48 protein-coding genes (1 of these 48 running past the window's edge) are annotated in these 57,671 nt (G+C 65.3%); 36 read left to right on the plus strand and 12 right to left on the minus strand.

Annotation, left to right across the window (positions count from 1 at the left end):
- The first annotated feature begins 195 nt into the window (after positions 1-195).
- Positions 196-1,695, plus strand: coding sequence for a glycerol kinase GlpK (glpK, locus tag MJ606_RS12535; RefSeq protein ID WP_243049868.1), 1,500 nt, complete (start codon positions 196-198; stop codon positions 1,693-1,695).
- 54 nt (positions 1,696-1,749) lie between these two features.
- Here the strand turns inward: glpK and MJ606_RS12540 are convergent, their stop codons facing one another.
- Complete coding sequence (locus MJ606_RS12540) at positions 1,750-2,685, minus strand: carbohydrate kinase family protein (RefSeq protein ID WP_243049869.1); 936 nt, start codon at positions 2,683-2,685, stop codon at positions 1,750-1,752.
- Between the two features lie 259 nt (positions 2,686-2,944).
- Between MJ606_RS12540 and MJ606_RS12545 the strand changes: the two genes are divergently transcribed.
- From MJ606_RS12545 to MJ606_RS12620, 16 genes are all read left to right on the plus strand, one after another.
- Complete coding sequence (locus MJ606_RS12545; protein WP_243049870.1) at positions 2,945-3,991, plus strand: rod shape-determining protein; 1,047 nt, start codon at positions 2,945-2,947, stop codon at positions 3,989-3,991.
- 25 nt (positions 3,992-4,016) lie between these two features.
- Positions 4,017-5,018 (plus strand): rod shape-determining protein MreC, encoded by a 1,002-nt coding sequence (gene mreC, locus MJ606_RS12550; protein WP_243049871.1) that lies wholly within the window; start codon positions 4,017-4,019, stop codon positions 5,016-5,018.
- A complete protein-coding gene (gene mreD / locus MJ606_RS12555; RefSeq protein ID WP_243049872.1) occupies positions 5,015-5,500 on the plus strand; it encodes a rod shape-determining protein MreD in 486 nt (161 codons plus the stop codon). Before mreC ends, mreD begins: the two co-directional genes overlap by 4 nt.
- Before the next feature lie 5 nt (positions 5,501-5,505).
- Positions 5,506-7,515, plus strand: a complete 2,010-nt coding sequence (mrdA, locus tag MJ606_RS12560; protein WP_243049873.1) for a penicillin-binding protein 2 — start codon at positions 5,506-5,508, stop codon at positions 7,513-7,515.
- Positions 7,512-8,630, plus strand: coding sequence for a rod shape-determining protein RodA (gene rodA / locus MJ606_RS12565; RefSeq protein WP_243049874.1), 1,119 nt, complete (start codon positions 7,512-7,514; stop codon positions 8,628-8,630). Before mrdA ends, rodA begins: the two co-directional genes overlap by 4 nt.
- A gap of 91 nt (positions 8,631-8,721) precedes the next feature.
- The gene (mltB, locus tag MJ606_RS12570) at positions 8,722-9,735 is read left to right on the plus strand and encodes a lytic murein transglycosylase B (RefSeq protein ID WP_243049875.1); all 1,014 of its coding nucleotides are present in this window, start codon (positions 8,722-8,724) and stop codon (positions 9,733-9,735) included.
- On the plus strand, positions 9,732-10,658 hold the full coding sequence (locus tag MJ606_RS12575) for a septal ring lytic transglycosylase RlpA family protein (protein ID WP_243049876.1): 927 nt from the start codon (positions 9,732-9,734) through the stop codon (positions 10,656-10,658). The genes mltB and MJ606_RS12575 overlap by 4 nt, the downstream gene beginning before the upstream one ends.
- 59 nt (positions 10,659-10,717) lie before the next feature.
- Entirely contained in the window at positions 10,718-11,947 is a 1,230-nt protein-coding gene (locus MJ606_RS12580; RefSeq protein ID WP_243049877.1) for a D-alanyl-D-alanine carboxypeptidase family protein, read from the plus strand.
- A gap of 13 nt (positions 11,948-11,960) precedes the next feature.
- Complete coding sequence (locus tag MJ606_RS12585) at positions 11,961-12,251, plus strand: DUF493 family protein (RefSeq protein WP_243049878.1); 291 nt, start codon at positions 11,961-11,963, stop codon at positions 12,249-12,251.
- Positions 12,252-12,367: 116 nt separating this feature from the next.
- On the plus strand, positions 12,368-13,036 hold the full coding sequence (gene lipB, locus MJ606_RS12590) for a lipoyl(octanoyl) transferase LipB (protein WP_243049879.1): 669 nt from the start codon (positions 12,368-12,370) through the stop codon (positions 13,034-13,036).
- A 10-nt stretch (positions 13,037-13,046) separates the two neighbouring features.
- Positions 13,047-14,051: a lipoyl synthase gene (gene lipA / locus MJ606_RS12595; protein WP_243049880.1), complete on the plus strand. Its 1,005-nt coding sequence runs from the start codon at positions 13,047-13,049 to the stop codon at positions 14,049-14,051.
- 9 nt (positions 14,052-14,060) lie between these two features.
- Complete coding sequence (locus tag MJ606_RS12600; protein ID WP_243049881.1) at positions 14,061-16,313, plus strand: carboxy terminal-processing peptidase; 2,253 nt, start codon at positions 14,061-14,063, stop codon at positions 16,311-16,313.
- A 333-nt stretch (positions 16,314-16,646) separates the two neighbouring features.
- Complete coding sequence (locus tag MJ606_RS12605; RefSeq protein ID WP_243049882.1) at positions 16,647-18,095, plus strand: carbohydrate porin; 1,449 nt, start codon at positions 16,647-16,649, stop codon at positions 18,093-18,095.
- A gap of 11 nt (positions 18,096-18,106) precedes the next feature.
- The gene (locus tag MJ606_RS12610; RefSeq protein ID WP_243049883.1) at positions 18,107-19,270 is read left to right on the plus strand and encodes a hypothetical protein; all 1,164 of its coding nucleotides are present in this window, start codon (positions 18,107-18,109) and stop codon (positions 19,268-19,270) included.
- Positions 19,267-20,553 carry an iron uptake transporter deferrochelatase/peroxidase subunit gene (gene efeB, locus MJ606_RS12615; RefSeq protein ID WP_243049884.1) on the plus strand — a complete coding sequence of 429 codons (1,287 nt, stop codon included), beginning with the start codon at positions 19,267-19,269 and terminating at the stop codon, positions 20,551-20,553. The genes MJ606_RS12610 and efeB overlap by 4 nt, the downstream gene beginning before the upstream one ends.
- A 103-nt stretch (positions 20,554-20,656) precedes the next feature.
- Positions 20,657-21,262 (plus strand): DUF4126 domain-containing protein, encoded by a 606-nt coding sequence (locus tag MJ606_RS12620; RefSeq protein ID WP_243049885.1) that lies wholly within the window; start codon positions 20,657-20,659, stop codon positions 21,260-21,262.
- Positions 21,263-21,352: 90 nt separating this feature from the next.
- On the opposite strand, the gene MJ606_RS12625 is transcribed toward MJ606_RS12620, so the two are convergent.
- The 4 genes from MJ606_RS12625 to MJ606_RS12640 all read right to left on the minus strand — a co-directional run bounded on the left by MJ606_RS12625 (position 21,353) and on the right by MJ606_RS12640 (position 26,500).
- Positions 21,353-22,732 (minus strand): leucyl aminopeptidase family protein, encoded by a 1,380-nt coding sequence (locus MJ606_RS12625; protein ID WP_243049886.1) that lies wholly within the window; start codon positions 22,730-22,732, stop codon positions 21,353-21,355.
- Between the two features lie 96 nt (positions 22,733-22,828).
- Positions 22,829-23,521 carry an HAD family hydrolase gene (locus tag MJ606_RS12630; protein WP_243049887.1) on the minus strand — a complete coding sequence of 231 codons (693 nt, stop codon included), beginning with the start codon at positions 23,519-23,521 and terminating at the stop codon, positions 22,829-22,831.
- Positions 23,522-23,532: 11 nt separating this feature from the next.
- On the minus strand, positions 23,533-24,813 hold the full coding sequence (locus MJ606_RS12635; RefSeq protein WP_243049888.1) for a substrate-binding domain-containing protein: 1,281 nt from the start codon (positions 24,811-24,813) through the stop codon (positions 23,533-23,535).
- Between the two features lie 316 nt (positions 24,814-25,129).
- On the minus strand, positions 25,130-26,500 hold the full coding sequence (locus tag MJ606_RS12640) for a Do family serine endopeptidase (protein WP_243049889.1): 1,371 nt from the start codon (positions 26,498-26,500) through the stop codon (positions 25,130-25,132).
- 346 nt (positions 26,501-26,846) lie between these two features.
- Between MJ606_RS12640 and MJ606_RS12645 the strand changes: the two genes are divergently transcribed.
- The 3 genes from MJ606_RS12645 to MJ606_RS12655 all read left to right on the plus strand — a co-directional run bounded on the left by MJ606_RS12645 (position 26,847) and on the right by MJ606_RS12655 (position 30,506).
- Positions 26,847-28,994, plus strand: a complete 2,148-nt coding sequence (locus MJ606_RS12645) for an adenosylcobalamin-dependent ribonucleoside-diphosphate reductase (protein WP_243049890.1) — start codon at positions 26,847-26,849, stop codon at positions 28,992-28,994.
- A 59-nt stretch (positions 28,995-29,053) separates the two neighbouring features.
- Entirely contained in the window at positions 29,054-29,689 is a 636-nt protein-coding gene (locus MJ606_RS12650) for a histidine biosynthesis protein HisIE (protein ID WP_243049891.1), read from the plus strand.
- Between the two features lie 88 nt (positions 29,690-29,777).
- Positions 29,778-30,506, plus strand: coding sequence for an NrdJb (locus MJ606_RS12655; RefSeq protein WP_243049892.1), 729 nt, complete (start codon positions 29,778-29,780; stop codon positions 30,504-30,506).
- A gap of 292 nt (positions 30,507-30,798) precedes the next feature.
- Here MJ606_RS12655 and MJ606_RS12660 read toward each other — a convergent pair whose 3' ends face one another.
- Entirely contained in the window at positions 30,799-31,734 is a 936-nt protein-coding gene (locus MJ606_RS12660; RefSeq protein WP_243049893.1) for a tetratricopeptide repeat protein, read from the minus strand.
- A 214-nt stretch (positions 31,735-31,948) separates the two neighbouring features.
- Between MJ606_RS12660 and MJ606_RS12665 the strand changes: the two genes are divergently transcribed.
- The 5 genes from MJ606_RS12665 (at position 31,949) to MJ606_RS12685 (ending at position 35,616) form a co-directional block, all read left to right on the plus strand.
- A complete protein-coding gene (locus MJ606_RS12665; protein ID WP_243049894.1) occupies positions 31,949-32,488 on the plus strand; it encodes a hypothetical protein in 540 nt (179 codons plus the stop codon).
- Positions 32,489-32,575: 87 nt separating this feature from the next.
- Positions 32,576-33,046: a hypothetical protein gene (locus MJ606_RS12670; RefSeq protein ID WP_243049895.1), complete on the plus strand. Its 471-nt coding sequence runs from the start codon at positions 32,576-32,578 to the stop codon at positions 33,044-33,046.
- 144 nt (positions 33,047-33,190) lie between these two features.
- The gene (locus tag MJ606_RS12675; protein ID WP_243049896.1) at positions 33,191-34,870 is read left to right on the plus strand and encodes a methyl-accepting chemotaxis protein; all 1,680 of its coding nucleotides are present in this window, start codon (positions 33,191-33,193) and stop codon (positions 34,868-34,870) included.
- A gap of 88 nt (positions 34,871-34,958) precedes the next feature.
- The gene (locus MJ606_RS12680) at positions 34,959-35,204 is read left to right on the plus strand and encodes a hypothetical protein (RefSeq protein WP_243049897.1); all 246 of its coding nucleotides are present in this window, start codon (positions 34,959-34,961) and stop codon (positions 35,202-35,204) included.
- A 16-nt stretch (positions 35,205-35,220) separates the two neighbouring features.
- A complete protein-coding gene (locus MJ606_RS12685; protein WP_243049898.1) occupies positions 35,221-35,616 on the plus strand; it encodes a GFA family protein in 396 nt (131 codons plus the stop codon).
- A gap of 278 nt (positions 35,617-35,894) precedes the next feature.
- Here the strand turns inward: MJ606_RS12685 and MJ606_RS12690 are convergent, their stop codons facing one another.
- From MJ606_RS12690 to trxA, 3 genes are all read right to left on the minus strand, one after another.
- Complete coding sequence (locus tag MJ606_RS12690) at positions 35,895-36,668, minus strand: hypothetical protein (RefSeq protein WP_243049899.1); 774 nt, start codon at positions 36,666-36,668, stop codon at positions 35,895-35,897.
- A gap of 501 nt (positions 36,669-37,169) precedes the next feature.
- Positions 37,170-38,945, minus strand: coding sequence for a transcription termination factor Rho (gene rho / locus MJ606_RS12695; protein ID WP_243049900.1), 1,776 nt, complete (start codon positions 38,943-38,945; stop codon positions 37,170-37,172).
- A gap of 143 nt (positions 38,946-39,088) precedes the next feature.
- Positions 39,089-39,466 carry a thioredoxin TrxA gene (gene trxA / locus MJ606_RS12700; RefSeq protein ID WP_279236838.1) on the minus strand — a complete coding sequence of 126 codons (378 nt, stop codon included), beginning with the start codon at positions 39,464-39,466 and terminating at the stop codon, positions 39,089-39,091.
- Positions 39,467-40,132: 666 nt separating this feature from the next.
- Between trxA and MJ606_RS12705 the strand changes: the two genes are divergently transcribed.
- The 11 genes from MJ606_RS12705 to MJ606_RS12755 all read left to right on the plus strand — a co-directional run bounded on the left by MJ606_RS12705 (position 40,133) and on the right by MJ606_RS12755 (position 54,758).
- Positions 40,133-41,866: a DEAD/DEAH box helicase gene (locus tag MJ606_RS12705; RefSeq protein WP_243049901.1), complete on the plus strand. Its 1,734-nt coding sequence runs from the start codon at positions 40,133-40,135 to the stop codon at positions 41,864-41,866.
- Between the two features lie 240 nt (positions 41,867-42,106).
- Positions 42,107-42,784 (plus strand): cell division ATP-binding protein FtsE, encoded by a 678-nt coding sequence (gene ftsE / locus MJ606_RS12710; protein WP_243049902.1) that lies wholly within the window; start codon positions 42,107-42,109, stop codon positions 42,782-42,784.
- Positions 42,781-43,773 carry a permease-like cell division protein FtsX gene (gene ftsX / locus MJ606_RS12715; RefSeq protein WP_243049903.1) on the plus strand — a complete coding sequence of 331 codons (993 nt, stop codon included), beginning with the start codon at positions 42,781-42,783 and terminating at the stop codon, positions 43,771-43,773. The genes ftsE and ftsX overlap by 4 nt, the downstream gene beginning before the upstream one ends.
- A 148-nt stretch (positions 43,774-43,921) precedes the next feature.
- Complete coding sequence (locus MJ606_RS12720; protein ID WP_243049904.1) at positions 43,922-44,764, plus strand: response regulator; 843 nt, start codon at positions 43,922-43,924, stop codon at positions 44,762-44,764.
- On the plus strand, positions 44,761-45,462 hold the full coding sequence (gene ung, locus MJ606_RS12725) for a uracil-DNA glycosylase (RefSeq protein WP_243049905.1): 702 nt from the start codon (positions 44,761-44,763) through the stop codon (positions 45,460-45,462). Before MJ606_RS12720 ends, ung begins: the two co-directional genes overlap by 4 nt.
- Before the next feature lie 187 nt (positions 45,463-45,649).
- Positions 45,650-46,507: an RNA polymerase sigma factor RpoH gene (gene rpoH, locus MJ606_RS12730; protein WP_243049906.1), complete on the plus strand. Its 858-nt coding sequence runs from the start codon at positions 45,650-45,652 to the stop codon at positions 46,505-46,507.
- A gap of 109 nt (positions 46,508-46,616) precedes the next feature.
- Positions 46,617-47,315 carry a response regulator transcription factor gene (locus MJ606_RS12735; protein WP_243049907.1) on the plus strand — a complete coding sequence of 233 codons (699 nt, stop codon included), beginning with the start codon at positions 46,617-46,619 and terminating at the stop codon, positions 47,313-47,315.
- Entirely contained in the window at positions 47,312-48,751 is a 1,440-nt protein-coding gene (locus MJ606_RS12740; protein ID WP_243049908.1) for an ATP-binding protein, read from the plus strand. Before MJ606_RS12735 ends, MJ606_RS12740 begins: the two co-directional genes overlap by 4 nt.
- A gap of 158 nt (positions 48,752-48,909) precedes the next feature.
- On the plus strand, positions 48,910-52,113 hold the full coding sequence (locus MJ606_RS12745; protein ID WP_243049909.1) for an efflux RND transporter permease subunit: 3,204 nt from the start codon (positions 48,910-48,912) through the stop codon (positions 52,111-52,113).
- Positions 52,106-53,308 carry an efflux RND transporter periplasmic adaptor subunit gene (locus MJ606_RS12750; RefSeq protein WP_243049910.1) on the plus strand — a complete coding sequence of 401 codons (1,203 nt, stop codon included), beginning with the start codon at positions 52,106-52,108 and terminating at the stop codon, positions 53,306-53,308. Before MJ606_RS12745 ends, MJ606_RS12750 begins: the two co-directional genes overlap by 8 nt.
- The gene (locus MJ606_RS12755) at positions 53,295-54,758 is read left to right on the plus strand and encodes an efflux transporter outer membrane subunit (protein WP_243049911.1); all 1,464 of its coding nucleotides are present in this window, start codon (positions 53,295-53,297) and stop codon (positions 54,756-54,758) included. The genes MJ606_RS12750 and MJ606_RS12755 overlap by 14 nt, the downstream gene beginning before the upstream one ends.
- 309 nt (positions 54,759-55,067) lie before the next feature.
- Here MJ606_RS12755 and tal read toward each other — a convergent pair whose 3' ends face one another.
- The 3 genes in view from tal to MJ606_RS12770 are tightly spaced (at most 55 nt apart) and all read right to left on the minus strand, a layout consistent with a single transcriptional unit that may run on beyond the window.
- Entirely contained in the window at positions 55,068-56,027 is a 960-nt protein-coding gene (tal, locus tag MJ606_RS12760) for a transaldolase (RefSeq protein WP_343214822.1), read from the minus strand.
- Positions 56,028-56,051: 24 nt separating this feature from the next.
- On the minus strand, positions 56,052-57,359 hold the full coding sequence (locus MJ606_RS12765; protein WP_243049913.1) for an NAD(P)/FAD-dependent oxidoreductase: 1,308 nt from the start codon (positions 57,357-57,359) through the stop codon (positions 56,052-56,054).
- Positions 57,360-57,414: 55 nt separating this feature from the next.
- Positions 57,415-57,671, minus strand: the 3' portion of a protein-coding gene (locus tag MJ606_RS12770; protein ID WP_243049914.1) for a primosomal protein N'. Its footprint extends 1,912 nt past the window's final position; only the last 257 of its 2,169 coding nucleotides appear in the window; its start codon lies off the right edge, out of view; the stop codon is at positions 57,415-57,417.

Below are 57,671 nucleotides of genomic sequence, written 5' to 3' on the forward strand. Positions count from 1 at the left end.
GGGGCTTTATCCCTCAAACGCCTTCCCAGCCGGGAAGGCGTTTGTCTTTGCTCCTTTTGAAAAACACCGGCCTTCGCGGGCCTTTATCGATCGCAGCATGCAGCCCACGGTCAAGGCGATGCATCGCTAAGCCGATGCGCCGAAGTTGTTGCTACGCTTGCCCTCTGATCGACAAGCGCGGTGGAGCAGCTCGACGTGGATCAGCGTTACATCCTTGCCCTGGACCAGGGTACGACCAGCTCCCGTGCGATCCTGTTCGATCGCACGGGCACCGTCGTGGGCTCGGCCCAGCGCGAGTTTCCGCAGATCTTTCCCGAGCCGGGCTGGGTGGAACACAGTCCGCGCGAAATCCTCACCAGCGTCCTGGTGACGGTGACCGAACTGCTCGCGACGGTCCAGGTGGACCTGGCGCAGATCGCCGCCATCGGTATCACCAACCAGCGCGAAACCACGGTGGTGTGGGATCGCGCCACGGGCCAGCCGATCCATAACGCCATCGTGTGGCAGTCGCGACAGAGCGCGGCCATCTGCGAGCAGTTGCGTGCGGATGGCTACGAGTCGCTCGTGCGCGAGCGGACCGGCTTGCTGATCGATGCCTATTTCTCCGGCACCAAGTTGCGCTGGATCCTCGACCATGTCGACGGCGCACGCGAACGCGCCGAGCGTGGCGAGCTACTGTTCGGCACCATCGATAGCTGGCTGATCTGGAACCTCAGTGGTGGGGCAGCCCACGTCACCGACGTCAGCAATGCGGCACGCACGTTGCTGTACGACATCCATCGGCGTTGCTGGGACGACGATCTGCTGCAGATGCTGGATATTCCACGTGCCCTGCTGCCGGAGGTGCGTTCGAGCAGCGAGGTGTATGCGCATACGGCGCCGGTGCAGTTTTTCGGTGCCCGCATTCCCATCGCTGGCGTCGCGGGCGACCAGCAGGCGGCATTGTTCGGGCAGGCGTGCTTCACGCCGGGCATGGCCAAGAACACCTATGGCACCGGCTGCTTCATGCTGATGAACACCGGTGAGAAGGCGGTGCCGTCGAAGCACGGCCTGCTCACTACCATCGCGTGGCAACGCGGTGATCGCACGGAGTACGCCCTGGAGGGCAGCATCTTTGTCGCCGGCTCGGTGATCCAGTGGCTGCGCGATGGGCTGCGCATGCTGGGCAAGGCCAGTGAATCGCAGGCCTATGCCGAACGCGTGGCATCGAGCGAGGGCGTGTACGTGGTGCCCGCCTTTGTCGGGCTTGGCGCGCCGTACTGGCGCAGCGACGTGCGGGGTGCGGTATTCGGGCTCAGCCGCGGCACCAGCAAGGAACACTTCGTGCGCGCGGCACTGGAATCCATGGCCTATCAATCGCGCGACGTGCTCACCGCGATGGAAGCCGATGCGGGTATTGCGCTGAAGGAGTTGCGCGCCGACGGTGGCGCGATTGCCAACGACTTCATGGCCCAGTTCCAGAGCGACATGCTGGGCGTGCCGGTATTGCGTCCGCGCGTGCAGGAAACGACGGCGCTGGGCGCGGCTTACCTGGCCGGACTGGCGGTGGGCTTTTGGCGCGATTGCGAGGAGATCGCCCAGCTATGGCAGGTCGATCGACGCTTCGTGCCGACGATGCCGCAAGCGGAGCGCGAGCAGTTGTACCGCGGCTGGCAGGACGCCGTGAATGCCACCATGGGCTTTCGGGTGGCCTGAAACGAACGAGGCCCCCACGCGGGAGCCTCGGGTGCGATCGAGTAGCGAGCTGAATCAGTCGATCGCGTAGCCGAACTGTTCCTTGAACTCGGCAGCGAACTGCGCGTAGTCGAAGCGCTGGTTCTGCGTGCCCGGATGCTCGACCTTCAGCGCGCCCATCAACGAGGCCATGCGGCCCACGGTCGGCCAGTCCTTGCCGTTCATCAGGCCGAAGATCAGGCCGGCGCGGTAAGCGTCGCCGCAGCCGGTGGGATCGACCACGCGGCGTTCGCGGGCGGGCGGGATCTCATGCGTCGTGCCGCCAGTGTGGATCAGCGAGCCGCGCGGACCCTGCGTGACGATATAAGCCTGCACGCGCGAGGCGATCTCCTGCGCGCTCCAGCCGGTGCGCTGCTGCAGCAGCTGCGACTCGTAGTCGTTGACGATGACGTAGGTGGCCTTCTCGATCATCGAGCGGAACTCGGCGCCGTCGAACAGCGGCATGGCCTGGCCCGGGTCGAAGATGAACGGCACGTCGCGTGCGGCGAACTCGTCCACGTGCTGCAGCATGGCGTCGCGGCTGTCCGGCGCCACGATGGCGAAGCTGATCTCCGGGATGTCGCGCACGTGGTTCTCGTGCGCGCTCAGCATGGCGCCCGGATGGAAGGCGGTGATCTGGTTGTTGTCCAGGTCGGTGGTGATGAAGCACTGCGGCGTGAACTGGTCGTCGAACTCGCGCACATAGTCCAGGCGGATGCCGCATTTCTGCATATGGGCGCGATACGGGCCGAAATCCTGGCCCACGGTAGCCACCGGCAGCGGGTCGGCGCCGAGCAGCTTGAGGTTGTAGGCGATATTGCCGGCGCAGCCGCCAAATTCGCGGCGCATCCGCGGCACCAGGAACGACACGTTCAGGATATGGACCTGATCGGGCAGGATGTGGTTCTTGAACTGGTCCTGGAACACCATGATGGTGTCGTAGGCGAGCGATCCGCAGATGACGGCAGACATGGCGCGAGCATGTTCCCTGGCAGATGAACGGGTAGCCAGCTGGCGACAGTACCAGCCTGGCCCAAAGTTCCAGATCATACCGGCATATGGCCCAAACCGCGACTTTCTTGCGAAGGCGGACTGGGTCACATGCCATCAAAAACGCCCATATCACCGCGTATAACAAGGCTTTCTTAACGAGATTGTCCTTGCGGAACGGGGGTTTGCTGTCTAGACTGGCGCGCTCACTTTTTAGCCATTGCCGATGCACGGCGGACCCATGTTCAAGAAGTTTCGCGGATTTTTCTCCAACGACATTTCCATCGATCTCGGCACCGCCAATACGCTGATTTATGTGCGTGGCCAGGGCATCGTCCTGAATGAACCGTCGGTGGTGGCCATTCGCCAGGATCGTGGTCCGGGCGGCCCGCGCGCCGTGGCGGCGGTGGGCAGCGATGCCAAGAAGATGCTGGGTCGTACGCCGGGCAACATCGCCACGGTGCGCCCGATGAAGGATGGCGTGATCGCCAACTTCTCGATGACCGAAGCGATGCTGCAGCACTTCATCAAGCAGGTGCACAAGTCGCGCATGCTGCGTCCCAGCCCGCGCGTGCTGGTGTGCGTGCCGTGCGGTTCCACCCAGGTGGAACGCCGCGCCATCAAGGAATCGGCCGAAGGCGCCGGTGCCCGCGACGTGTTCCTGATCGAAGAGCCCATGGCCGCTGCGATCGGCGCCGGTATCCCGGTGCATGAGGCGCGTGGCTCGATGGTGCTGGATATCGGTGGCGGTACCTCCGAAGTGGCGGTGATCTCGCTCAACGGCATCGTCTACTCGCAGTCCGTGCGCGTGGGCGGCGACCGCTTCGACGAGGCCATCATCAACTACGTGCGCCGCAACCACGGCACGCTGATCGGCGAATCCACCGCCGAGCGCATCAAGATGGAAATCGGCTGCGCGTTCCCGCAGAGCGAGGTCAAGGAGATCCAGATCTCCGGCCGTAACCTCGCCGAGGGCGTGCCGCGCATGTTCACCATCAACTCCAACGAAGTACTCGAAGCGCTGCACGAGCCGCTGTCCGGCATCGTGGCAGCGGTCAAGTCGGCACTGGAGCAGACCCCGCCCGAGCTGTGCTCGGACGTGGCTGAGCGCGGCATCGTGCTGACCGGCGGTGGCGCGCTGCTGCGCGACCTCGATCGCCTGATCTCGGAGGAAACCGGCCTGCACGTGCAGGTGGCCGACGAGCCGCTCACCTGCGTGGCGCGCGGTGGTGGCAAGGCGCTGGAGCTGATCGATCAGCACGGCAGCGATTTCTTCGCTGCCGAATAAGTCACCGACGGGGGCAGGGTAGGCCATGGCGCTCGCGCGCGAGGAATCCTCGCCCCTGTTCGCCGGCACCGTAGCCGGCACACTCAGGCTGATCCTGTATCTCGCGCTGGCCATGGTGCTGATGGTGCTCGACCATCGCAATGGCTGGATCTGGCGCCTGCGCTATGCCACCTCGGTGGTGGTTGAGCCGATCTACCACCTGGCCGGCCTGCCGGCGGCCGGCATGCGCACGCTCAGCGTGGCCTTTGCCGATCGCAAGCGGCTCACCGAGCAGAACCAGCGCCTGCGCGAAGACCTGCTGCTGGCCAACGCCAAGCTCAATCGCATGGCCGCCGTGGCCGAGCAGAACCAGCGCCTGAAAGAACTGCTCGATACGCAGCACAGCCTGGAACTCAACGTGCAGCTGGCCCGCGTGATCGACGTGGACCTGGGCGCCTACCGTCACCGCATGTTGCTCAACGTGGGCGCGCGCGATGGCGTGAAGGCCGGCCAGGTGGTGATCGATGCGCACGGCGTGATGGGGCAGGTGGTGGAAGTCATGCCGCGCACCTCGCTGGTGATGCTGGTGACCGACCCGGACCACGCCATCCCGGTGGTGATCGAGCGCACGGGCTTGCGCACCGTGGCCTATGGCGTGCACGAAGGTGACCAGCTGAGCCTGCCCAATATCTCCATGGCCGCCGACGTGCATGCGGGTGACAAGCTGCTCACCTCGGGCCTGGGCGGGCGTTTCCCGCCCGGCTTCCCGGTGGGCGAGATCACCAGCGTGGAGCAGTCGCCCTCGGGCATGTTCCTGGAAGGGCGTGCGCGCCCCACGGCCGATCTCGATCGCAGCGAGGACGTGCTGTTGCTGCATGACCTGGCCGAGCCGGTGGGGCCGCCGGAACCGGGTGCGACGGCCGGACCACCGTCCGACCTGGCACCGGCCCCCGCGCCGGCCGCCAGCAGCGCCACGCCGCCGCGTGCGGCCGATCCCAAGCCCGTCGCGGCACCCGCGGCAGCCAGTTCGACGCCGGTGCAGCCATGAACAAGCAACGCATAAGCCTGCTGTGGTTCGTTGGCACCTTGGTGTTTGCCTTGCTGTCCATGCTGGTGCCATTGCCGGCGCCGCTGCAGCCATTCAAGCCGTATTGGCCGGCGCTGTTCTTGCTGTACTGGTCGCTGGAATCCAGTGACCGGGTCAACCTGGGCACGGCCTTCATCATCGGCCTGTGCGCGGACCTGCTCGATGGCGTGCTGCTGGGCGAGCAGGCCATGCGCCTGTGCGCGCTGGTGTTCATCGCGTTGCGCTTTCGTTCGCGCCTGCGCTTCTTCCCGATGTGGCAGCAGACCCTGGCGGTGCTCGCGCTGCTGGTCAACGACCGCATCCTGCTATTGATCGTGCGTACCTTTGCGGGCGAGTCACTGCCGCCGGCCAGCTGGTGGATTTCGCCGTTCGTCGGTGCGGCGTTGTGGCCGTTCCTGTTCCTGCTCATGGATGACCTGCGCATGCGCTTGCGCATCCAGTAGCGACCATGGCGCTGAAGCGACGACGCTCCATGAAGGATGCCCGCGGCGAGAGCGCGCTGTTCCAGCGCCGCGCGCTGGCGGGCTTCGTGCTGATCCTGCTGGGCCTGTGCACGCTGGTGGCGCGTTATCACTACCTGCAGGTGCAGCGGCACGACGAGTTTGCGCTGCGCTCGGAAAACAACCGCATCAAGCCGCGCGCCATTCCGCCCGCGCGCGGCCTGATCTTCGATCGCAACGGCGTGCTGCTGGCCGACAACGTGCCCGCCTTTCGCCTGGAAGTGGTGCCCGAGCAGGTGCCGGACATGAAGGCGATGCTGGCCGAGATCGGCACCGTGGTGCCGCTGGGCGACGACGACATCGAAACCTTCAAGAAGCAGCTCAAGCAGAATCGCCGTTTCGACAGCGTGCCGCTCAAGCTGCACCTGACCGAAGACGAGATCGCCCGCTTCGCCATCAATCGTTGGCGTTTCCCGGGCGTGGACGTGGTGCCGTACCTCACCCGGCGTTACCCGTATGGGCCGCTGTTCGCCCATGTGGTGGGCTATGTGAGTCGCATCGATGCGGACGACCTCAACCGGCTCGATGCGGATCGCTACAAGGGCACCAGCCATGTGGGACGCAGCGGATTGGAGCGATCCTACGAGGACACGCTGCACGGCGAGCCCGGCTATGAACTGGTCGAGGTCAATGCCGATGGCCGCACCCAGGCGGTGCTGGAAACGCATCCACCCACGCCAGGCAAGAACCTCTACCTGAGCATCGATGTGCGTGTGCAGAAGGCCGCCACCGAGGCGTTCGATGGCAGGCCCGGGTCGGCTGTTGCCATCGACCCGCGCAATGGCCAGGTGCTGGCGATGGTCAGCGTACCGAGCTACGACCCCAACCTGTTCGTCAATGGCATCAGCAAGGCTGACTACACTGCCTATATGACGGCCGAAGACAAGCCGCTGCTCAACCGCGCGCTGAAGAGTGCGTATCCGCCAGGTTCGACGGTGAAGCCGTTCCTGGCGCTGGGCGGCCTGGAAATGGGCATCCGCCGGCCGGAAGACACCGTGCTGTCGACCGGCCAGTTCTGCATACCGGGGCAGCAGCGTTGTTACCGTGATGCTGAGGTAGGTGGTACTGGCGTGACCAACATGGTGCGTGCCATTGAGCTTTCCACCAATACGTATTTCTACAAGCTTGCGTTGGACATGGGCATCGACCGCCTGAGCTCGTGGATGGGTGGGCTTGGCTTTGGCAAGAAGACCGGCATCGATCTACTTGGGGAGGCTGAAGGCATCCTGCCATCGCGCGAGTGGAAGGCGACGCGAAGTAAGTATCCGTGGTTTCAGGGTGAAACCGTGATTGCGGGCATCGGTCAGGGCTACTGGAACGTCACCTCGTTGCAACTGGCGCATGCCACGGCGACCTTGGCGGGACATGGCATACCGTACGAGCCACGGTTGGTCATGGCCACCGCAGCCGTGAAGGAACATCCGGTCCCGCTCCCCAATCCACCCACCGGCCCCTCGCTGATTCGTAAACCGCATGACTGGGATGTAGTGAACCAGGGCATGGAGGCCGTGGTGACCGGCGGTACCGGCAAGCGTGTATTTATCGGATTCCCCTACGTGGTTGCCGGCAAGAGTGGTACCGCCGAGCGCTTTTCTCGCCGCAGCAACGAAGTTGATAACAACAAGAACACGGCCTACCTCGCGGCGCGCCATCGCGCCTGGTTCATTGCTTACACGCCGACTGAAGCGCCTCGTATCGCGGTGGTAGCGATGCTGGAGGCTGGCGCCTGGGGCGCTGACGATGCCGGCCCCATCGTGCGAAAGGTGATGGAGGCATGGATCGCGGCGACGGGCGGTTCGGTGCCGCCGAAGAGCGCGCCGGAGGGTGTCCCGGCGGGGCCGTCGAGTGTGCCGGAGGTACCGGAAGATATACCTGTGGCCACGCCGGCCGACATGCCTGCCGGACCGCCGCCGGACAGTTCCAGCACGGCCCAGCCCGATGACGGTGGCAACCCATGATCGACGCCCTCCAGGACCGCTTGGTGAGCTTCCTGCGCCGCTTGATGAAGCGGCCGCGCATCGACCTGCCATTGGCCTTTGGCCTGCTCGTGCTTGCCGGCGTCGGGCTGACGACGTTGTACAGCGCCAGCGGCGGCAGCATGCCGATGATTCTCAGCCAGGCCGGTCGCTTCGTGATGGGCGGCATGTTGCTGCTGCTGATCTCGCGTATTCCGCCGACCGTCTTGCGCAGCTGGACGCCCTGGCTCTACGCAGGCAGCGTGGCCTTGCTGCTGGTGGTGGCGGCGCTGGGCGAAGTGCGCAGCGGTTCCAAGCGCTGGCTGGATCTGGGCGTGCTGTCGTTCCAGCCGTCCGAACTGCTCAAGCTCACCATGCCGATGATGGTGGCCTGGTATCTGCACCCGCGCCAGCTGCCGCCGAGCTGGAAGGACATCGTCACGGTCGGCATCCTGATCGCGATTCCCGCGGGCCTGATCGCCGAGCAGCCCGATCTGGGCACCGCCCTGCTGGTGAGTGCCGCCGGTGCATTCGCGCTGTTCCTGTCGGGCATGCGCTGGTGGAAGATCGGCAGCCTGCTGGCCGTCGTGGGCGGCATGATTCCGGTGGCCTGGCATTTCCTGCACGAATACCAGCGCAATCGCGTGCGCACCTTGCTCGACCCGGAATCCGATCCGCTGGGCAACGGCTGGCACATCATCCAATCGCAGATCGCGGTGGGCTCCGGCGGCCTGTTCGGCAAGGGCTGGCAGCACGGCACGCAGTCGCGCCTGGATTTCCTGCCCGAGCACACCACCGACTTCATCTTCGCGGTGTTCTCCGAGGAGTTCGGCCTGGTCGGCGTCATCGGCATCATGCTGTTGTATGCCTTCATCATCGGCCGTTGCCTGTGGATTGCAATGGAGGCGCGCGATACCTATTCGCGCCTGCTGGCCGGTGCGATCGGCATGAGCTTCTTCGTGTACGTGTTCGTCAATGGCGGCATGGTGGCCGGCATGTTGCCGGTGGTGGGCGTGCCGATGCCGTTGATCAGCTATGGCGGCACTTCGGCGGTGTCGCTGCTGACCGGGTTCGGCGTGCTGATGTCGATCCACGCCAACCGCAAGGTGCACGACTGAGGTTGGCGCAAAAAGTGTTCGATCGGGGCCGGTTTGCGCGTGCTTGCGTGCTAGGCTTTGCGCGAAGCCGTTCACGACAGCGAAGTCCTTCATGCACTTGAATTCCGCGTCGCTCCCGACTCGTCGCCTTGTCGCCACGCTGGGCCTGCTCGTCGCCGCTGCATGCATGCCCGCCCTTGCGCAAACCCATCCCGGCCAGGACCAGTTGGTCAGCGAAGTGGCCAGGGACACCGGCAAGGATCCGCAGGCGCTCAACGCACTGCTCGATGGCGCCAGGAAGCAGCAGAGCATCCTCGACGCGATCAGCCGCCCGGCCGAAGCCAAGCCGTGGAAAGACTACCGGCCGATCTTCATCACGCCCCAGCGTATCAACGACGGCATCGCGTTCTATCGCGCGCATCGTGGGTTGCTGGAGAGCATTGGCCGGCAGTACGGCGTGGCGCCCGAGTACATCGTGGCCATCATCGGCGTGGAAACCTCCTACGGCCGCAACACCGGCAAGTACAAGGTGCTCGACGCGCTGGTGACGCTGGGCCTGTACTACCCGCCGCGCGCCAGCTTCTTCCGTGGCGAGCTGAAGACCCTGCTGGAACTGCCGGACAACCATCTGGCCGGTCCGCTGGACACGCTCACCGGCTCGTATGCCGGCGCGCAGGGCTGGGGCCAGTTCATGCCTTCGAGCATCCGCGACTACGCCGTGGATGCCGATGGCGACGGTCGCATCGACCTGAAGAACTCGCTGCCGGACATCTTCGCCAGCGTGGCCAACTATTTCGCCAAGCATGGCTGGCAGACCGGCGGCCCGGTGGCGGCGCGCGCGCAGGCCGATGGCGCCGCCAAGCCGATCACGGTGAAGGATTCCTCGCCGCAGTGGGCGCTGGAGCAATTGGAGGCCTGGGGCTACGCGCCCGGGCAGCTGCTCAATCCGGGCCAGCCCAGCAGCCTGCAGTCGCTGGATGGCGAAAACGGCAAGGAATACTGGTTCACCTTCCAGAATTTCTATGTGATTACCAAGTACAACCGCAGCCCGTTGTACGCGCTGGCGGTGCATCAGCTCGCGCAGGCGATTGCCCAGGGGGCAGGCGTGACGGATAGCGCGCAATGAGGTGGCAGCACGCGCTGCCGTGTTTGCTGATGGCGTTGCTGGCCGGCTGTAGCGGCGGCAAGACCCGTCCCTCGACGGGGTCGGGCTCGGGTTCGCGCGGTACGGTTTCCTCCGGCGGCGGCTCGTCGCGTGGCGGCATCTATGACGACACCAGCCGCCCGCAGAGCAGCCGTTACCGCGACGGCAGCGACAGCGTGCCCGGTGGTCCGCCGCCGGACGTGAGCAAGCTGCCGGAGCCGGTGCCCAAGGTCGAGCCGCGTGCGCTGTACGGCAACAAGTCGCCCTACAGCGTGCTGGGGCAGACCTATAACGTGCTGGCCAGTCCCAATGGCTATGTCGAGCGTGGCATTGCCTCGTTCTACGGCAATAAGTTCCACGGCTACAAGACCTCCAGCCTGGAGGACTACGACATGTACCAGTTCACCGCCGCGCACAAGACGCTGCCGCTGCCCAGCTACGCGCGGGTGACCAACCTGGAGAACGGCAAGAGCGTGATCGTGCGCATCAACGATCGCGGTCCGTTCCACGACAACCGCCTGATCGACCTGTCCTTCGCGGCGGCGGTGAAGATCGGCGTATGGCCCAAGGGCACCGGCCTGGTGGAAGTGCGCGCGATCGACCCCACCCAGCCGCTCGACGCGCAAACCCTGCCGCCGCCACCGCCGCCGCCCAAACCCGCCAGCCCGGGGCCAGGGATTTACCTGCAGGTGGGCGCATTCTCCGACGTCGGCAATGCCGAGCGGGTGGCCCAGCAACTGCGCGCCGCCAATTTTGCGCCGGTACAGGTGGTGGATGCCCAAATCAACGGTCGCAATATCCGCCGCGTGCGGGTTGGGCCGCTCGTCAGCGTTGACCAGGCCGACGACGTCACCTCGCGCATCGAGGGCATGGGGCTGCCCAAGCCGCAGGTCGCGGTAGACTGATGCATTGAATTCTTGCGGCGTCTCCGGCGCCGCCATACAGCACTGGATCGAATCGAACGATGAGCCTATTCCGCCGTACCCTGTCCTCGCTTGCCGTCGCCGCCCTGGTTGTCGGCACCGCCTTCGCCCAGCAGACCCCGCCCAAGCCCGTGCCGGTGCCGCGCCCGGTGACGCCGGAGGCGCCGGTCCCGCCGCCGCCGGATGTGGACGGCAAGACCTGGGTGCTGATGGATTACGCCACCGGCCAGATCCTGGCGTCCAAGGATCCGGACGTGCGCGTGGAGCCGGCCTCGATCACCAAGATCATGACCGACTACGTGATCTCGGCCGAGGTCGCCAACGGCAAGATCCACATGACCGACCCGGTCAACATCAGCGAGAACGCCTGGCGCGGCGGCGGTGCGGGCACCGACGGCTCCACCAGCTTCCTCAAGCTCAACAGCCAGGTGCCGCTGAAGGACCTGCTGTATGGCCTGATCATCCAGTCCGGCAACGATGCCGCCATCGCGCTGGCCGAGCATGCCGCCGGCTCGGAGCCGGCGTTCGCCAACCTGATGAATGCCTACGCCAAGCAGCTGGGCATGACCAATTCGAACTTCGAGAACGCGTCCGGCTACCCGATCGCCAATCACTACACCACGGCACGCGACATCGCGATTCTTTCGCGCGCGCTGATCCACGACTTCCCCGAGGACTATGCGATCTCGGCGATCAAGGATTTCGAGTGGAACGGCATCAAGCAGCACAACCGCAACCTGCTGCTGTGGCGTGACCAGACCGTCGACGGCATCAAGACCGGCCACACCGCCGCCGCCGGCTACTGCCTGGCCGCCTCGGCCAAGCAGGGCGATTCGCGCATGATCGCCATCGTGATGGGCTCCAGCAACGAGAAGGCCCGTGCCGATGCCGCGCTGGCGCTGATGAACTACGGCTTCCGCTTCTACGAAACCCACACTCTCTACGACGCCAGCAAGCCGCTGGCCACGCCCAAGCTGTGGAAGGGCCAGAGCAACGAGCTGCCGCTGGGCGTGTCCGACAACGTGCTGGTCACCGTCAAGCGCGGCGACTACGACAAGCTCAAGGCCACCATGGACATTCCGGCCACGCTGATCGCCCCGTTCACCAAGGGCCAGCAGGTGGGCACGCTGCGCATCACGCTCGATGGCCAGCCGGTGCAGAACGTGCCGTTGATCGCCCTGGCCGATGCCCCTCAGGCCGGTTTCTTCGGCCGCCTGTGGGACAGCATCATGCTGTGGTTCCATAGCGACAAGAAGCCCGACGCCAAGTAAGGGAGACAGCCTCATGCGCGATGTCGATTCGATCCAAGCCCAGCAGGAAGGCCAGGGTTTCCAGTTTCCCGGTGAGTTCGAGATCACCGCCATGGGCAATGCCAGCGCGGACCTGAAGGCCCGCGTGCCGCTGATCCTCGAAGGCATCGGCCTGCACGTGCTGCATGAGACGGTGAAGCACCGTCATTCGCGGGAAGGCAACTTTCTGTCGGTGACGGTGAGTTTCCGCTGCGACAACCGCGAGCAGTACGACCTGGCCCATGTAACGCTGCGGGCCGATCCGGATATCCGTTACACGCTGTAGGTGCGCCATTGGGCGGGTCGTGATGCGCCATGGCGCTTCGCGACCGGGCCCCTCTTGGCTTCGCCGTACCCCGGCCGCATCTCCTTCAGACCCCGCCCCACCAGGTTCAGTCCCCCATGTCCCTGCCGCTCAAAGTCCGTCGTCTCGGTCGCCAGCCTTACGCGGCGACGTGGGAGGCGATGAGCCAGTTCACCAACAACCGCGGCCCCGACACGCCCGACGAGCTGTGGCTGCTCGAGCATGACCCGGTATTCACCCAGGGCCAGGCCGGCAAGGCCGAGCATGTACTGGCGCCAGGGGATATCCCGGTGGTGCAGGTGGATCGCGGCGGCCAGGTGACCTACCACGGCCCCGGCCAGATCGTGGCCTACCCGCTGATCGACCTGCGCCGTGCTGGCGTCAGCGTGCGCGAGCTGGTCAACAAGATCGAGCAATCCATCATCGATACGCTGGCGCATTGGAATATCGGCGCCGAGCGGCTGGAAGGCGCCCCGGGCGTCTACGTGGCTGGCGCCAAGGTGGCGGCCCTGGGTTTGCGCGTGCGGCGCGGCTGCAGTTTCCACGGCCTGGCCTTCAACGTGAACATGGATCTGGAGCCCTACCACCGCATCAACCCCTGCGGTTACAAGGGTTTGGCGGTCACTCAAGTGCTAGACTTGGGCGGTCCGTCGCGCCTGTCGGACGTCGAGGACGCCCTGGTGGAGGAGTTCTGCCGCCAGTTTGGTTTCGACGCCGAGCCGGCTGCCCCCATCCTTCCTGAACTACCCGCTCGTGTAGCGGTCTAGGCTTACCTACATGAGCGAAATTTCCACTTCCAAGGCCATCCCGATCAGCGTGGTCGGCGGCGCCCCCGCCGTCGACAAGCAGCTCGGTAACGACAAGATCGCGCTCAATCGCGCGGGTTTCGACACGGCCGTTCCCACCCTGCGCAAGCCCAGCTGGATCCGCGTGCGGTTGCCGCAGGGCAATGCCGTGCAGCAGCTGAAGTCGCGCCTGCGCGAAAACTCGCTGGTGACGGTGTGCGAGGAAGCCAGCTGCCCGAACATCCACGAGTGCTTCAGCAAGGGCACCGCCACCTTCATGATCCTGGGCGAGGTGTGCACCCGCCGCTGCTCGTTCTGCGACGTGGCCCATGGCCGCCCGGCCGCGCCCGATCCGCTGGAGCCGGCGCGCCTGGCCGAGACCATCCGCGACATGCGCCTGAAGTACGTGGTGATCACCTCGGTGGACCGCGACGACCTGCGTGATGGCGGTGCCGAGCATTTCGCCGCGTGCATTCGCGCGGTGCGCCACGCCAGCCCCAACATCCGCATCGAGATCCTCACGCCGGATTTCCGCGGCAAGGGCCGCATGGAACGCGCGCTGGAAGTGCTCAAGGACTTCCCGCCGGACGTGTTCAACCACAACCTCGAAACCGTGCCGCACCTGTATCGCGAAGTGCGTCCGGGCGCCGACTACCAGTGGTCGCTGGACCTGCTCAAGCGCTTCAAGGCGCAGCATCCGGACGTGCCGACCAAGTCCGGCATCATGCTGGGCCTGGGCGAAACCCTGGAGCAGGTGCTGGAAACCATGCGCGACCTGCGCGCGCATGATGTCGAGATGATCACCATCGGCCAGTACCTGCAGCCGACCCCGCATCATCACCCGGTGATCCGCTACTGGACGCCGGAAGAATTTGAAACCCTGCGTGAGGCCGGTGAGGCGATGGGCTTCCATCACGTCGCCTCCGGTCCGCTGGTGCGTTCGTCCTACCACGCCGACCTGCAGGCTCACGCCGCGGGCGTCACTGAGCACGCCTAAAGAGAACCTATGAAACTGCGTCCCTCGCTAGCCCTGCTGCTCGCCCTTGCCGTCACTGGCGTTGGCGTCCATGCGCAGTCCGCCGCTGACCTCACCGACGACAGCGCACCGCGCAAGTTCTCCACACTGCCGTTGAAGCCCACGGTGTCGCAGGCGCAGGCGGCGCAGCTTTCCGCGCGCTTCCTCACCCGCTTCCACTACGACGCGCAGCCGCTCGACGATGCGATGTCGCAGAAGATCTACAAGGCCTATCTCGAAAGCCTCGACGGCGAGAAGGTGTTCTTCACGCAGGCCGACCTGGCCAAGTTCGAGCCGCTGAAAACGCAGTTGGACGATGCGATCTGGAACCAGGATCTCGCTGGCCCGTTCGGCATGTTCAACCTGTACGTGCAGCGCGCCATCGAGCGCATGACCTATGCGCGCGGCCTGCTCGCCAAGGGTTTCGACTTCTCGGCGAACGAGAGCTACAACTTCGACCGCAAGAAGGCCGAGTGGCCGAAGGACCAGGCCGAGCTGGATACCTTGTGGCGCCAGCGCACCGAAAACGACTGGCTGCGCCTGAAGCTCGCCGGCAAGACCGATGACGAGATCCGCAAGACGCTGGACAAGCGCTACGCCGGTTACATCGACCGCGTGAAGCAGCTCGATGGCGAGGACGCGTTCCAGTCGTTCATGAACGCCTATGCCGAATCCACCGATCCGCACACCGATTACCTCGGCCCCCGCGCGGCGGAGAATTTCGACATCTCCATGAAGCTGTCGCTGGAAGGCATCGGCGCCGTGCTGCAGGCACGCGACGAGTACACCGCGATCCGCGAAGTGGTGCCGGCCGGCCCGGCGGCCAAGTCCGGCAAGATCCACGTGGGCGACCGCATCGTGGCGATCGGCGAGGGCGCCAACGGCCCGATGGTCGACGTCATCGGCTGGCGCCTGGACGACGTGGTCAAGCATATCCGCGGCAAGAAGGACACCACCGTGCGGCTGGAGATCCTGCCGGCCGACGCGGGCGTGGACGGCAAGCACGAACTCATCAGCCTGGTGCGCCAGAAGGTGAGCATCGAGGAGCAGGCGGCCAAGAAGAAGGTCATCGAGATCAAGGACGGCGATGTCAGCCGCAAGATCGGCGTGATCGACCTGCCCAGCTTCTATTCCGACTTCGGCGCGCGCCGCGAGGGCGACAAGGACTTCAAGAGCGCCACCCGCGACGTGGCCAAGCTGCTTGGCGAGCTGAAGGCCGCCGGCGTCGAAGGTGTGGTGATCGACCTGCGCAACAACGGCGGCGGCTCGCTGGCCGAAGCCAATGAGCTCACCGGCCTGTTCATCGACCAGGGTCCGGTGGTGCAGGTGCGCGACGCCCGTGGCGAAGTGCAGGTGCAGGGCGACGACGATCCGGGCATGGCGTGGAGTGGCCCGATGGCAGTGCTGGTGAACCGCGGTTCGGCCTCGGCGTCGGAGATCTTCGCCGCAGCGATCCAGGACTACGGCCGCGGCCTGATCATCGGCCAGCCGACCTTCGGCAAGGGCACCGTGCAGAACCTGGTCGACCTGGACCGCTTCACCCACAGCACCAAGGAAAAGCCGCAGTACGGCGAGCTGAAGATGACCATCCAGGAATTCTTCCGCATCAACGGCGGCTCGACCCAGCTCAAGGGCGTGACGCCGGACATCCAGTATCCGAAGAACGGCGACGAGAAGGATTTCGGCGAGTCCACCTACGACAACGCGCTGCCGTGGACGCAGATTCCGCCGGCCGACTACAAGCCGGTGGCCGACCTGAAGGCCTACCTGAGCCCGCTGCAGGCCAAGCACGATGCGCGTACGGCCAAGTCGCCCGCGTGGAAGCTGATGCTCGACGAGCTGGCGCAGTACCGCAAGATGCGCGACAAGACCTCCGTCTCGCTCAACTTCGCCCAGCGACAGGCCGAGCGCAAGGAGCAGGACGCCATCCAGGCCGACTTCCGTGCGCGTCACAAGGCCATCGATGGCGACGTGGGCGATGACGACAGCGTGGTGCTCGACGATGGCCTCAACGCCAACGAGCGCAGCCTCAAGTCCGAGCTGAAGCAGGAAGACGAAGCCAAGAAGGCCGCCGATCCGCAGCTGCAGGAAACGGCGCACATCCTGTTTGACGCCGTGGGCATGATCAAGGCCGACCCGAAGCTTGCCGCTGAAGTGTTGCCTTACGGCGGCAAGTTCGACACGAGCTCGACGGCTGCCGTGGTTCCGGCCACGCCGGCGCCCACGCCGGCCATCAATCACTGAGTTTCCCTGCCACGGGGAAGCAGCAAGGGCGGTGCGCAGGCGCCGCCCTTTTTTTGTGCCCACTGTCTGCAACCAGGTGCTGCGGCAAGCGGGCGCATCTCGTTGTGCAAAATCAGGCGCACCGCCTTAGCTGTTGATTTCGCTGGCGATTCGTAACTTCTTGCCGTTTGAGAGTAAGAATGATTTGCAATACGATGCCGCCGGGCGCTCCCTGGCGAGCGCGATCCGCAAGATCAACGACGATAGGGTGGGGTGATGCTGAAGGGAGTGGTTCGCAAGCGGTGGCGCGCAGCCGCCGGGGGCGCGGGACGATGCCGCCTGGCTTCGGTCGGCGTGGGCGTTGCGTTCGCGGTGGCGTTGCTGGCGTCGTCGCCGTTGCTGGCGGCGCCACCGCCGCTGTCGGTGCCGATCAGCTCGGAGCAGGACGCCAATGGACAGACCACCAGCCAGGCCAGCTTCCTGAGCAATCTCAAGCGCAGCAACTACATGCTCGGCGACATGTTTGGCCTGCGCACCTTCCTCAGCAAATACGGCATCTCACTGGCCATCCAGGAAACCAGCGAAGTGCTCGGCAACGTCAGCGGCGGCAGCCGCAAGGGCGCGCAATACGACGGCCTGACCCAGATGGTCATGCAGATGGATACGCGACGCGCCTTCGGCTGGTACGGCGGCCTGTTCAACATCAGCGCGTTGCAGATCCATGGCCAGAACCTCAGCGCGGATAATCTGCAGACCCTGCAGACGGCCAGCGGCATCGAAGCCGATCGCGCGACCCGCCTGTGGGAGCTGTGGTACGACCAGAAATTCCTCGAAGAGGATCGCCTGGACGTGAAGGTCGGCCAGCAAAGCGTCGACCAGGAATTCATCGTCAGCAACAACGCGGCGTACTTCGTCAACACCATGTTCGGCTGGCCGGCATTGCCGTCCTACAACATGCCCGGCGGCGGCCCGGCTTATCCGCTGTCGGCGCTCGGCATACGCCTGCGCTATCGGCCGGTGAACTCGATCACCCTGCTGCTGGGTGTGTTCAACGGTAGCCCGGTGAGCAACAACAACGGTGATCCGCAGCAGGTGAACGCATCGGGTACCAGTTTCCCGCTGGGCGGCGGCCGGCTGGTGATGGCCGAGTTGCAGTACGCCTATCCGTCGCTGGGCAGCATGGTCGAGCCGGGCGAGTCACAGCCGCTGGCGCGCACGTACCGCATCGGCGCGTGGTACGACACGGAGAATTTTGCCGACCAGCGCTATGACGTGAACGGCCAGCCGCTGGCCAGCCCGGCCAGCAACGGCGTGCCCGCCAACCATCGCGGCAACTTCTCGATGTACGTGGTGGCCGACCAGATGCTGTGGCGCAACGCCGCCGATCCCAACAACACGCTCAATGTGTTCGCGCGCCTGATGGGTACGCCGCAGAACGACCGCAACCTGATCCGCTCGAGCATGAATGCGGGCCTGGTTTATCACGAGCCTTTCCGCAATCGCGCGGACGACACCTTCGGCGTGGGCATGGGCTATGTGCACGTGACCAGCGGCGCGCAAGGTGCGGATCGCGATGTGGCCACCTATGCGGCCATCTCCGATCCGTACAGCTTCAATCCGGTCCGCGGTTCGGAAACCTATGTCGAGGCTACCTACCAGTACCAGCTGCGCCCCTGGTGGCAGCTGCAGCCGGACCTGCAGTACGTGTTCAACCCAGGTGGCGGCGTCGTCAATCCCAGCAATCCCACGCACCGCGTCCAGAACGAGCTGGTGCTGGGCCTGCGCACCAATATTCTGTTCTGAAGGCCAATGACATGCGTGATGTGATGAAGAGTGACTTGCAGGAAGCGCGGGATTCGTGGCGGGGCGTGTGCCTGTTGCTGGCGCTGGTGGCGGGCGTTGCCAGCGCGAACGAGTCGAAGGGTGTGCTGGAGACCATCCACCACCACGTGACCTTGGCCTCGACGGTCACCGAGAACGGTGACCTCAATCCCTATGCCGTGGTGGTGGCGCCGGTATCGGCGGGGAAGATCGAGAAAGACGATGTGTTGGTGGACAACTTCAACAACATCTCCAACCTGCAGGGCACTGGCACCACCATCGTCGGCTATCGCCCCTCGACCAAGCAGACCTACCTGGTGGCCAACCTGCCGCAGAAGCTGCCCGAGTGCCCCGGCGGCGTCGGCCTGACCACCGCGATGACCATGCTCAAGACCGGCTGGATCATCGTGGGCAGCACGCCGAGCACCGACGGCACCACCGCCACCAAAGGCGATGGCTGCGTGATCGTGCTCGATCCCAACGGCAAGATGGTCGCGGCCTGGTCCGGTGCCACCATCAACGATCCCTGGGGCGACATGGCGGTGGACGATCGCGGTTCCAGCGCGACCCTGTTCATCAGCATGGCGGGCTTTGGGCTGAAGAGCCCGGACGTGATCGATCCGGCTACCAAGTTCCCCGAAATCATCCACAAGGCCACGGTGCTGCGCCTGGAACTGAATATTCCCGATGGCAAGCCGCCGGAACTGGTCAGCCAGACCGTGGTGGGCGACGGCTTTGCGCAGCGCGCCGATCGCGACAACTTCCTGCTGGGGCCGACCGGGCTGGCGCTGGGTCCCGATGGCACGCTGTACGTCACCGATGGCCTGGACAATGTGATCACGGCCATTCCCGATGCGCTTACGCGTACCACCAGCGCGGGCACCGGCAAGGTGGTGACGCGCGATGGCCTGCTGAGCTGGCCGCTGGCGATGGTGTACACCTCCGGCCATCTGCTGGTGTGCAACGGCAAGAACGGCCAGGTGGTGGAAATCGATCCGTCGACGGGCGCGCAGGTCTATGCCCAGTGGATCGACTCCGACCAGGCGCAGTCGCCGCCGGGCAACGGTGATCTGTTCGGCATTGCCATCACGCCTGACGGGCAGGGCTTCTATTACGTCGAAGACGATATGAATACGCTCATGCGGGCAAGCCGATGAACGACTCCGATGCCTCCCATCCGCAACAGCCCGGGCGTCGCCGATTCCTCGCCACGGCAGCCACGGCGGCCACCGTCGCCGCCACCGTGCCGATGGCGGTCCTGCCCCAGGCGGCCCTTGCCGGCGCGGCCAAGGACAGTGACACGGTGCCATTCTGGGGCAGTCGCCAGGCCGGAGTGGTCACGCCCCAGCAGGGCAGCATCTACTTTGCGGCGTTCGACCTGGTCACCGCCGAGCGCGACGATGTCATCGCCTTGCTGCGCGCGTGGACGCAGGCGGCGGCGCGCTTGACGCAAGGGCTGCCGGTGGCTGATTCGGCGACCGATCCCGCCGCGCCGCCGGTGGATAGCGGCGAGGCGGCCGGCTTGTCGCCCAGTCGTCTCACCCTGACCTTCGGTTTTGGTCCCGGCCTGTTCACCAAGGATGGTGCCGATCGCTATGGCCTGGCCAGGCATCGTCCCGAGGCCTTGGTCGATCTGCCGCGATTCAATGGCGATCAGCTGGTGCCCGCGCGCACCGGTGGCGACCTGTGCGTGCAGGCTTGCGCGGATGAGCCGCAGGTGGCCTTCCACGCCGTGCGCCAGCTCGCGCGCGTGGCCGATGCCTGGGCCAGGATGCGCTGGGCGCAGTCGGGCTTCCTGGCGCAGTACAAGGACAAGGAAACCCCGCGCAACCTGATGGGCTTCAAGGACGGCACCATGAATCCGCCCATCGGCAGCAAGGCCGCCATGGACAAGTTCGTGTGGACCGGCGCCGAGGGCGGCTGGATGAAGGACGGTACCTATATGGTCGCCCGCCCCATCCGCATCGCGCTGGAGCACTGGGATCGCATGAAGCTCGGCTTCCAGGAGCAGGTGATGGGCCGCTCCAAGGCGAGCGGCGCGGCGCTGGGGCGCGAGCGCGAGTTCGACAGCCTCGACCTCGACGCCAGCGACGCCGACGGTAACCCGCTGCTTCCCGAGAATTCGCACGTGCGGCTCGGTGCGCCCGAACTCAACGATGGCGCGCAGGTGTTGCGTCGTTCCTATTCCTACGACAACGGCCTCAGCTTCACCGCCGAGCGCTGGCCGCCGTGGCGGCAGGGTATGGAGTTCGATGCGGGCTTGCTGTTCGTGTGTTTCCAGCGCGATCCGCGCACGGGCTTCATCAAGATCTTCGACAAGATGTCGAAGTTCGACATGCTCAACCAGTTCGTCACCCACGTCGGCGGCGGCCTGTTCGCCTGCCCGCCGGGAGCGGCGGAGGGTGGTTATATCGGCCAGCCGTTGTTCGAGCTGGCATAAGTCCAGCGCAAAGGCGGCGCCCAGGCGCCGCTTTTTTTCATGGACGCAGGCGGCGCGGGGCGCGCATGCTTGGGCCGGCCCGGACCATCTCGCGGGGATGCCCATGGATACGCTGCAGAACCTTGCCCTGGCAGGCGGCCTTTCCTGGGCCAGCGGTTTCCGGCTTTACGCCACCGTGTTGCTGGCCGGCCTGCTGGGGCGACTGGGCTATGTGCACCTGCCCGAAGGCTTGCAACTGCTCACCGACAACTGGGTGCTCGGCATCGCGGGCGTGATGGCCGTCGGCGAGTTCCTGGCCGACAAGATTCCCGCGTTCGACAGCGTGTGGGATGCGATCCACACGCTGGTCCGGGTGCCCGCCGGTACCTTGCTAGCCTGGGGTGTCTTTCGCGATGCCGGGCCCGGCACGCAATTCGCCGCCGCGCTGCTCGGTGGCTCGCTGGCGTTCGGCACGCATCTGGCCAAGACGGGCGGCAGGGCGTTGATCAACACCTCGCCCGAGCCTTTCAGCAACTGGGGCGCCAGTGCCGGCGAAGACATCTCGTGGCTGGGCGGCATGTACCTGATGTGGCGGCACCCCGAGGTGTTTCTGGTGCTGCTGCTGTTGTTCGTGCTGTTCCTGCTTTGGCTGGTGCCGAAGATCGTGCGTGGCTTGCGCACGCTGGCGCGCCGGTTGCGTGGGCAAGGTGCCGCGTCGTCGGGGACTTGAGAGGTGGATGCGGCCGCAGCTCACGGCAATCACCTCATGCTTCCCGCTCCGTCATCCCCGTCTTCGCAGGGACGACGGAGTAAAAGACGGTCAGCCTGCGTAGCGCTGCTGCAGGAATGCAAAGAACGCGCGCAGGCCCAGCGCTTCGCCGCCACGCGGGCGTCCCGGGCGGTCGGCGTCGTTCCATGCGTAGGTGTCCAGGTGCAGCCACGGCGTGGTCTCGGGCACGAAGCGTTCGAGGTACAGCGCCGCGGTGATCGCGCCGGCATGACGCGAGGCACCCGAGTTGGCCATGTCGGCCAGGTAGGACTCCAGCATCTTGCGGTACGGACGCCACAGCGGCAGACGCCACAGCGGATCGTTGGCGGCGCGGCCGGCGGCCAGCACGCGATCGGCCACATCGTCGCGGTTGGCGAACAGGGCAGGCAGGTCCGGGCCCAACGCGATGCGTGCCGCCCCCGTGAGGGTGGCGAAGTCGACGATCAGATCCGGCTGCTGCTCGCCGGCATAGGTAATGGCGTCGCACAGCACCAGGCGGCCCTCGGCGTCGGTGTTGTCCACTTCCACGGTAATGCCGGCGCGGGTGGTGATGACTTCGCCGGGACGCATCGCGGCGCCCGATACGGCGTTTTCCACCGCGGGAATCAGCAGTTGCAGGCGCACCGGCAGCCTGGCCTGCATGATCAGGCCAGCCAGCGCGATGGCATGCGCCGCGCCGCCCATGTCCTTCTTCATCCAGCGCATGCCGTCGGTGGGCTTGAGATCCAGGCCGCCAGTGTCGAAGCACACGCCCTTGCCGATCACCGCAAGCTTCGGGTCGCTGGCCTTGCCCCAGTTCAGCTCGATCAGGCGCGGCGAGCGATGGCTGGCGCGGCCCACCGCATGGATGGTGGGGAAGTTCGCTTCGAGCAGTTCGTCACCCACCCACTCGCGCACCTTGCCCCTGTGCGCTTTTCCCAGCTGCTTCACCGCTTCGGCGAGCTGCTTCGGGCCCATGTCCTCGGTAGGCGTGTTGACCAGGTCGCGTACCAGCGTGGTGGCTTCCACCAGCGGCGCCAGCACGTGCAGATCGGCGGCGGCGATGGCCAGTTTGGCCGGTGCGCGGCGTGCCTTGCGGTAGCGGGTGAATTCATAGGCGCCCAGCGCCCAGCCCAGGGCCGCCTGCAGGGTGTCCTTGAGCACACCCTCGTCGGCCAGGTGGTAGGTGGCTTCGGGCAGCACGCGCGGCAGGGCGCCGAGCGCGCTCAGCGCATCGCTGGCATCCACGCCGACCAGCACGCGCACCAGCTTGCCACCTTCGTCGGCGAGCAGGGCGAAGGTGCCCGGCGCGGCCTCGAAGGCGCAGTCGGCCAGCCAGCGTCGTTGCGCGGCGGTGAGGCGGCGCTTGGTGGCGGCAAAACGGGACGGGTCGGTGGTTTCGATGGCGATGCTCTGGCGCTCGCCGGCCTTGCGTTCGATCAGGACAGACATGGAATTCCTTGCGCGGCGCATCCGCTGGCCGCGGTGGCTACAGGTTACTTGGCAATGATGCTCGCTTTTGCTTCGAGGGGCGAGCGCAGTAGGTGCTTAGTGGCTTGCTTCCAGCCAGTCCGCGAGTGCCGCCATGTCGCGCAGATCCAGGTCGGGAGCGGGGCCCAGCGCACCGGGCCAGGGATGCCCGGCGCGGTTGATCCAGGCCGTGCGCAGCCCGGCGTCGCGCGCGCCCACCACGTCCAGTTCCGGATCATCGCCCACATGCAGGATTTCCCCGGGCGCGATGCCCAGGCGACGCGCCGCCTCGCGGAAGATGCGCGCGTCGGGCTTGGCCGCGCCGGTGTCGCGCGCGCTGACATGATGGGTGAAGTGTGCGCGGATGCCGATGCGGTCGAGATCGGCGTTGCCGTTGGTGAGGCTCGCCAACGGCCAGCGGCTGGCGATGCGCTGCAGCGCGGGCAGGCTATCGGGAAACAGCTCCACGCTGTTGCGTGCCGAGAAATAGATTTCCCACAACGTATCGAGTGGTGCCTGCTCGATGCCGCAGGTGGAAAACGCGCGCTGCATGGTGAGGTAGCGCTGCGCGGTGAAGTCGTGGGCCAGGTCGGTGCGTTCGGCCGCCACTTCCGCACGTAGCGCGCGCATGGCCGGGATGGGCCATGCGCGCGCTACGTCGGGAAAGTGCTGGCGCAGATACGCGTCCAGATCCCGATCGGCGCGCTCCAGGGCCGGCAATACCGGCCACAAGGTGTCGTCCAGGTCGAGCGTGACGGCGCGTATGCGCACGCGGCGCGGGCTCAGTTGCCGCTGACGCGCAGCACCTGATCCAGCTTCAGGGTGTCGCTCGAAAGATTGTTCCAGCTCTTGAGCTGCGCCACGGTCACCGAGTACTTCTTGGCGATGGTGGACAGCGTGTCGCCCTTGCCGACCGTATAGGTCTGGCTGGCGGCAGCCGTCGATGCGGTGCCGGCGCTGGCATCAGCCTTCGGATCGGCGGCGGCCGCGTTGCGTGCGTCCATCGCCTGCTTTGCTTCCTGCGTATGCTCGGAGGTCGGTGCCGCAGCGGCAGCGGCGGCGTAGGTGGCGCCCGGTGCGGCAACCGGCGTGGCTTCCGGGGTCGGTGCCGGAGCCGGTTCGTCAGGCATCTTGATGTCGTTTTCGGCGAGCAGCTTCTGGCGACGGGCCATGTCCTGCTCGGCCAGCTGCGGCGCATCGGTGTACGGCACCAGCTGGTGCTGGCGGGCGAGCGCCTTCACTTCGTCGGTGTGCAGGAATTCCATGAAGGCGGCGATCTGCGTGGCCTTCGGGCTGTTCTTGTCGGTGACCAGGTAGAGCGGGGTGTACAGCAGGTAGCTGCCATCGCTGATGGTGGACAGGCTCGGACGGGTGCCGTCCACGCTCACCATCTTCACCTTGGCGTTGGTTGCCACGCCCGACAGCGTGGTGACGCCCAGCGCATTCGGATCGAGCGTGACGGCCTCTTCCAGCTTGGCCGTGTTGACGTACAGGCGCGGTGCCGCCACCGGCTGGTTGCCGCGACCGAAGATCAGGCGGCGCAGGCTGTACTCGACACCATCGCCCGGGCTGGCCACGGCGTAGAGGTTGATCGGCGCATCCTTGCCGCCCACGTCCTTCCAGTTGGTGATCTTGCCGAAGTAGATGTCGTGCAGCTGCTTCACGGTGAGGTTGACCACGCCGTTGGACGGATGCTCGATCATCACCAGCGCATCAAACGCCACCGGCGTGAACAACAGGTCGCTCTCGGCACCACCGGCGCTGGCGCGCGCGCTGCCGGCAACATCGGCCAGGCCATGCGCCACGGCGTCGAGGCCCGAGGCCGTGTTGAACGGCTGGATGTCGATACGGCCCTTGCCGCTCTTCTCCCACGCCTTGGCCACGTCGTCGACCACGCCGCGAGCGGTGGCGTAATCGCCGCGCCAGACCAGGGTGGGCAGTGCGGCGGCAGGCTTGGCGGCGGTCTTGGACTTGGTGGTCTTGCCGGTGGCGGCCATGGCGCCGCTGACGGCACAGGCGCTGACCAGCGCGACGAGGAGTAGACGGGTAATACGTTTGGACATGGCGGTGGGGAGCCCCGGGTGCTGAAGATGGTGTCCGCGAGCCGCCATTGGTCGGGCGCGCGTGCAAAGGTTGGAACCTGGCTATTTCATCCAGCTCAGGGCCAAACATCAAGCTTATTCATGCGTTTGCGTCGAGAAAAACGCGATGGCGTGCACGCTGTGCTGATGCGGTTCATCTGCGGGTATGGATCTCAGCTCGATATATACCGTCGCAGGTTTTGCTGCGACGGTGTGGCGCTTCCTACCAGCGTGTCGCGACCTCATGCCCATCGTCCCGTCATCCCCGCCTGCGCGGGGATGACGGTGAAGGGTGATCTCAACGAATATCCACGTACCGCATCCCATCCTCCCCCGACACGACCAGCACCAGCTGCCGCGGATTGACGCCGGCCAGCCGCTGCAGCGTGCGCAGGTCGGGCACGCGCAGGTTGCCCACGCCGATCACGATGTCGTTGGCCTGCAGCCCGGCCTGCGCGGCACGGCTGCCCGCGCGCACCGTGCCGACGCCGACGCCGGCGATACCCTGGCCACGCTGGCTCTGCGACAGCTCGCTGAAGGTGACGCCCGCCAGGCGCGGATCGAGCTTGGCGCCGTCGAGCGTGGCGAGCTTCTCCGGCACCAGCCTGGCGGTGACCTCGCGCGTGCTGCCATTGCGCTGCACGCTCAGTTTCACCGTGCTGCCAATCGGCAGCAGGCCTTCGGCGTTGCGCAGCTCCTGTGCGTTGCGCAGCGGCTTGCCGTCGATGGCGGTGATCACGTCGCCGACCTGGATGTCGGCGCTCTCGGCGGCTGAGCCGGTGGTCACGCGCGTCACCACCGCACCGCTGGTGCCCTTGAGGCCGAGCACCTGGGCGATGCGCGGGGTGATGTCCTGCGTCTCCAGGCCGAGGTTGCCGCGATTGACCTTGCCGTTGGCGATCAACTGCTGCATCACCTCGCCACTGAGGTTGGTGGGAATGGCGAAGCCGATGCCGACGTTGCCGCCCGAGGGCGAGAAGATCATGGTGTTGATGCCCACCAGTTCACCGCGCAGGTTCACCAGCGCGCCGCCGGAGTTGCCCGGGTTGATCGAGGCATCGGTCTGGATGAAGTTCTGGTAGCCGGTGCCGCCCAGGCCGGTGCGCCCCAGCGCGGAGACGATGCCCGAGGTCACCGTCTGGCCCAGGCCGAACGGGTCGCCCACCGCCACCACGAAATCGCCCACGCGCAGCCTGGACGAGTCCGCCAGCGGCAGCGCCTGCAGGCCGGTCGCCTGGATCTGCACCACCGCCACGTCGGTCTCGGGATCGGTGCCGACCAGCCTGCCCTTGAAGTCGCGCCCGTCTTGCAGCGTCACCGTGATGTCGTCGGCGCCGCCCACCACATGGTTGTTGGTGAGCACGTAGCCCTTGGTCGCATCCACGATCACGCCCGAGCCCAGGCTTTGCTCCACCCGCTCGCGCGGCGAGCCGGACAGGCCGAAGAACTGGCGGAACACCGGGTCGTCGAAGAACGGATCGCGCACCTGCACGCGCGTCTTGGTGGAGATGTTGACCACCGCCGGCGTCACTTTCTCCAGCATCGGCGCCAACGAGGGCAGCGGTTGGCCATCGACCGAAGGCGGCAGGCCGGCGTGGCTGGCCAGTGGTGTCGCGGCGACCAGGGCAAGCGAGAACGCGACCAGCCGGCGGGCGAGACGGGCAAACATGGAGGCTCCTTTTTCTGGGTGAGTCGGTCGTCGTTCGACTCAGGGCGCCGAGCACGGTTCCCGCCGTCGAACAGTGACGAAATCACTTTACATCGAAGCATGTGGGGGGTAACTTTCCATTCCGTTCGCGACCACAACATCTTGTGTGACAGCGCGGGGACTCAACCCAAGAGCTGGTGTCGTAGGCATCCTCGGGGGAGGGTTGTCGAAGTCAGGGCAGGGAACGCAAGAGTCGAGCCGTGCGCCGGCTACGTTTTTCCGGTGCCGTGTCCCGACGCGAGCGGCTTAGCCGAACAGAACAGAATCCAACGGGGCCGCGAGGCCGTACCGCGAGGTCAGGAAGCCGATGAGCACCATGCGTGCACCAGCCGTAAATCGTGATAGCGCAGCCATTCCGTTGCAGCCGGCGTCTTACGACATCTGGGACAAGAAGTACCGCCTGAAAGCCAAGTCGGGCGAACCGGTCGACGGCAGCGTCGATGAAACCTATCAGCGCGTGGCGCGGGCGCTTTCCGATGTGGAAGCCACCCCGGAGCTGCGCGAGCACTGGTTCGAGCGCTTCCTGTGGGCGTTGCGTCGTGGCGCGATCCCCGCCGGGCGTATCACCTCCAATGCGGGCGCGCTGGCCCACAAGCCCGCCACCTCCACCATCAACTGCACCGTGTCGGGCACCATCCGCGACTCCATGGACGACATCCTGGAGAAGGTGCACGAGGCCGGCCTCACCCTGAAGGCCGGTTGCGGCATCGGCTACGAGTTCTCCACCCTGCGTCCGCGTGGCGCGTACGTGTCGGGCGCGGGTGCGTACACCTCCGGCCCGCTGTCGTTCATGGATATCTACGACAAGATGTGCTTCACCGTCTCGTCGGCCGGTGGCCGTCGCGGCGCGCAGATGGGCACGTTCGACGTCAGCCATCCGGACGTGAAGGAGTTCATCCGCGCCAAGCGCGAGGACGGACGCCTGCGCCAGTTCAACCTGTCGCTGCTGATCACCGACGGCTTCATGCAGGCGGTGGAGCACGACCAGGACTGGCCGCTGGTATTTCCCATCCACGTGAAGGAGCAGGCCGAGATCGACCTGGCCGACGCCGACAAGGTGGTGTGGCGCGAGTGGCCCACCCACGAGAACTACGTGGAGCGCGAGGACGGCTTGGTCGCCTGCAAGGTCTACGGCCACATCCGCGCGCGGCACCTGTGGGACATGATCATGGTGTCCACCTATGACTATGCCGAGCCGGGTTTCATCCTGATCGACAAGGTCAACGAGATGAACAACAACTGGTGGTGCGAGCACATCCGCGCCACCAACCCCTGTGGCGAGCAGCCGCTGCCGCCGTACGGCTCGTGCCTGCTGGGCTCGGTCAACCTCACCACCTTCGTGCGCGACCCGTTCGGCCCCAAGGCCCGCTTCGACTGGGACGAGTACCGCGAAGTGGTGAAGATCTTCACCCGCATGCTCGACAACGTGGTGGAGATCAATGGCCTGCCACTGCCGCAGCAGCGCGAGGAGATCCTTTCCAAGCGCCGCCATGGCATGGGCTTCCTGGGCCTGGGCACCACGCTCACCATGCTCAAGATGCGCTACGGCACCGCCGAGTCGGTGGCCTTCACCGAGGACGTCTCCCGCGAGATGGCCGTGGCCGGCTGGGAAGTCGCCCTCGACCTCGCCAAGGAAAAGGGCCCGGCCCCGGTGCTGGCGCGCGACTACACCGTCACCGGCGACATGCTGCGCAAGCGCCCGGAAATGGTCGCCGACGGCTACAAGGTGGGCGACACCATTCCCGGCCGCGTGCTGCACGCCAAGTACAGCCGCTACATGCAGCGCGTGGCCAGCGTGGCGCCCAACCTGGTGGCCCAGCTGGCCGAGACCGGCGCACGCTTCACCCACCACAGCTCCATCGCCCCCACCGGCACCATCTCGCTGTCGCTGGCCAACAACGCCAGCAACGGCATCGAGCCCAGTTTTGCGCACCACTACTCGCGTAACGTCATCCGCGAGGGCCGCAAGACCAAGGAAAAGGTCGAGGTGTTCAGCTACGAGCTGCTGGCCTACCGCGCGCTGATCAACGCCGACGCCATGCCGTTCTCCAACGAGGCCCATGCCAAGCTGCCCGAATACTTCGTGGCCGCCGACGACATCTCGCCCAAGGAGCACGTGGATATCCAGGCCGCGGCCCAGCTGTGGGTGGACTCGTCCATCTCCAAGACGGCCAACGTGCCCACCGATTACCCCTACGAAGACTTCAAGGACATCTACTTCTACGCTTACAAGCAGGGTCTGAAAGGCTGCACCACCTTCCGCTTCAACCCCGCCGCGTTCCAGGGCGTGCTGGTCAAAGAAGCGGATCTTGAAAGCACCCTCTACCGATTCGAGCTGGAAGACGGTAGCGTTGTGGAACTGAAAGGCAACGAAGAAGTGGAATACGACGGCGAAATGCATACCGCCGCCAACCTGTTCGATGCCTTGAAGGAAGGGTATTACGGAAAGTTCTAAACTGGCGGCCGGTACCTGATGCCAGGTGCCGGTGCGTTCGTGAGAGCGATCCGGGTGCCTTGAGGCAAGGCTCATTACAAGTTCCAAAATCCACGTCGGAGGGGATTACCCGCATGTCCATCGATAACGAAGTCGAAGTGAAAGAAGAAGCCGTGCTGGTCGTTGACGCGCCGGTGGAGGTTGCCGCTGTCGAAGTGACGCCGGTCGCCGCCCCCAAGAAGGCCCGTGCCGCGAAGAAGACGTCGGCAGCGGCCAAGAAGGCTGCTCCGGCCAAGAAGGCGGTGAAGAAGACCGCCAAGAAGGCAGCTGCCAAGAAGGCCCCGGCCAAGAAGGCGGCCGCCAAGAAAGTCGCGAAGAAGGCGGTGAAGAAGGCCGCTGCCAAGAAGGCCGTGAAGAAGGCGGTCAGGAAGGCAGCCGGCAAGAAGGTCGCCAAGAAGGCGGTGAAGAAGGCCGTGGCCAAGCGCGTCGCCAAGAAGGTGGCACGCAAGGCGGTGAAGAAGGCCGTCGCCAAGAAGGTTGCAAAGAAGGTCAGCAGCAAGAAGACGGTCAAGAAGGCCGCTGTAAGAAAGGTGGCCAAGAAGGCTGCCGGTAAGAAGACCGCCGCCAAGGCGGTCAAGAGGTCCACTGCCAGCAAGAAGGCGAGCGTGAAGAAGGCCGTGCGCAAGCCGGCCAAGAAAGCCGCCCGCCGCAAGTAAGCCGTAAACCGGTCCGGCCCGGCGCTTTGCGTCGGGCCGGGTCGTCTCAGCGCCGCGCGCCGCCTGCACTCAAGAAGAAGCACATACCATGGCGATCAAGATCGAAAAAAAGATCAAGGGCTATAACGTCGTCAAGCCCGAGGACAAGGCCGCGCCCGTCGCCGCTCCCGCCGCGCCCAAGGAGGCGCCCAAGGCGGAAGTGATCCAGATGCACGAGAGCCTGGAGCGTCCCGAGACGCTGGTCGGCTCCACCTACAAGATCAAGTCGCCGCTGTTCGAGCACGCGTTGTACGTCACCGTCAACGACATCGTGCTCAACGCCGGCACCCAGTACGAACAGCGCCGCCCCTTCGAGATCTTCATCAACTCGAAGAACATGGACCACTTCCAGTGGATCGTGGCGCTCACCCGCATCACCTCCGCCGTGTTCCGCAAGGGCGGCGACGTCACCTTCCTAGTGGAAGAGATGAAGGCCGTGTTCGACCCCCGCGGCGGCTACTTCAAGGCCGGCGGCGTCTACATGCCCTCCATCGTCGCCGAGATCGGCACCGTCATCGAGCAGCACATGAAGATGATCGGCCTGATCCACGACCCGGAGATGGACGAATCCACCCGCAAGCTGGTGGCCGAGAAACGCGCCGCCTACGAGGCCGCTGCCGCCGGCAAGAAAGCCGCACCTGCCACTGACGCCCCTGCCGAAAGCTCCAACGGTTTCCCGCCCGGCGCCACCCTCTGTGCCAAGTGCAACACGCAGGCGCTGGTGCTGATGGATGGCTGCCAGACTTGCTTGAATTGTGGGTATAGCAAGTGCGGCTGAGCCTGGTGCGCAAGCACTGATCTCCCTGGAAGGGCGGCAGTGATGCCACTTTTTTATGGGCATTGGGTCGATGGATGGCGCGCCTTACCACCACTACGGGTACGTCGAATTGCCGGTGAGCCCCGCAACTCGACAGTACCGAGGCCGTGCCATCCTGTTCGAAATAGGACGGGACTGTCCGGGGCGGCTGATCCTCCTGGCCAAGCTAAGGATCAGCGCGGTGAGAACGGGATATCGAAACATTTCCGTGGCTTGAATGTTTCCGATCCCATTATTGTTCTTCCGATCCTACCTAGGACACGCTAAAACCGCAGTAACGCTTGATCTCACTATCTTTCGATGCCATGTCATGCAGCGAGGGTAGAGCGCTAAGTGCCGTGTTTAGGTAGTTTTCGCCCTCATCTCGTCTGCCCAAGGCGCAGAGAATCTTCGTGGCATTGATGGTGGCAAAGTTCTGCGTCTTCGCATCGGCCGGATGAAGATTCAGGGCGGCCGCAATACTGTTATAGGCTGCATCTGCTCGCCCCGAACGAAGTTGCGCATAACCAAGCGAGTTCCAGGCTGAGGGGTCCGAAGGGTTGAGCACGGTTGCTATTTCGAAATTGGCCGCTGCTTGGTCATAGCTTCCTTTGTTAAGAAGAGCTCGACCATAGGCGGCGTAGTTCGCAGCAGCCTGCATGCTTGACTGGGAGGCGCCATTCACGTCCGTGGGACTGCCTGAAGAGACGCTCGCAGTTGGTGCTGCAGCGGGGCTGCTGACGTTGGTGCGTGCAAGGTAGGCCGCGGCAGTACGATGGAGTTGATCAATGCGTGCGAGGACGTCCAACTGATCCTCCTTCTTGATAAAGGTGGACGGAACGCTCGCTTTCAGTACTTCCAACTTTTCGACGGTTCCGGTAGTGATTTCCTCAAAATGGTTCTGAAGAAATGCACTCTTTTCGTGCTCGCTCTCCCTGGAGGCCTTGTCCTTTTGTTGGAAGATGTCGTCGTTCTTCTGCTGGAGCTCTATGGACTTCACGCTTTTTTCAAACTCGAAATGGCGTTCTGAATAGTCCTTATTCGTCCAATAGGTAACGCCCGCTAGGGCAAAGACCGCGAGAGGAATCCCCACCTTGCTGAAGTAGTCTAGGTGGTATGACTTTCTCGAGATGCGCGTCCTTTCCGTGTCGAGTGCCAGCTTTTCCTGTTCGATCTCAAGCTTCAATAAATCGATCTGATCTTTATCCATATCTATCATCCTTGGTTGAGTGGGGCATGCCGACAGGTCGCCATGACCTCGCGCACGCATACCTAGCGGCGATCAGGTCGAAAACTTAAGGTGGTCAAATAGGCCAAGAGATCAGGCGGTACTACCTCTTGATTTGTCTATGTCCGCCATGTCGCGCTTTGCAAGGAGCCTCGCGAGCGCGATCATGTCCGCTCGACATTAGGCAGCGTCCCCCATGAACTCCTCCGACGACGACTTCGATACCGAACGCCACTTCGACGAGCACGACGAGGAAGACGATACGCTCGATGCGCAGGTCTGGCAGTTGCTGCTGCTGATCAACCCGGGTGATGACGACTCGGCGTTCCAGCAGTTTGCGGCTTACCGCGAAGCGGTGGGCGATGCCGATGAGGGCGAGATCGATCCGTTGCGGGTCATTGGCCAGGTGATCGATTGGCACTCGGGTTTTCAGGTCGAGGCGGATGACACCCGGGCGCTGGTGCAGGCCATCGATGAGCTGGTGTCGCGCTGGAACCTGTCCATCGACTGGGAGGGCGATCCGGAGGATGACGACTTCCACGCCGATATCGACGCGGCATCGCTGTTCGCCATCGCTTATGACAGCCTGGCGCCACATGGCTACACCTTATGGGCGCGCGAGACCGACGACGGCAGCTATGCCGGCTGGATCACGCTGACGCGCGACGCCGAGCCGATGCGCGAGCTGGCCACCACGCTGGGCATCAATCTGCGCCTGGGCAGCGACGTGACCTGATGGCCTCCCGTGTCGATGCGTTGGTGCCGGCGATGCTTGGCAACAACTGACCGCGTATCGTTCGAGTTCCACGCATCAGGCTTGTCCATGACGACGACGCAATTTTCCCACGCAGGCTTCCTGGATGTGCTGGAACATCTGGACGGCTCCGTTCGCATGGATGCCAGCATGCCGCTATCGCCGTTCTTCGCGCGCATGCCGCTGACGTCGGACGAAACCGGGCTGCGCACGAAAGTGGCGGATGCCCTGATTCAACTGCTGAAGGCTCGCAGGGCCAGCTTGCAGGCGGCCTTCGATACGGAGCTGGCGGCCGACGAACTGCGCCGTTATCAGAAGTACGCCAAGCCGGGAAAGCCATCGGCCCATATCGTGCAGCTTCGACAGAAGCAGGCTGCGGCTCGCCAGGCCTTGAGCGTGTCGAGACAGTCGCTTATCAAGGCCGCCGCCGCCTTTGTTCGCGATGCGGGTATCGATGTTCCCGAACGCGTGGCGCTCGATGTTTTCATCATCGGTTGGATCGACGCCAACGTGCCCAGGGATGCCGCCCGGGCGACCTGATGGAGCTTCCCCCATCGGTCTTCGGATACCGGTCAAAGAAATGTGAACCGCGTCGCGTTTGCGCAAGATATTGCTTTTCAAGGAAATGTAGTCGGCGCCGATACCCGCCCCAAGGGGGGATGAACCTTCCGATGGGAATCATCCATGCGCTTTACCGTTCGTTTGAAGATTGTCGCGGCCATGGGCGTCGCCCTGGGAATCGCCGTCGTGGTCGGCCTGGTTGGCCTGTTCGGGGTGCGTGCCACCTACCGGCTGGTCGACGACATGTACCACGCCAATGTGCTGGCCATCGTGGCGGTCAGCGATGCGCGCTCGGCGATCGTCGACGATCGTCTAGCGTTGAATCGCTCGCTGATCGATCCGCGCCAGCGCGATGTGATGAAGAAGATCAAGGCCGATGCGCTCCGGCTCGATGCCGCCTGGAAGCGTTACTACCCAGGCATGGTGTCGTCGGATGCCGAGCGCGCTAGCGCCAAGGAATTCGAATCGCTGCGTGCCGACATCGGGCCGCTGGTGGAACACGAGGCGGAACTGCTGGATGCCGGCAAGACGGATGAGGCGCGCCAGCTTCATGTGGGCCAGGTGGCCGACGGCATGGGCAAGGCAACGGCCATCATCGATCGCCTGATTGCCATCAACGAGAAGCAGTCGGAAGCATCGGCCGCCAGCGCGGCGCAACGCTACGCATCTACCTGGCAGCTGTCGCTGGCGGTGCTGCTGTTGGGCGTGCTGGTGCTGTTGGCCGTGGCGGTGCTGTTGATCCGCGCGGTGATCCGTCCGTTGAACCAGGCACGCTTGCTGGCCAGCGCCATCCAGGAAGGCAAGCTCAACAACGTCACGGCGATCCATGGCAATGACGAGTTCAGTGACACCTTGCGTTCGCTTGACGAGATGGATCGCCAGCTCACCAGCATCGTCACCCAGGTGCGCGACGTTGCCGAGCAAGTGACGTCGGCTGCGCGCGACCTGTCGCAAGGCAACGACGACCTGTCGCAGCGCACGCAGGAACAGGCCAGCTCGCTGGAGGAAACCGCCGCGTCGATGGAGGAACTGGCCGCCACCGTGAAGCAGAATGCCGACGGCGCCAGCCAGGCCCGCGACATGGCCTTGCGCATGCGTCAGCGTGCCGAGGAGGGTCGTGCGATTGCCGGCACCGCGGTCGACGCGATGCGGGCCATCACCCAGGCCAGCAAGGAAGTGGGTGAAATCGTCGTGCTGATCGACGAGATCGCCTTCCAGACCAATCTGCTGGCATTGAACGCGGCGGTGGAAGCGGCCCGCGCCGGTGAACAGGGCCGAGGCTTCGCGGTGGTGGCGACCGAAGTGCGCAACCTGGCCCAGCGCAGCAGCGTGGCGGCCAAGGACATCAAGTCGCTGATCAAGGACACCGGCGACAAGGTGGCCGAAGGCGCCGAGCTGGTAACGCGCACCGGCCATGCGCTCAACGACATCGCGGCGGATGTGCGCGAGGTCAATACGATCATCGAGGTGATCGCGGCCGCGTCGGAAGAGCAGTCCGCCGGTATTGGCCAGGTGAACAACGCGGTGACCACGCTGGACGAAGTCACCCAGCAGAATGCGGCACTGGTGGAAGAAGCCAGCGCGGCGAGCAGAAACACGCTCGACCTGTCGCAGGTGCTGATGAGGGAGGTGTCGTACTTCACCCTGCAGGGCGAGGTGGCGCAATCGCCCGCATCATCGGCCAAGCCTGCCGCGCCGACAGCGCCGCCCGTGCAGGAGATCTTTCGCAAGCCTGCAGCAGCGCCGTCGCGCCAGCCCGAGCCGGCGGTCATGGCGGCAGGCGACGAGTGGACCGAATTCTGACGAAAGAACGTGCGGCGGGAAGCAATGCTCCCGCCGCGCTATGATCCCCGCCCGGTAGCGGCCGGGTGTCGAGAGGGCAGGGGAAACCATGCAGGCAAGCGAGTTGCAGCGTTGGGCCAGAACGCGCCTGCAGGGCATGCGCCGGTTCGTGTTGTTCAGGGGTGTGCTGGCCTATGGCGTGCCCATGTTCGTGATCATGACGTTCGTGATTCCGCATCCGAAACTGTCCACTTGGCAATCGGCCATGCTGTGGCTGCTGACCGGCGCCGTCTACGGTGTGGCGATGTGGCTGCTGCAGGAGCATCGCTACCGCAAGGCGCTCCCGCGCTCCTGACGGGACGACCCAGCGCATGACCCAACGCACGGCCAGATGCAGTTGCGGGCAACTCACACTGCGTACCGCAGAGGAGCCGCTGCGCATTTCCATCTGTCACTGCCATGCCTGCCAGCGGCGTACCGGCAGCGTGTTTGGCGTGCAGGCGCGTTTTCGGGCGCAGGCCGTGGAGATCCATGGGCGTTCATCGCGCTATATGCGGCCGGGTGAATCCGGTGGTCGCCTCCGCTTTTACTTTTGTCCCGCCTGCGGTGCCACGGTGTATTACGAGCTGGATGGGCTTGAAGATATCGTCGCCGTGCCCATCGGCGCCTTCGCCGACCCGGCCTTCCCGGTGCCGAACATCTCGGTGTACGAGGAGTGCATGCACGACTGGGTCACGCTGCCGGACGGCATCGAACACCAGGATTGAGCCTGTGATGATGCCCGCGTAGCGCCGTCATCACTGCAGAGGGTTTTGCCGATCCATGCGCCAAGGCAGTAACCATCGTCTTGCTCTGAAGCGTGCCGAGGCAAAGAGCCGGCAGGCGATGTCGGGATCGAAGGGCGACCTGGGCTAGCCCAACTGCCATGTATCGCTGGTGACGGATTTTGCGGGGAGCAGTTGAACGGTTCCCCCGTGGATGACAAGGCCGCCTTCTGGCGGCCTTTGCTTTGGATCGGAAGAGGATGGGTCGCTTATCGCGGCGCTTACTTGCCTGCCGCCTTGTAGGTCAGGTCTGCGCTATAGCTATCCACGTGGGCTGTTTGCTCCTGCATGGCGTCGTTGAGCGATTTGCGCATGGCCTGGGCATCGGCCTTGCCGTATACGTTCTCCACCATCTGCCACAGCGGCGTATCCGGCTCTTTGCCGATCTCGGCCCAGGTCTTTGCCGGCAACACGATGACGAAGTCGGGGCCGCCGGCCGCATCGCGTATCTCGCTGGTGGCGTAGTAGTTCGGCCATTTGGACTTCTCGGCGGCCGCCGTGATCTTCTTCACCACGTCGATAAAGGCCTCATGGGCCTCATGGCCGGGCTTGAGCTTGAAATCGATCACTTCGATATACGGCTGCACGATGGTGGAGCCCTTCGCCATGTGGCTCAGCTCGGGGTGTACTTCCATGAAGGCGCTGCTCTCGCTCTTGAGGTGTGGATTGACGTTGGCGCGGTTGGTGGCATCGCAGGCCTTGAAGACCGCCTGCATGTCATCGAATGCCGACCAGGGCAGCGGGTCGGTCGTGTACGAGTAGGTGTACGTGTCGCCGGTTTCATGCACCCAGGCCGTCCAGCTGTATTTGAGGCCATGCTGGCGCATGCATTCGTTGAGGCTTTTCTCGCCCGCCTCGTACGCCACCTGGTCGGCGGGAGCCACGCTGTCGGTGAAGTCGCGTACGACCAGGGTTTTCTCGGTGTCGGCTGCCTGGCTTGCGGCGGCGCATGACAGTGACGCTGCCAGCGCCAGCCAGAGTATCGAGCTTTTCATAGGAACCTCCCGCGGGGTGGTTGCCCCATTTGGTTTGGAGTGGTTATCCAGCGCCTTCGCGAAGCGCGAAGGCCGTCGATCACGACTGCATTCACAACATGGAATGACGTTTACTAGGCACGATCCCTGCGCAGGGGAAGTGGCGATGGTGATCGCGACCATGGGAGGCGCGACCGACATGCGTACAAGCCGGTGACGCGAAGGCAGTTGGCCTACCTGCACAAGAACGTGGGCAGCACTGCCAGGATGAGTGGCGCATGGAATGTTCCGTTCCGGTCGGCAGCAAGGCGTGTTCGAAACGTCTCGACGAACCCGGACCGGGCCGTGTTGCGTCTAGGCGTACCTGCTTGAAGCTGAAGCCGGGCGGCGGCCTATTAGGTAATGGCGCGGTCGGGCCAGAAATAGGCCAGACAGCCTAGGCCGCCGGGTGTCGGCTGACGGCGGACCAAAACGACCAAGGCCGCCTTGCGGCGGCCTTGGCCTGGATGCAGTGCCGGGAGATCAGCGCTTCATCGAGTTGAAGAACTCGTCGTTGGACTTGGTGTTCTTCATCTTGTCGAGCATGAACTCCATCGCGGCCAGCTCGTCCATCGGATGCAGCAGCTTGCGCAGGATCCAGATCTTGGAAAGCAGGTCCGGCTCGATCAGCAGGTCCTCGCGGCGGGTGCCGGAGCGGTTGATGTCGATGGCCGGATACACGCGCTTCTCGGAGATGCGGCGGGAGAGGTGCACTTCCATGTTGCCGGTGCCCTTGAACTCCTCGTAGATCACCTCGTCCATCTTGCTGCCGGTGTCGGTCAGCGCGGTGGCGATGATGGTCAGGCTGCCGCCCTCTTCGACGTTGCGCGCGGCGCCGAAGAAGCGCTTGGGACGCTGCAGCGCGTTGGCGTCCACGCCACCGGTAAGCACCTTGCCGGAGCTGGGCACCACGGTGTTGTAGGCACGGGCCAGGCGGGTGATGGAGTCGAGCAGGATCACCACGTCCTTCTTGTGCTCGACCAGGCGCTTGGCGCGCTCGATCACCATCTCGGCCACCTGCACGTGGCGCACGGCCGGCTCGTCGAAGGTGGAGGAGATCACTTCCGCGCGCACCGTGCGGGCGATTTCCGTCACTTCCTCCGGGCGTTCGTCGATCAACAGCATGATCAGATGGACGTCCGGATGGTTGTACTGGATGGCCTGCGCGATGTTCTGCAGCATCATCGTCTTGCCGGACTTCGGCTGCGACACGATGAGGCCGCGCTGGCCGCGACCGATCGGCGCCACCAGGTCCAGGATGCGGCCGGTGATGTCTTCGGTGGAGCCGTTGCCGCGTTCGAGCTTGAACGCCTTGCGCGGGAACAGCGGCGTCAGGTTCTCGAACAGCATCTTGTTCTTCGACGCCTCCGGCGGATCGCCGTTGATGTCGTCGACCTTGAGCATCGCGAAGTAACGCTCGCCTTCCTTCGGATGGCGCACGCGCCCGGTGATGTAGTCGCCGGTACGCAGGTTGAAGCGGCGGATCTGGCTGGGCGAGACGTAGATGTCGTCCGGACCGGCCAGGTAGGACTCGTCGGCCGAACGCAGGAAGCCGAAGCCGTCCTGCAGGATCTCCAGCACGCCCTCGGCCCAGATGCCACCGCCGGAGCGGGCATGTGCCTTGAGGATGTTGAAGACCACGTCCTGCTTGCGGGCGCGCGCCACGCCTTCCTGCACGCCCAGCGATTCGGCGAATTCCAGCAACTGGATCGCGTTCTTGCGCTTGAGCTCGGTGAGGTTGATCAGGCGATCGTTGCTGCCGGCATCGGCGTAGTCATCGTCCACCGGCAGGCCGTTGTTGTTGCGCGGGTGACCGCCCTGGCCGCCACCCTGGCCACCGGGGCCACGCTGCGGCTGGTTGTTGCGCTCGTGGCGGCGACGACGGCCGCGGCCGTCGCGATCATTGCGGTTGTTGAAGCCTTGGCCTTGACCCTGACCCTGGTTGCCACCGCCTTGCTGCGGGCCACCCTCGCGGGCCTCCTGCGGCTGGCGCTGGTTGCCATCCCCCTGGGGAGCGGACTCGCCGCCACCCTGGTTGGATGGGGTCTGGATGGGGGCCGGCGCCTGGACGGGCAGCGCCTGGCGCTCGACCGGTGGAGGCGGCGGCATGTCCAGCTGGGCCTGCTTCTCGGCCCGCGCTTCGGCGGCCGCGGCAACCGCAGCAGCGGTCTTGCGCGGTGCACGGGGACGGGGCTCGGCCACAGGCTTCGGTTCGGCGCTCTTGGCGTCGTGGGTTTCTTTGCTTTCGATATCGGACACGGGCAAACCTCTGCGGGGCGCCGTTAATTACAGGAGGGAGGGTGGACGTTGCGCGGACGGCGCAGGGGACAGAACTGTCCCGACTGACGGACTGAATCTAGCACCCGATGCGCGGCGCCGTAAAGCGCCGCGCGCACATTTGTTCAGATGGCCTTGTCGATCATCTGGGCCAGTTGGCCCTTGCTGACGGCGCCGATCTGGGTGGCCTCGACCTTGCCGTTCTTGAACACCATCAGGGTGGGGATGCCGCGCACGCCGTAGTTGCGGGGCGTCTTCTGGTTGTGGTCGATATTGATCTTGGCGATGCGCAGCTTGCCCTGGTACTGCTGGGCCAGTTCGTCGAGGATCGGGGCAATGGCCTTGCACGGGCCACACCACTCGGCCCAGAAATCCAGCAGCACCGGGGTATCGGACTGCAGCACTTCCTGCTCGAAGGCGTCGTCGCTTACATGGGTAATCAGGTCGCTCACCGGGGTCTCCGAAGGTAGGCGGGATGGGTTTGACGACCACGTGCCCAGCATCGGCTACACTGGGGTGCCCATGAAGCGCGGGATCGTTCCTGGAAAGAAGGCTGGTGCCGTTGCGGCAAGCCTCCATTCCAACGTAACTCGGGGCGCGATTCAAGCGATTCAAGGGCGAGCCTGACCCATTAGCGCGGGTGGCATGATGTCCAGAAAGTTTGCAGGGCGTGGCGCGTGGCGCCGCCCAGGCTGGTTGCCTGGGCAAGCCGTGCACTGCGACCTGCGGGCTTTCTGGACATCACCCGAAGGGCCGGGCCTGTTTGCCCGCCGGTGAGCGTCGCACCGCTTCGACAGGCAGCCAGCCTGCCTGCAGCGATGCAACACCCACCGGCGAGCAAACAGGACCGGTGACACCCACGTTGAATGGGTCAGGCTCGCCCATGGGCGGCCACGGACGGTTCCGTTGACATAGGTGAGAGGGTTTCCCTTGGGGGCCAAGCCCTTAGGGCGCAGTCTTTTCACCTATGCCAGCGGAGCTGCCGGTATGTGCCGCCTCCCTCCGGCGCCCGCCACGGAAACGTGTCGCCGGCACGTGCGATCTTCGGATTCCGCCTGCCGTCACGCCCCCGGTCGCGCCGACCATCCACCAGCTCCCTTGAGCGTCTCAATGCCTGGGAGCCGGGCGCGCCGCCGTGCGACGTCCGCATCAACGTACCCACCAAACTAATGTCCCAAACCGTACTCACTGATACTTTTTTCACCAATTTCGATCTTCACCCGCTGCTGCAGAAGGGCCTCGACGAGGCCGGCTTCACGCGCTGCACGCCGATCCAGGCGCTGACCCTGCCGGTGGCCCTCACCGGCCGCGACGTTGCCGGCCAGGCCCAGACCGGCACCGGCAAGACCTGCGCCTTCCTGGTCGCCATGATGAACCGCCTGCTGACCACGCCGGCCGTGGCCGAGCGCAAGGACAGCGACCCGCGCGCCTTGGTGATCGCGCCCACCCGCGAGCTGGCCATCCAGATCGAGAAGGATGCCAAGGCCATCGGCCGCTATACCGGCCTGCGCACCGCGTTGATCTATGGCGGCGTGGACTATGACAAGCAGCGCCAGCAGCTCAAGGACGGCTGCGACATCATCATCGCCACGCCGGGCCGCATGCTGGATTACTACAAGCAGCATGTGTTCAGCCTCGACGCCGTCGAAGTGATGGTGATCGACGAGGCGGACCGCATGTTCGACCTCGGCTTCATCAAGGACGTGCGCTTCATCTTCCGCCGCCTGCCGGCGCGCGAGCAGCGCCAGGTGCTGCTGTTCTCCGCCACGCTGAGCCATCGCGTGCTGGAGCTGGCCTACGAGCATATGCACAACGCCGAGAAGCTGGAAGTGGAGACGGAAAACGTCACTGCCGACCGCGTGCGCCAGGTGGTCTACTTCCCCGCCAAGGAAGAGAAGATGCCGCTGCTGCTCAACCTGCTCGATCGCACCCAGGCCGAGCGCAGCATCATCTTCGTCAACACCAAGGCCGCCGCCGAGCGCATCACCGACCGCGTGAAGCGCCAGGGCTACCGCGTGGGCGCGCTGTCCGGCGACGTGCCGCAGCTCAAGCGCCAGAAGCTGCTGCAGCGCTTCCAGGAAGGCCAGCTCGACATGCTGGTGTGCACCGACGTGGCCGCGCGCGGCCTGCACATTCCGGCCGTCAGCCACGTGTTCAACTACGACCTGCCGCAGGACGCGGAAGACTACGTGCACCGCATCGGCCGTACCGCGCGCCTGGGCGCCGAGGGCGATGCGATCAGCTTCGCCTGCGACCTCTACGCGATGAGCCTGCCGGACATCGAGACATATATCGGCCAGCGCATCCCGGTGGCCAATATCGAGCCCGACCTGCTGGTGATGCCCAAGCCGCGCGAGCAGGACGCCCAGTTCGTTGCCGATGCCGCCGCCGACAGCGAAGCCTTCGGCGACAAGGTGGAAGCCCGCGAGAAGGACGGTGCCCCGCGCAAGGGTCCGCGCAGCGGTAGCGGTCGTGGCCGCGATGGCTCGCGTCCGGCCCGCAGCGACAAGCCGCGTGAGCCGCGCAAGCCGCGCGTCGATGCCGCTCCGGCGGAAGCCGCCGAGGTGGCTTCCGCCGGCACGGCCGCACCAACGGCGGATGCGGCTTCCGCCGAGGGTGTCGAGCGCAAGCGCCGTCGCCGTCGCGGCGGTCGCAATCGCCGTCGTGATGGCGAGGCGCCGGTGGTCGTGGAAGGAGGCGTAGCCAACCCGAACGCCGCCGACGGTGCCCGCGCACCGCGCGGCGAGCGTCGTCCGTCGCGCGAGCGTGGTGGCGCCGATGCGGGCCATACGCGCCCCTCGCGTCATGTGGCGATTACTGCCGGCGTGCAGGGTGAGGAAAAGGCCGCACCGCAGAAGGTCGGCTTCTTCCGTCGCCTGGGTCGCCTGTTTACTGGTCGCTGATGTTCTGCTCCTCCCCCTGCATGCAGGGGGAGGTTGGGAGGGGGCGACCTCCGGCAGGAGATCGCAGGTGTGCTGGCGTTCATCAAGTTGGAACGTAAGAGCACCCCCTCCCCAGCCCTCCCTCGCAGGCAGGGGAGGGAGTTACGTGTAGCGCGGGGTGTTTTATCGCGACTGTCAGAACGCCTGACCTTCTCGCACGCATCCCTTATCCTTGCGCCTATCCGGGATCGGGGACACGCGGTGATCCGCTTCGACCAAGTCAGCAAGCGTTACGAAGGTGGCCACGAGGCCCTGTCGCAGCTTTCCTTTGAGGTGGCGGCAGGCGAGATGGCCTTTATCACGGGCCATTCGGGCGCCGGCAAGAGCACCTTGCTCAAGTTGCTGGGCCTGATCGAGCGCCCGTCGCACGGCGTGATCACGCTGGACGGGCAGAACATGGCCAAGATTGGCCGCGCCGGCATTCCCAAGCTGCGTCGCCGGCTCGGCATGGTGTTCCAGGACCATCGCCTGCTGATGGATCGCACGGTGTTCGCCAATGTCGAACTGCCGCTGATGATCGGCGGCATGGCACCGGCCGAGCGCGGCAAGCGGGTGCGCGCCGCGCTGGAGAAGGTCGGCCTGCTCGCCTACGAGCGCCAGCTGCCCGCCACGCTTTCCGCCGGTGAGCAGCAGCGCGTGGGCATTGCCCGCGCGATCGTGGCCAAGCCGACGCTGTTGATCGCCGACGAACCCACCGGCAACCTCGATCCCACCCTTGCGGTGGAGATCATGGGCCTGTTCGCCGAATTCCAGCAGGTGGGCACCACGGTACTGATCGCCAGCCACGACCTGCCGTTGATCAAGCGCATGAAGAAGCGCGTGGTGGTACTCGATCATGGCCGACTGGTCGCCGACATTGCCGCGCAGGAGGTGCTGTGAGCACGCAGCCCGACATGCCCTTGAACGAAAGCCCGCTGCTCGCCGAAACCCATCCGCGCAGCGGTCGCGGCCGCGCGCGCCCGGTGGCCAGCTGGCGCGAGCATCACGGCTGGAGCGCCTCGGCCAGCCTGCGCCGGCTGATGTCGCGTCCGGTCGGCACCTTGCTCACCGTGGCGGTGATGGCGATTGCGCTGGCGCTGCCGCTCACCTTCTACCTGTTGCTGGGCAATCTGCAGAAGATGGGCGATGCGCTGGGCCAGAACCAGACCATCAGCGCGTTCCTGCAGCCGGGCCAGAGCGCCCAGGCGGCGGAGCTGATGGCCAAGAAGCTGCGTGACCATGCCGCAGTGGCGACCGTGACGGTGAAGTCGCCGCAGCAGGGCATGGACGAGCTGGCCAAGATGCAGGGTTTCTCCGGCGCGCTGCACACGCTGGACAACAACCCGCTGCCCTATGTGCTCGAAGTGTTGCCCAAGCCCGGCGTGAGCGCCGACAGCGTGGACCAACTGGTGGCCGACATGCGCGGCATGCAGGGGGTGGACCAGGTGCAGGACAGCGGCACCTGGCGGCAGCGCCTTGAGGCACTGCTGGGCGTGGGCCAGCGTGCGGTGCTGATTCTCGCCGTGCTGCTGGCCGTGGCCGTGCTGCTGGTGGTGGGCAATACGGTGCGCGTGGATATCGCCAGCCGCAGCGAGGAGATCGGCGTGCTGATGCTGGTCGGTGCCAGCCGTGCCTTTGTGCGCCGGCCCTATCTCTATGCCGGCATCTGGTATGGCTTGTTCGCCGGGGTGCTGGCAGCGGGCTTCGCGGTGCTGGTGGAGCTGGCGCTGGCCGATCCGGTGGCGCGGCTGGGCCACGTGTATGCCGGCAAGCTGCAGGTCGACGTGCTGCCCGTGTGGCTGCTGGCGGCCGTGCCGCTTGCCGCCGCGGTGCTGGGCTGGCTCGGTGCCCGCCTGGTGAGCGCATGGCAGCTGCGCAAGGCCGCCTGAACCGTGCGCGGGCGCACGCCCGCACCGGTGGTGTAATGAGAGGGTTGCGTTTCCGGTGCACGATGCCGGTCGTGGAAGTCGCGGTGCGGGAAGGGAGCACCGACATGCCGCCGACATGGAGCGCTGGCATATCTGTGGGTGACAGGGGATGAGTACGAGTTTCAGCAGTCGAGTGGTGGGGACGGCGCCCAGGGTGCTGGTGGTCGACGGCTCCAAGGTCGTGCGTCAGCTGATTGCCCGCGTGCTGAAGGCCGAGCTGCCTGACGCGGAAGTGGTCGGCTGCGGCAGCGGGGCGGAAGCCCAGGAGCTGCTCGAGGGCGGTGCCTTCGATTTCATCACCATTGCACTGCGTCTGCCCGACATGGATGGCCTGGAGCTGGCGCGCCACGTGCGCGAGTCGGCGGCGCAGGCCTATGTGCCGATCGTGGTGGTATCGGGCGATGTCGACGGCCGCCTGCACAACCGTACGCTGGGCGAGCACGTCACCGATTATTTCGACAAGTCGCTGGGCTTCCAGGCGCTGGCCGAGTTCATCCGCGGCTACGTGCGCCCGCAGGATTCGGCCGAGGGCGAAGTGCTGTACGTGGAGGACAGCCGCGTGGTGGCGCTGGCCACGCGCCGCATCTTGGAGAAGCACGGGCTGACCGTGCGTCACGTGATCAGCGCCGAGGATGCGCTGGCCCTGCTGGACACCGCTCGTGCCAATGACGCCGTCGGTGCCGACATCGTGCTGACCGACGTCAGCCTCAAGGGCGAACTGACCGGTGGTGATCTGCTCGAGCGTATCCGCCGCGATTACGGCTACAGCAAGGGCCGCCTGCCGGTGCTGGTGATGACCGGCGACGAGAACCCGGCCAACCAGGCCGCCCTGTTGCGGGCGGGCGCCAACGACCTGGTCGAGAAACCCATCGAGGAAAAGCTGTTGATGACCAAGCTGCTGTTCCAGCTGCGCGTGTCGCAGCACCTGCGCGAACACGACGCGGCGATATGAGCGGGCATCCCATACGCCTGGAGCCGTCCTGGAAGGCGCGCATTGGCGAATACCTGACCCGTCCCGACATGCGGGCGCTGGCCGACTTCCTGCGCGCCGAAAAGCAGGCCGGCAAGGTCATCTATCCGCCGGGGCCGGAAATCTTCGCCGCGTTCGACCACACCCCGTTCGAGGCGGTGCGCGTGGTGATCCTGGGCCAGGACCCGTACCACGGCCCGGGGCAGGCACACGGGCTGTGCTTCTCGGTGCGCCCCGGGGTACCGCCGCCGCCGTCGCTGCAGAACATCTTCAAGGAGATCCAGCGCGACCTGGGCATCCCGCCACCGGACCATGGTTGCCTCACCCCCTGGGCCGACCGCGGCGTGCTGTTGCTCAACAGTGTGCTGACCGTGCAGCAGGGGCTGGCTGCCTCGCATCAGGGCAAGGGCTGGGAGGGTTTCACCGACGCCGCCATCGATGCACTGAACCGGGAGCGGGAAGGGCTGGTGTTCATGCTCTGGGGCTCCTACGCCCAGCGCAAGGGCCAGCTGATCGATACCCGGCGCCATTGCGTTCTGAAGTCGGTGCACCCATCTCCGTTGTCAGCGCACCGCGGTTTTATCGGCTGCGGGCACTTCTCGGCGGCCAACCGGTACCTGGAAAGCCACGGGATGGACCCAATCGACTGGTCCCTGCCGGCGCGCGCCGAGCTGGCCTAAACGGCCGCTTCACGCGACCTGAACCGCGGGGCCGGCACAGTGGCACCTCCCCGGCGCGTCCCACTGGACGGGCACCCAATATTCCTGTACTATTCAGTTCAACAAAGGCCCCTGGGAACTCTTTGGGGCCTTTAGCACTCTCACCACCCGAGTGCTAAGCTGATCCCCTATTCAGGAGGTTCCCCACATGTCTCAAGCTTTGGTGACCGCCAACCTACCGGTGCCGAGTGTCGTCGGCAGTCTGGATGCCTATATCTCGGCGGTCCATCGGATTCCGGTGCTCAGCCAGGACGAGGAGCAGGCGCTGTCGCGCCGCTACAACGAAGAGAACGATCTGGAGTCGGCGCGCCAGCTGGTGATGTCGCACCTGCGCTTCGTGGTGCACGTGGCCCGTGGCTACAACGGCTACGGCCTGCAGCTGTCCGACCTCATCCAGGAAGGCAACATCGGCCTGATGAAGGCCGTCAAACGCTTCAACCCCGACCAGGGCGTGCGCCTGGTGAGCTTCGCGGTGCACTGGATCCGTGCCGAAATGCACGAGTTCATCCTGCGCAACTGGCGCATCGTCAAGGTCGCCACCACCAAGGCGCAGCGCAAGCTGTTCTTCAACCTGCGCAAGAGCAAGAAGCGCCTGGGCTGGATGAATGCCGAGGAAGTGCGCACGGTGGCGAAGGACCTGGGCGTGCCGGAAGCGACCGTGCGCGAGATGGAATCGCGCCTGTCGGGCCGCGACATCGGTTTTGAGGCTCCGGCCGATGCCGACGAAGACGCCAAGCCCGCACCGGAAGCGTTCCTGATCGACGAAGGCGCCGACCCGTACGAGAACGTGGCCGACGCCGACCAGGCCGACAACCAGCTCGATACGCTGTCGAGCGCGCTGCAGAAGCTGGACGAGCGCTCGCGCGACATCATCCAGCGTCGCTGGTTGAACGAGGAAAAGGCCACGCTGCAGGATCTGGCCGATGAATACGGCGTCTCCGCCGAACGCATCCGCCAGGTCGAGGCCAATGCCATGAAGAAGATGCGCGGCCTGTTCGCTGCCTGATCCCGTGCATCGGCGTACCATGACCAGCGGCCCCTGATGGGGCCGTTTGGCTTTGTGCCGACATGGCTGTCTGCCCATCCAACCACAGGAACCTGCTTACCTTACAGCCATGCCCAGAGTCCTTGTCATCGAAGACGACGAAGCCACGGCGCGCGAAATCGTTGCCGAGCTCAGCGTGCACGGGATGCTGGCCGAATGGGTGGCCGACGGTCGCGCCGGCCTCGATCGCGCCTCGCATGGTGACTACGACCTGGTGACGCTGGATCGCATGCTGCCCGGCATGGACGGCATCGACGTGGTTGCCGGCATGCGCCGCGCAGGTGTGGACACGCCGGTATTGATGATCAGCGCCTTGAGCGATGTCGATGATCGCGTGCGCGGTCTGCGCGCCGGTGGCGATGACTATCTCACCAAGCCATTTGCGCCCGATGAGATGGCCGCGCGCGCGGAAGTGCTGCTGCGCCGCCGTCAGCCGCAGGCGGCGCAGCGCTTGCGCGTGGCCGATCTGGAGCTGGACCTGGTCAGTCACGTGGCCTATCGCCAGGGTCATCCGTTGACGCTGTTGCCCACCGAATACCGTTTGCTCGAATTCCTGATGCGCAACTCGGGCCAGGTGCTTACCCGCACGATGATTTTCGAAACGGTGTGGGGATTTCATTTCGATCCCGGCACCAACGTGATCGACGTGCATATCGGCCGGCTGCGGCGCAAGATCGATGGGGCCGGGCAGCCGGCACTCATCCACACCGTGCGCGGTACCGGCTACATGTTGTCGACCGCCCACGAAGCGATGCCGGTGGAATCATGAGCGCCCGTCCCAACGCGTGGCATTCGGCCACTTCGCGCCTCATCCTCATCTACGGTGCCTTGTTCGTCGTATGGGGTTCGGTGCTGGTCGGGGTGATCCAGTGGGAGACCACGCGCTACCTCAATACGGTCATCGACCAGATGTTGCAGCAGCGCCTGCATTACATCGCCTCGACTGATCCGGCACGTCTCGCGGTGACGGTGGATGCGGCGGCCGCGATCGACCCGCACGGCATCATGTCGGTGGGCCTGTTCGACAAGGACCACCAGCCCATGGCCGGCAACATCGATCATCTGCCGACCTCGCTGTTGCGCGACGGGCAGGTGCATCTGCTGAAGCATGGCCTGCCGCGTTCCGACCGCGATGCGGAGCGGGTGCGCGCACGCGGCCTGGCGACGACGCTGCCCAATGGCGACATCTTGGTCATCGCCAAGGACATCAGCACCATCGACGGCATCGGCGCGATCATTCGTCGCGCGCTGCTATGGGGCATTTCGCTGACCATCATTCCCGGTCTGCTCGGTGGCTTCCTGTTGCGCCGCGGCCCGGAGAAGCGCATCCGTACATTGCAGGACGCGACTGATCCCATCCGGCAGGGTGATCTGTCCAAGCGCCTGCCGGTGAGTCGTCGCGGCGACGAGCTGGACCAGCTGGCGGGCATCGTCAACACCATGCTGGGCGAGATCGAGCGCCTGATGAACGAAGTGAAGGGCGTATGCGACAACATCGCGCATGATCTGCGCACGCCGCTGACGCGCCTGCGCGCACGCCTGTATCGCACGCAGCAGCAGCTTGAAGGCGTGCCGGAATCCGCGCTGGTGGAGTCGTGCATCGTCGATATCGATGAAGTGCTCACGCGCTTTCGCGCGCTGCTGCGCGTGTCGGAGCTGGAGGACCGCCATCGGGCGGCCTGCTTCGATGAAGTGGACGTCGGCCAGGTGTTGCGCCAGGTACACGAGTTCTATGCGCCGGTGGCGGAGGATCGCGGACAGTCGTTCGATCTCGACATCCAGCCGGTGGCGCCGGTGCGTGCCGACGCGCACCTGTTGTTCGAGGCGCTTGCGAACCTGGTAGGCAATGCCATCAAGTTCACGCCGCCGGGTGGCAGGGTGAGCCTGCGCGCGAGCATGGACAAGCGCGGCCCGCGCGTGGACGTGATCGACAGCGGGCCCGGCATTCCCGCCAACGAGCGCGAGGCGGTGACTCGCCGCTTCTACCGAGGCGACAACAGCCGCACCACGGGTACCGGTGGCTCGGGCCTGGGACTGAGCATCGTCAGCGCCATCGTGCGCCTGCACGGCTACGCGCTCGACATCGGCGAGGCCACCAGCAACGGCGCGCGTCTCACGCTGTACTGTTACACGCTGGCGCCGGGCGAGAAGGTGGGCACCTGCCTGTCCCGATCCGTGCCAGAAGTCACGCCGATGACGGCCTGAGCAACCGCCGGGCAAGATGAAGATATTTTCATCTGCCCGCACCACGTACCCGTCGGGTACAACATGAAATTATCTTCATCCGCCGGCCCCTTCTGAGGGCGTCCGCTGCGTGCCAAAATTTGTGGCGACGCATCATTTCGCGCACGGAAATCCCCCGCATGCTTGGCATCGTCCGGATCGCGCTCACGCGGCCCTACACCTTTATTGTTCTCGCGCTGACCATTCTCATCTTTGGTGTGATGGCGGCAGCCCGCACGCCTACCGACATCTTTCCGGAGATCAACATCCCGGTGATCGCCGTGTCCTGGCAGTTCACCGGCATGACGCCCGACCAGATGTCCGGCCGCATGAATACGCCGTTCGAACGCGTGCTCACCACCACCGTCAACGACATCGAGCACATCGAGTCGGAGTCGATCAATGGCATGGGCATCACCAAGATCTACTTCCAGCCCGGCGTGAACATCGCCGTGGCGAATGCGCAGGTGACGGCGATTGCGCAGACCATCCTCAAGCAGATGCCGGCCGGTGCGACGCCGCCGCTGATCGTGAACTACAACGCCTCGACGGTGCCGATCCTGCAGCTGGCGCTGTCGGGCAAGGGGCTGAGCGAACAGCAGCTGGGCGACCTCGGCCTCAACCTGCTGCGTCCGCAGCTGGTGACGGTGCAGGGCGCGGCCATTCCTTATCCGTTCGGCGGCAAGACCCGCCAGGTGCAGTTGGACGTGGATCCTGGCGCGCTGCAGGCGCGCGGCCTGTCCACGCAGGATGTGGCCAACGCACTGGCCAACCAGCAGCAGATCAGCCCCATCGGCACGCAGAAGATCGGCAAGTACGAGTACGTGATGGAGCTCAACAACGCTGCCATCCATGTCGAGGAGCTGGAAGATCTGCCGATCAAGACGGCCAACGGCACCACCATCTATGTGCGCGACGTGGCCCATGTACGTGACGGCAATCCGCCGCAGACCAACATCGTGCATGTGGATGGCGTGCGCTCCACGCTGCTGTCGATCCTGAAGAACGGTTCCACCTCGACCCTCGCCATCGTCGCCGGCGCCCGCGAGAAGCTCGCGGCCATGAAGGACGCGCTGCCGGACAACCTGACGGTGAAGCCCATCGGCGACCAGTCGGTGTTCGTGCGCGCCTCGATCGACGGCGTGGTCCGCGAGGGCATCATCGCTGCGGCGCTGACCAGCCTGATGATCCTGCTGTTCCTCGGCAGCTGGCGTTCCACGCTGATCATCACCACCTCGATTCCGCTCGCCGTGCTCGGTTCGGTGTTCACGCTGTCGGCCATCGGGCAGACGCTGAACATCATGACGCTGGGCGGCCTCGCGCTGGCGGTGGGCATCCTGGTGGACGAAGCCACGGTGACCATCGAGAACATCAACTGGCATCTGGAGCAGGGCAAGGACGTCATCACGGCGATCGTCGATGGCTCGGCGCAGATCATCGTGCCGGCCTTCGTGTCGTTGTGCTGCATCTGCATCGTGTTCGTGCCGATGTTCTTCCTCCCGGGCGTGGCGCGCTATCTGTTCGTGCCGATGGCGGAGGCGGTGATCTTCGCGATGATCTTCTCCTTCATCCTGTCGCGTACGCTCGTGCTGACGATGGCGAAGTACCTGCTGCACGCACACCCGCCGACCGTGGACGAGCACGGGCAGCACCTGCCGCTGCCGCCTCCGAAGACGGCACTGGGACGCTTCCAGCAGGGTTTCGTGAATCGCTTCGAGACGTTCCGCGCGGGCTACAGCGGCGTGCTCAACCTCGCCATGCAGCATCGCAAGGTGTTCGTGGCCGGCTTCCTCGGCTTCGTGTTGCTGTCGTTCCTGCTGTTGCCGGGGCTGGGCAGCAACTTCTTCCCGGACGTCGACGGCGGCCAGATCCTGGTGCATGTGCGCGCACCGGTCGGCACGCGCGTCGAAATGACCGCGGTCGAATTCTCGGACATCGAGAAGGTCATCCGCCAGGTGATTCCGCCGGACGAGCTCGAAGCGCTGGTCGACAACATCGGCCAATACTCCAGCTCGATCAACACGATCTACAACAACACCGGCGAAGTGGGCGAGCAGGATGGCGACATCCAGATCTCGCTGAATGACGGACATCGCCCGAGCGCGGAATACGTGAAGTTGCTGCGCGAGAAGTTGCCGCGCCTGTTCCCGGGCTCCACGTTCTCGTTCCCGCCGGCGGATATCGTCAGCCAGATCCTGAACTTCGGTTCGCCCGCGCCGATCGACCTGCAGATCCGCGGTTTCCATCTGGACAAGAACTTCGTGTACGCCAACGAGTTGCTCAACAAGATCCGCCAGATTCCGGGCGTGGTCGATGCGCGACTCCAGCAGTCGCAGGCGCAGCCGGCGTTCCGCATCGATGTGGATCGCACGCGTGCGCAGCTGCTGGGCCTGACCGAAGGCGACGTGACCAATAGCCTCATCGCGGACCTTTCCGGTACCGCCCAGGTCGCGCCGACGTACTGGCTCAACCCCGACAACAACGTCACCTATCCGATCTCGGCCCAGGTGCCGCAGTATCAACTGGACACCTTGGCGCAACTGAACAATTTGCCGATCACGTCCAAGAGCGGTGGCAATGCGCAGGTGCTGGGCGCGCTGGCGAATATCACGCGCACGCATCGCAACACCATCGTCAGTCAGTACAACATCCAGTCGATGGTCGAGATCTTCGCCACCACCCAGGGACGTGACCTTGGTGCGGTGGCTGGCGATATCGAAAAGGTGCTGAAGGACACCGAGAAGGACAAGCCCAAGGGCGCCAACATCGCGCTGCTCGGCCAGGTGCAGACCATGCACGATGCCTATTCGGGCCTGCTGTTCGGCCTGCTCGGCTCGGCGGTGCTGGTGTACCTGCTGATCGTGGTCAACTTCCAGTCGTGGACCGACCCGTTCGTGATCATCACGGCACTGCCAGCCGCGTTGGCCGGCATCGTGTGGATGCTGTTCGTCACGCACACCACGTTGTCGGTGCCGGCGCTTACCGGCGCGATCATGTGCATGGGCGTGGCCACCGCCAACTCGGTGCTGGTGGTGAGCTTCTGCCGCGAACGCCTGGACGCCCATGGCGATGCCACGCTGGCGGCGCGCGAAGCGGGTTTCGTGCGCTTCCGCCCGGTGCTGATGACGGCACTGGCCATGATCATCGGCATGGTGCCGATGGCCCTTGGCCTGGGCGACGGCGGCGAGCAGAACGCGCCGTTGGGTCGCGCCGTGATCGGTGGCCTGTTGTTCGCTACCACGGCCACGCTGATCTTCGTTCCTGTCGTCTTTTCCATTGTTCACGCGCGTCACAAGCACGCGCCTGATTCGGCTGGTCATGCCGGAGAACCTGTCCATGTCTGAGCATCTGACTACACTTCCTGAGTCGACGCCGTCGCCGCGTCGCCTGCGCCTGGCCGCGCTGATCGGTGCGGCCCTGTTCGGCTCGATCGTGGTGATCGGTGTCGCCACCCGCCTTTCCGAGGCGCGCAGCCTGCGCCAGTGGACCGACGAGCAGGCCATTCCCACCGTGGTGATCTCGGAGCCCGAGTCCGCCGACGGCAAGGCGCCGCTGGAGCTGCCGGCGCAGATGGATGCGTTCACCAACGCACCGATCTACGCGCGCACCAGCGGCTATCTGAAGTCATGGGAGAAGGACATCGGTGCGCCGGTGAAGGCGGGCGACGTGCTCGGCATCATCGACACGCCCGATCTCGATCAGCAATTGCTGCAGGCCCAGGCCGACCTGGCCACCGCCAAGGCCAACGCCGCGCTCGCCGCGACCACGGCCAAGCGTTGGCAGGTACTGCGCCAGACCGACCCGGATTCGGTCTCGCAGCAGTCGGTGGACCAGTACAACGGCGACCTGGCGGCCAAGCAGGCCCAGGTGAACGCCTCGCAGGCCAACCTCGATCGCCTCAAGGCATTGAAGTCGTATGCGCGCCTGGTCGCGCCGTTCGACGGCCGGGTGACTGCGCGCAATACCGATGTGGGCGCGCTGATCACCGCCGACAGCAACGGTAGCGGTACGCCCATGTTCACGGTGTCCGACACCAGCAAGCTGCGCGTCTATGTGCGCGTGCCGCAGGTGTACGCGCCGGGCATTCATCGCGGTGACGAAGCCACGCTGACCGTGCCGGAATACCCGGGCAAGTCGTTCACCGCGAAGGTCGAGGCCGACGCCCGCGCGATCTCGCCGACCTCGGGCACCACGTTGGTGCAGCTGGTGGTCGACAATCCGGATGGCCGCCTGCTGCCGAGCAGCTATGCGAGCGTGAGCTTCAACATCGCCTCGGGCACGCTGGGCCTGCGGGTGCCGGCCGAGGCGTTGATCTTCGACGACAAGGGCCTGCACGTCGCCACGCTGGATGCGAGCGACCACGTGCACTTCAAGACCGTCACGATTCGTCGCGACTACGGCAAGTCGATCGAGATCGGTTCGGGCCTGGCGCCCAACGATCGCGTGATCATCAACCCGCCGGACGGCCTGGCCGATGGCGATGAAGTGCGCATTGCCAAGAACCCGCAGCAGGCGGCCAAGCCTCATGAAAAAGCTTAAGAGCCTCGCCGCGACCATCGCGACTACGCTGGCGCTGGGCGCATGTTCCATGGCGCCGGCCTACAAGCCGCCGGCGGCCCCGGTGGCCGAGCACTATCAGTCCGCCGGCCCATGGACCACGGCGCAGCCGTCCGACCAGTTGCCGCGCGAAGGCTGGTGGAAGCTCTACGGCGACGAGCGGCTGAACGGCCTCGAGCAGCAGCTGATCGATCACAATGCCGACCTTGCCGCCGCGTTCGCGAGCTACCAGCAGTCGCGCGACTATCTCGCGCAGGTGCGTGCCGACCTGTTTCCGCAGGTCTCGCTGGGTGCCGGCGCGCAACGCAACCGCCAGTCGCTGAATGCACCGCTGCACGGTGCCACGTCGCCCGAGTATTACGACATGTACTCGGCCACGGCACAGGGTTCGTACGAAGTGGATCTGTGGGGCCGCGTGCACGACAACGTGGCCGCCGGGCGCGCCTCGATGCAGGCTGCCGCCGCTGATCTCGCCTCGGTGCGCCTGAGCCTGGAAGCATCGCTGGCGGACAGTTACCTGCAGCTGGTGGGCGTGGATCGCCAGATCGACCTGCTGCAGAAGACGGTCGACGCGTACCAGCGCGCCTTGCAGCTGACCAGCACGCTGCATGCGGGGGGCGCGGTATCCGGCCTCGACGTGGATCGCGCGCAGACGCAGCTGTCCGCCACGCGCTCGCAGCTGTCGCAGACCAGGGCGCAGCGCGACCTGCTGCTGCACGCCATCGCAGTGCTGGTGGGCCAGCCGGCGTCCAGCTTCACGCTAAAGGTGGATACGGATCTGCCCAACCTGCCGGTGATTCCCACGGGCCTGCCGTCCACCTTGCTGGAGCGTCGCCCCGACATCGCCGCGGCCGAGCGCCGCACGGCGGAAGCCAATGCGCAGATCGGCGTGGCCCGTTCGGCGTTCTTTCCCTCGCTCACGCTCAGCGCCGGCGGCGGTTACACCAGCGGTGCGTGGGGCAATCTGTTGACCGCGCCGAGCCAGCTGTGGGCGCTGGGCCCGAACCTGCTGCTGGATGTGTTCGACGGCGGTCGCCGTCGCGCTCAGGTGGCATCGGCGCATGCGGCGTTCGACGAGGCCAGCGCGCAATACCGCGGCACCGTGCTCACCGCTTTCCAGCAGGTGGAGGACAACCAGTCACTGCTCAACAACTACGGCAACGCGCTGATCGACCAGAAGGACGCCACCACGGCGGCGGATCGCACGCTGACGTTGTCGACGGCGCTCTACAAGCAGGGCGCCGACAGCTATCTCGATGTGGTGACGGCGCAGGTGGATGCGTTGAATGCGCATCTTGGGTTGTTGTCGCTGCAAACCAATCAGCTGCGTGCGAGTGTGCAATTGGTGCGGGCGCTTGGCGGTGGATGGCAGGGTGATGAGATCTCGCCGCAGCGCTTGGCTGAGGAAGCGAAGGCGAGTGGCATCAAGTAACACGTGGTGATTTTGGGGGCTCGTCGTCCTCTACGAAAGCAGGACAGGTGCGAAGCGCGCTTTTGATCGTCATCCCCGCGAAAGCGGGGATCTCGTAGCATGGCGAGGAATACCAGCCGGAACGGCTTCTGGGGCCTCGTTACAGAACGCCTCCGCCGCTACACTGCGGCTAGGCCATGGCGCTGCGCGACGCGCCGCAGCGCTGAAAACTTAAAGCGGAGCATCGCTTCAAGCTTTGACCACCGCTCCCCTTCGGGGAGAGGGTTGGGGTGAGGGGGCAATCTTGCGATACGCCCCCTATCTGCGCTCTTAGAGCTTGGCCGTCAGCAGCGTTTCCAGCTTGCGCTGGTCGGCGGCGAATTTGCGGATGCCGTCGGCAAGCTTGTCGGTGGCCATGGCGTCTTCGTTGTGGCCCCAGCGGAAGGCGGCTTCGCTGAGTGGCGTGGGCTTGGCTTCGCGCACGCCGTCGTCGCTCAGCGCACGCGGCAGCGGCGACTGGTCCTGCGCCAGCTTTTCCAGCAGGTCGGGGCTGATGGTGAGACGATCGCAACCGGCCAGCGCCTGGATCTGCCCGATGTTGCGGAAGCTGGCGCCCATCACCACGGTGTCGTAGCCGTGCTGCTTGTACCAGGCGTAGATGCGGCGCACCGACTTCACGCCCGGGTCTTCGTCCGGCGCATAGCTCTTGGTCGCGGTGTTGGCGACGTACCAGTCCATGATGCGGCCGACGAACGGCGAGATCAGGAACACGCCGGCCTCGGCACAGGCCACTGCCTGCTCGAACGAGAACAGCAGGGTGAGATTGCACTGGATGCCGCGCTTTTCCAGCTGCTCGGCGGCGCGGATGCCTTCCCACGTCGAAGCGATCTTGATCAGGATGCGCTCGCGCTTGACGCCGGCCTGCTCATACAGCTCGATCAGGCGTTCGGCCTTGGCGATGGTGGCGTTGGTATCGAACGACAGGCGCGCATCGACTTCGGTGGACACGCGACCGGGCACCAGCTCGATGATCTTGCGGCCCACCGCCACGGCAAGGTGATCGCTGGCGTCGACCAGCTGCTGCTCGCGCGAATGGCTTTCCGATTTCGCGCGCTGCACGGCTTCGTCGATCAGCGGCGCATACGCCGGCAGCTCGGTGGCCTTCAGCAGCAGCGAGGGGTTGGTGGTGGCGTCCACCGGGCGATAGCGGGCAATGGCCTCGATATCGCCGGTATCGGCAACGACGGTGGTGTACTGGCGCAGTTGTTCGAGTTGGGAGGACACGTCGATATCCGTTGGGTTGAGGGGGTGATTTTACGCGTCGCCGGACGAGGGCGCATGCGCGTCATGGGTTTCGTCGCTGCCGGTGACGATGCGGGCATGGCGCTGGTAGGTCCAGTAGGCCCAGGCCCAATCCAGCATCACCACCAGCCGGTTGCGGAAACCGATCAGGAAGGCGATGTGCGCCACCAGCCAGATCCACCAGGCCAGCAGGCCGGAGAACTTCAGACGGCCAAACTGCGCTACTGCGGCCATGCGCCCGATGGTGGCCAGCGCACCATCGTCGCGGTAGCGGAACGGCGGGCTGGCGCCGCCGCGCCAGCGCGCCTTCAGCACGCTGGCCACGTAGCGCCCCATCTGCTTGGCGGCCGGGGCGACGCCGGGCACGGGCTTGCCGTCGGCCTGCGCCACGCTGGCGAGGTCGCCGATGACGAATACCTCCGGGTGTCCCGGCAGGCTGAGATCGGCCTCGACCTGCACGCGGCCGGCGCGGTCCACCGGTGCGCCCAGGCGACGCCCCAGCGGCGAGGCGGCGACACCGGCTGCCCACAACACGGTGCGCGCCGCGTAGGGTGTCTCGCCCAGGACGACACCGTGCTCGTCGATCCCGGTCACCGCCGTGTTCAGTCGCACGTCGACGCCGAGCTTTTCCAGCTGGCGGCGTGCCTTGTCGGAGAGGTCGGGGGCGAACGCCGGCAACAGGCGCGGCCCCGCTTCCACCAGCAGCACGTTGGCCTGGCGCAGCTCGGCGCGGCGGAATTCGCGGGGCAGTGTGTGCCGTGCGATTTCCGCCAGCGTGCCGGCCAGTTCGACGCCGGTGGCGCCGCCGCCGACCACCACGAAATTCAGCCATGCCTGCCGCTGTGCGGGGTCGTCCTCGCGCTCGGCCCGTTCGAAGGCGAGCAGCACGCGGCGGCGGATGGTGAAGGCATCGTCCAGCGTCTTCAGCCCGGGCGCATAACGTTCCCAATCATCGTGTCCGAAATACGCGTGGGTGGCACCGGTGGCGACCACCAGCGCGTCATAGTCCAGTTCACCATTGGCAAGCGTGACGCGGTGCTGCGCCAGGTTCACGTCCAGCGCTTCGTCCATCAACACGGTGACGTTGGCCTGCTTGCGCAGGATCTGCCGCAGGGGCGCGGCGATCGAGGGAGCGGAGAGGCCAGCCGTGGCGACCTGGTAGAGCAGGGGCTGGAACAGGTGATGGTTGCGCCGGTCGATCAGGGTGATGCGGGCCGGCGTGCCGGCGAGCCCGCGTGCCACCGCCAGTCCGCCGAAGCCGCCGCCGAGAATGACGACGTGGGGGCGTGCATCGTGCGTTCGTGCATCGTTGCCTTCCATGTGATGCTCCTGTCTAAGGTGAGAATCATGGGAGGTGCCGTCGCGATCCCGTGGCTCAGTACAGATCGATGGGATCGACGTCGAGCGACCAGCGTACGCGCCGCGCCGAAGGCAGTGTCGACAGTGTGCGGTACCAGGGGCGCAACGCCGCGTGCAGTTTGCCGCGGCTGTCCGCCTCGATCAGTAGCTGGCCGCGGTGACGCCCGGCGCGCAGCGGCATCGGCGCCGGCATCGGGCCGGAGAGCTGCAGCGGCGCCCCCGCGAGTGCCTTGGCGGCGTCGCCGAGAAAAGCGTCCACGTGTTCGCGTTGGT

The organism is Dyella sp. RRB7 (assembly GCF_022761115.1).
Lineage (GTDB): Bacteria > Pseudomonadota > Gammaproteobacteria > Xanthomonadales > Rhodanobacteraceae > Dyella.

Bases quoted from the DNA above. Each gene is read 5' to 3' on its own strand.
- MJ606_RS12600 (WP_243049881.1), top strand. From the start codon at position 14,061: ATGAAACTGCGTCCCTCGCTAGCCCTGCTGCTCGCCCTTGCCGTCACT.
- mreC (WP_243049871.1), top strand. From the start codon at position 4,017: ATGGCGCTCGCGCGCGAGGAATCCTCGCCCCTGTTCGCCGGCACCGTA.
- mrdA (WP_243049873.1), top strand. From the start codon at position 5,506: ATGGCGCTGAAGCGACGACGCTCCATGAAGGATGCCCGCGGCGAGAGC.
- MJ606_RS12660 (WP_243049893.1), bottom strand. From the start codon at position 31,734: ATGGATAAAGATCAGATCGATTTATTGAAGCTTGAGATCGAACAGGAA.
- MJ606_RS12675 (WP_243049896.1), top strand. From the start codon at position 33,191: ATGCGCTTTACCGTTCGTTTGAAGATTGTCGCGGCCATGGGCGTCGCC.
- rpoH (WP_243049906.1), top strand. From the start codon at position 45,650: ATGTCTCAAGCTTTGGTGACCGCCAACCTACCGGTGCCGAGTGTCGTC.
- ung (WP_243049905.1), top strand. From the start codon at position 44,761: ATGAGCGGGCATCCCATACGCCTGGAGCCGTCCTGGAAGGCGCGCATT.
- MJ606_RS12705 (WP_243049901.1), top strand. From the start codon at position 40,133: ATGTCCCAAACCGTACTCACTGATACTTTTTTCACCAATTTCGATCTT.
- efeB (WP_243049884.1), top strand. From the start codon at position 19,267: ATGAACGACTCCGATGCCTCCCATCCGCAACAGCCCGGGCGTCGCCGA.
- MJ606_RS12765 (WP_243049913.1), bottom strand. From the start codon at position 57,359: ATGGAAGGCAACGATGCACGAACGCACGATGCACGCCCCCACGTCGTC.
- MJ606_RS12685 (WP_243049898.1), top strand. From the start codon at position 35,221: ATGACCCAACGCACGGCCAGATGCAGTTGCGGGCAACTCACACTGCGT.
- MJ606_RS12755 (WP_243049911.1), top strand. From the start codon at position 53,295: ATGAAAAAGCTTAAGAGCCTCGCCGCGACCATCGCGACTACGCTGGCG.
- MJ606_RS12735 (WP_243049907.1), top strand. From the start codon at position 46,617: ATGCCCAGAGTCCTTGTCATCGAAGACGACGAAGCCACGGCGCGCGAA.
- MJ606_RS12690 (WP_243049899.1), bottom strand. From the start codon at position 36,668: ATGAAAAGCTCGATACTCTGGCTGGCGCTGGCAGCGTCACTGTCATGC.
- MJ606_RS12610 (WP_243049883.1), top strand. From the start codon at position 18,107: ATGCGTGATGTGATGAAGAGTGACTTGCAGGAAGCGCGGGATTCGTGG.
- MJ606_RS12655 (WP_243049892.1), top strand. From the start codon at position 29,778: ATGGCGATCAAGATCGAAAAAAAGATCAAGGGCTATAACGTCGTCAAG.
- mltB (WP_243049875.1), top strand. From the start codon at position 8,722: ATGCACTTGAATTCCGCGTCGCTCCCGACTCGTCGCCTTGTCGCCACG.
- MJ606_RS12750 (WP_243049910.1), top strand. From the start codon at position 52,106: ATGTCTGAGCATCTGACTACACTTCCTGAGTCGACGCCGTCGCCGCGT.
- trxA (WP_279236838.1), bottom strand. From the start codon at position 39,466: ATGCTGGGCACGTGGTCGTCAAACCCATCCCGCCTACCTTCGGAGACC.
- MJ606_RS12625 (WP_243049886.1), bottom strand. From the start codon at position 22,732: ATGTCTGTCCTGATCGAACGCAAGGCCGGCGAGCGCCAGAGCATCGCC.
- MJ606_RS12645 (WP_243049890.1), top strand. From the start codon at position 26,847: ATGAGCACCATGCGTGCACCAGCCGTAAATCGTGATAGCGCAGCCATT.
- MJ606_RS12680 (WP_243049897.1), top strand. From the start codon at position 34,959: ATGCAGGCAAGCGAGTTGCAGCGTTGGGCCAGAACGCGCCTGCAGGGC.
- MJ606_RS12585 (WP_243049878.1), top strand. From the start codon at position 11,961: ATGCGCGATGTCGATTCGATCCAAGCCCAGCAGGAAGGCCAGGGTTTC.
- mreD (WP_243049872.1), top strand. From the start codon at position 5,015: ATGAACAAGCAACGCATAAGCCTGCTGTGGTTCGTTGGCACCTTGGTG.
- MJ606_RS12665 (WP_243049894.1), top strand. From the start codon at position 31,949: ATGAACTCCTCCGACGACGACTTCGATACCGAACGCCACTTCGACGAG.
- MJ606_RS12545 (WP_243049870.1), top strand. From the start codon at position 2,945: ATGTTCAAGAAGTTTCGCGGATTTTTCTCCAACGACATTTCCATCGAT.
- MJ606_RS12580 (WP_243049877.1), top strand. From the start codon at position 10,718: ATGAGCCTATTCCGCCGTACCCTGTCCTCGCTTGCCGTCGCCGCCCTG.
- MJ606_RS12575 (WP_243049876.1), top strand. From the start codon at position 9,732: ATGAGGTGGCAGCACGCGCTGCCGTGTTTGCTGATGGCGTTGCTGGCC.
- rodA (WP_243049874.1), top strand. From the start codon at position 7,512: ATGATCGACGCCCTCCAGGACCGCTTGGTGAGCTTCCTGCGCCGCTTG.
- MJ606_RS12540 (WP_243049869.1), bottom strand. From the start codon at position 2,685: ATGTCTGCCGTCATCTGCGGATCGCTCGCCTACGACACCATCATGGTG.
- MJ606_RS12620 (WP_243049885.1), top strand. From the start codon at position 20,657: ATGGATACGCTGCAGAACCTTGCCCTGGCAGGCGGCCTTTCCTGGGCC.
- MJ606_RS12635 (WP_243049888.1), bottom strand. From the start codon at position 24,813: ATGTCCAAACGTATTACCCGTCTACTCCTCGTCGCGCTGGTCAGCGCC.
- MJ606_RS12740 (WP_243049908.1), top strand. From the start codon at position 47,312: ATGAGCGCCCGTCCCAACGCGTGGCATTCGGCCACTTCGCGCCTCATC.
- MJ606_RS12745 (WP_243049909.1), top strand. From the start codon at position 48,910: ATGCTTGGCATCGTCCGGATCGCGCTCACGCGGCCCTACACCTTTATT.
- MJ606_RS12720 (WP_243049904.1), top strand. From the start codon at position 43,922: ATGAGTACGAGTTTCAGCAGTCGAGTGGTGGGGACGGCGCCCAGGGTG.
- MJ606_RS12640 (WP_243049889.1), bottom strand. From the start codon at position 26,500: ATGTTTGCCCGTCTCGCCCGCCGGCTGGTCGCGTTCTCGCTTGCCCTG.
- MJ606_RS12670 (WP_243049895.1), top strand. From the start codon at position 32,576: ATGACGACGACGCAATTTTCCCACGCAGGCTTCCTGGATGTGCTGGAA.
- lipA (WP_243049880.1), top strand. From the start codon at position 13,047: ATGAGCGAAATTTCCACTTCCAAGGCCATCCCGATCAGCGTGGTCGGC.
- lipB (WP_243049879.1), top strand. From the start codon at position 12,368: ATGTCCCTGCCGCTCAAAGTCCGTCGTCTCGGTCGCCAGCCTTACGCG.